Origin of the sequence: Microbacterium sp. LEMMJ01 (genome assembly GCF_002114135.1) — a bacterium.
GTDB lineage: Bacteria > Actinomycetota > Actinomycetes > Actinomycetales > Microbacteriaceae > Microbacterium.
This window is the reverse complement of the sequence record NZ_NCTV01000035.1, coordinates 1-57,671: the sequence shown is the minus strand read 5'-3', so window position 1 is coordinate 57,671 and position 57,671 is coordinate 1. Positions and strand designations below refer to the sequence as shown.

The 57,671-nt window shown below is 70.2% G+C and carries 47 protein-coding genes and 1 tRNA gene (1 of these 48 running past the window's edge); 14 read left to right on the top strand and 34 right to left on the bottom strand.

Features of this window, described 5'->3' with window-relative positions; translation table 11 throughout:
• Together B7W94_RS13590 and glf are read right to left on the bottom strand one after the other, a co-directional pair.
• Positions 1-106: the 5' portion of an ABC transporter permease gene (locus B7W94_RS13590; RefSeq protein ID WP_060921738.1), read on the bottom strand. It extends 713 nt beyond the left edge of the window; 106 of the gene's 819 nt are visible here — the first part of the coding sequence; the start codon lies at positions 104-106; the stop codon falls past the left edge of the window.
• Positions 107-116: 10 nt separating this feature from the next.
• On the bottom strand, positions 117-1,253 hold the full coding sequence (gene glf / locus B7W94_RS13585; protein ID WP_085607130.1) for a UDP-galactopyranose mutase: 1,137 nt from the start codon (positions 1,251-1,253) through the stop codon (positions 117-119).
• Positions 1,254-1,401: 148 nt separating this feature from the next.
• On the opposite strand from glf, the gene B7W94_RS13580 reads away from it, so the two are divergent.
• From B7W94_RS13580 to B7W94_RS18140, 3 genes are all read left to right on the top strand, one after another.
• Positions 1,402-2,874: a cell wall-binding repeat-containing protein gene (locus tag B7W94_RS13580; protein WP_085607128.1), complete on the top strand. Its 1,473-nt coding sequence runs from the start codon at positions 1,402-1,404 to the stop codon at positions 2,872-2,874.
• A 102-nt stretch (positions 2,875-2,976) separates the two neighbouring features.
• On the top strand, positions 2,977-4,398 hold the full coding sequence (locus B7W94_RS13575) for a cell wall-binding repeat-containing protein (protein WP_085607126.1): 1,422 nt from the start codon (positions 2,977-2,979) through the stop codon (positions 4,396-4,398).
• Positions 4,399-4,487: 89 nt separating this feature from the next.
• Positions 4,488-5,495, top strand: a complete 1,008-nt coding sequence (locus tag B7W94_RS18140) for a cell wall-binding repeat-containing protein (protein ID WP_172400125.1) — start codon at positions 4,488-4,490, stop codon at positions 5,493-5,495.
• Positions 5,496-5,543: 48 nt separating this feature from the next.
• Here the strand turns inward: B7W94_RS18140 and B7W94_RS13560 are convergent, their stop codons facing one another.
• The 14 genes from B7W94_RS13560 to B7W94_RS13495 are packed head-to-tail and all read right to left on the bottom strand — an operon-like array spanning position 5,544 to position 22,788.
• Positions 5,544-6,839, bottom strand: coding sequence for a nucleotide sugar dehydrogenase (locus B7W94_RS13560; RefSeq protein ID WP_085607124.1), 1,296 nt, complete (start codon positions 6,837-6,839; stop codon positions 5,544-5,546).
• A gap of 22 nt (positions 6,840-6,861) precedes the next feature.
• The gene (locus tag B7W94_RS13555; protein ID WP_172400124.1) at positions 6,862-7,974 is read right to left on the bottom strand and encodes an acyltransferase; all 1,113 of its coding nucleotides are present in this window, start codon (positions 7,972-7,974) and stop codon (positions 6,862-6,864) included.
• Entirely contained in the window at positions 7,971-9,035 is a 1,065-nt protein-coding gene (wecB, locus tag B7W94_RS13550) for a non-hydrolyzing UDP-N-acetylglucosamine 2-epimerase (RefSeq protein ID WP_085607120.1), read from the bottom strand. Before wecB ends, B7W94_RS13555 begins: the two co-directional genes overlap by 4 nt.
• 34 nt (positions 9,036-9,069) lie before the next feature.
• Entirely contained in the window at positions 9,070-11,205 is a 2,136-nt protein-coding gene (locus B7W94_RS13545) for a glycosyltransferase (RefSeq protein WP_085607118.1), read from the bottom strand.
• Between the two features lie 12 nt (positions 11,206-11,217).
• On the bottom strand, positions 11,218-12,468 hold the full coding sequence (locus B7W94_RS13540; RefSeq protein WP_085607116.1) for a glycosyltransferase: 1,251 nt from the start codon (positions 12,466-12,468) through the stop codon (positions 11,218-11,220).
• Positions 12,465-13,610, bottom strand: a complete 1,146-nt coding sequence (locus B7W94_RS13535) for a glycosyltransferase (RefSeq protein WP_085607114.1) — start codon at positions 13,608-13,610, stop codon at positions 12,465-12,467. Before B7W94_RS13535 ends, B7W94_RS13540 begins: the two co-directional genes overlap by 4 nt.
• The gene (locus tag B7W94_RS13530; protein WP_085607112.1) at positions 13,607-14,743 is read right to left on the bottom strand and encodes a glycosyltransferase; all 1,137 of its coding nucleotides are present in this window, start codon (positions 14,741-14,743) and stop codon (positions 13,607-13,609) included. The genes B7W94_RS13535 and B7W94_RS13530 overlap by 4 nt, the downstream gene beginning before the upstream one ends.
• A complete protein-coding gene (locus B7W94_RS13525; protein WP_172400123.1) occupies positions 14,740-15,825 on the bottom strand; it encodes a glycosyltransferase in 1,086 nt (361 codons plus the stop codon). The genes B7W94_RS13530 and B7W94_RS13525 overlap by 4 nt, the downstream gene beginning before the upstream one ends.
• Complete coding sequence (locus B7W94_RS13520; RefSeq protein WP_085607108.1) at positions 15,822-17,606, bottom strand: ABC transporter ATP-binding protein; 1,785 nt, start codon at positions 17,604-17,606, stop codon at positions 15,822-15,824. The genes B7W94_RS13525 and B7W94_RS13520 overlap by 4 nt, the downstream gene beginning before the upstream one ends.
• 24 nt (positions 17,607-17,630) lie before the next feature.
• Positions 17,631-18,851 carry a glycosyltransferase family 1 protein gene (locus B7W94_RS13515; RefSeq protein WP_085607106.1) on the bottom strand — a complete coding sequence of 407 codons (1,221 nt, stop codon included), beginning with the start codon at positions 18,849-18,851 and terminating at the stop codon, positions 17,631-17,633.
• A gap of 13 nt (positions 18,852-18,864) precedes the next feature.
• A complete protein-coding gene (locus B7W94_RS13510; RefSeq protein ID WP_085607104.1) occupies positions 18,865-19,860 on the bottom strand; it encodes a Gfo/Idh/MocA family protein in 996 nt (331 codons plus the stop codon).
• Positions 19,860-20,957 carry a DegT/DnrJ/EryC1/StrS family aminotransferase gene (locus tag B7W94_RS13505; RefSeq protein ID WP_085607102.1) on the bottom strand — a complete coding sequence of 366 codons (1,098 nt, stop codon included), beginning with the start codon at positions 20,955-20,957 and terminating at the stop codon, positions 19,860-19,862. The genes B7W94_RS13510 and B7W94_RS13505 overlap by 1 nt, the downstream gene beginning before the upstream one ends.
• Complete coding sequence (locus B7W94_RS13500; RefSeq protein WP_240742946.1) at positions 20,954-21,565, bottom strand: acyltransferase; 612 nt, start codon at positions 21,563-21,565, stop codon at positions 20,954-20,956. Before B7W94_RS13500 ends, B7W94_RS13505 begins: the two co-directional genes overlap by 4 nt.
• Before the next feature lie 44 nt (positions 21,566-21,609).
• Entirely contained in the window at positions 21,610-22,788 is a 1,179-nt protein-coding gene (locus B7W94_RS13495) for a glycosyltransferase family 4 protein (protein WP_085607098.1), read from the bottom strand.
• A 57-nt stretch (positions 22,789-22,845) separates the two neighbouring features.
• Between B7W94_RS13495 and B7W94_RS13490 the strand changes: the two genes are divergently transcribed.
• Together B7W94_RS13490 and B7W94_RS13485 are read left to right on the top strand one after the other, a co-directional pair.
• On the top strand, positions 22,846-23,544 hold the full coding sequence (locus B7W94_RS13490) for a glycosyltransferase family 2 protein (protein ID WP_085607096.1): 699 nt from the start codon (positions 22,846-22,848) through the stop codon (positions 23,542-23,544).
• A 2-nt stretch (positions 23,545-23,546) separates the two neighbouring features.
• A complete protein-coding gene (locus B7W94_RS13485; RefSeq protein WP_085607094.1) occupies positions 23,547-23,900 on the top strand; it encodes a DUF2304 domain-containing protein in 354 nt (117 codons plus the stop codon).
• On the opposite strand, the gene B7W94_RS13480 is transcribed toward B7W94_RS13485, so the two are convergent.
• The 5 genes from B7W94_RS13480 to B7W94_RS13460 form a co-directional block, all read right to left on the bottom strand.
• Positions 23,884-25,779 (bottom strand): DUF6541 family protein, encoded by a 1,896-nt coding sequence (locus tag B7W94_RS13480; RefSeq protein ID WP_085607092.1) that lies wholly within the window; start codon positions 25,777-25,779, stop codon positions 23,884-23,886. The genes B7W94_RS13485 and B7W94_RS13480 overlap by 17 nt on opposite strands.
• Positions 25,776-26,513, bottom strand: coding sequence for an ABC transporter ATP-binding protein (locus tag B7W94_RS13475; protein ID WP_085607090.1), 738 nt, complete (start codon positions 26,511-26,513; stop codon positions 25,776-25,778). The genes B7W94_RS13480 and B7W94_RS13475 overlap by 4 nt, the downstream gene beginning before the upstream one ends.
• Positions 26,510-27,415 carry an ABC transporter permease gene (locus B7W94_RS13470; RefSeq protein ID WP_240742947.1) on the bottom strand — a complete coding sequence of 302 codons (906 nt, stop codon included), beginning with the start codon at positions 27,413-27,415 and terminating at the stop codon, positions 26,510-26,512. The genes B7W94_RS13475 and B7W94_RS13470 overlap by 4 nt, the downstream gene beginning before the upstream one ends.
• 88 nt (positions 27,416-27,503) lie before the next feature.
• The gene (locus tag B7W94_RS13465; RefSeq protein ID WP_085607086.1) at positions 27,504-29,960 is read right to left on the bottom strand and encodes an FG-GAP-like repeat-containing protein; all 2,457 of its coding nucleotides are present in this window, start codon (positions 29,958-29,960) and stop codon (positions 27,504-27,506) included.
• A 101-nt stretch (positions 29,961-30,061) separates the two neighbouring features.
• Positions 30,062-31,135 carry a glycosyltransferase gene (locus B7W94_RS13460; protein ID WP_085607084.1) on the bottom strand — a complete coding sequence of 358 codons (1,074 nt, stop codon included), beginning with the start codon at positions 31,133-31,135 and terminating at the stop codon, positions 30,062-30,064.
• A gap of 122 nt (positions 31,136-31,257) precedes the next feature.
• Here B7W94_RS13460 and B7W94_RS13455 point away from each other — a divergent pair, with 122 nt between their 5' ends.
• Together B7W94_RS13455 and B7W94_RS13450 are read left to right on the top strand one after the other, a co-directional pair.
• The gene (locus tag B7W94_RS13455; protein WP_085607082.1) at positions 31,258-33,021 is read left to right on the top strand and encodes a DUF4012 domain-containing protein; all 1,764 of its coding nucleotides are present in this window, start codon (positions 31,258-31,260) and stop codon (positions 33,019-33,021) included.
• Between the two features lie 142 nt (positions 33,022-33,163).
• Positions 33,164-33,730, top strand: a complete 567-nt coding sequence (locus tag B7W94_RS13450) for a hypothetical protein (RefSeq protein WP_085607080.1) — start codon at positions 33,164-33,166, stop codon at positions 33,728-33,730.
• Between the two features lie 176 nt (positions 33,731-33,906).
• Here B7W94_RS13450 and B7W94_RS13445 read toward each other — a convergent pair whose 3' ends face one another.
• From B7W94_RS13445 to B7W94_RS13420, 6 genes are all read right to left on the bottom strand, one after another.
• Positions 33,907-35,361, bottom strand: a complete 1,455-nt coding sequence (locus B7W94_RS13445; protein WP_085607077.1) for an LCP family protein — start codon at positions 35,359-35,361, stop codon at positions 33,907-33,909.
• A complete protein-coding gene (gene purE / locus B7W94_RS13440) occupies positions 35,358-35,825 on the bottom strand; it encodes a 5-(carboxyamino)imidazole ribonucleotide mutase (protein WP_085607386.1) in 468 nt (155 codons plus the stop codon). The genes B7W94_RS13445 and purE overlap by 4 nt, the downstream gene beginning before the upstream one ends.
• Before the next feature lie 125 nt (positions 35,826-35,950).
• On the bottom strand, positions 35,951-37,075 hold the full coding sequence (locus B7W94_RS13435) for a 5-(carboxyamino)imidazole ribonucleotide synthase (protein ID WP_085607075.1): 1,125 nt from the start codon (positions 37,073-37,075) through the stop codon (positions 35,951-35,953).
• Between the two features lie 95 nt (positions 37,076-37,170).
• Entirely contained in the window at positions 37,171-37,683 is a 513-nt protein-coding gene (locus B7W94_RS13430) for a PH domain-containing protein (protein WP_085607383.1), read from the bottom strand.
• 94 nt (positions 37,684-37,777) lie between these two features.
• A complete protein-coding gene (locus tag B7W94_RS13425; RefSeq protein WP_085607073.1) occupies positions 37,778-38,548 on the bottom strand; it encodes a biotin--[acetyl-CoA-carboxylase] ligase in 771 nt (256 codons plus the stop codon).
• Entirely contained in the window at positions 38,545-39,828 is a 1,284-nt protein-coding gene (locus B7W94_RS13420) for a CDP-glycerol glycerophosphotransferase family protein (protein ID WP_085607071.1), read from the bottom strand. Before B7W94_RS13420 ends, B7W94_RS13425 begins: the two co-directional genes overlap by 4 nt.
• A 147-nt stretch (positions 39,829-39,975) precedes the next feature.
• Here B7W94_RS13420 and B7W94_RS13415 point away from each other — a divergent pair, with 147 nt between their 5' ends.
• On the top strand, positions 39,976-41,001 hold the full coding sequence (locus tag B7W94_RS13415) for a glycosyltransferase (protein WP_085607382.1): 1,026 nt from the start codon (positions 39,976-39,978) through the stop codon (positions 40,999-41,001).
• A gap of 10 nt (positions 41,002-41,011) precedes the next feature.
• Here the strand turns inward: B7W94_RS13415 and B7W94_RS13410 are convergent, their stop codons facing one another.
• From B7W94_RS13410 to B7W94_RS13400, 3 genes are read right to left on the bottom strand one after another with little or no spacing between them, the layout of a single operon-like run.
• Entirely contained in the window at positions 41,012-42,448 is a 1,437-nt protein-coding gene (locus B7W94_RS13410; RefSeq protein WP_085607068.1) for a CDP-glycerol glycerophosphotransferase family protein, read from the bottom strand.
• Positions 42,445-43,698: a CDP-glycerol glycerophosphotransferase family protein gene (locus tag B7W94_RS13405; RefSeq protein ID WP_085607066.1), complete on the bottom strand. Its 1,254-nt coding sequence runs from the start codon at positions 43,696-43,698 to the stop codon at positions 42,445-42,447. The genes B7W94_RS13410 and B7W94_RS13405 overlap by 4 nt, the downstream gene beginning before the upstream one ends.
• Before the next feature lie 45 nt (positions 43,699-43,743).
• Positions 43,744-45,318, bottom strand: a complete 1,575-nt coding sequence (locus B7W94_RS13400; RefSeq protein ID WP_085607064.1) for a S1C family serine protease — start codon at positions 45,316-45,318, stop codon at positions 43,744-43,746.
• A gap of 95 nt (positions 45,319-45,413) precedes the next feature.
• On the opposite strand from B7W94_RS13400, the gene B7W94_RS13395 reads away from it, so the two are divergent.
• Entirely contained in the window at positions 45,414-46,616 is a 1,203-nt protein-coding gene (locus B7W94_RS13395) for an aminotransferase class I/II-fold pyridoxal phosphate-dependent enzyme (protein ID WP_085607380.1), read from the top strand.
• A 10-nt stretch (positions 46,617-46,626) separates the two neighbouring features.
• Here the strand turns inward: B7W94_RS13395 and B7W94_RS13390 are convergent, their stop codons facing one another.
• Positions 46,627-47,436, bottom strand: a complete 810-nt coding sequence (locus B7W94_RS13390; RefSeq protein WP_085607062.1) for a carbon-nitrogen hydrolase family protein — start codon at positions 47,434-47,436, stop codon at positions 46,627-46,629.
• Positions 47,437-47,514: 78 nt separating this feature from the next.
• On the opposite strand from B7W94_RS13390, the gene B7W94_RS13385 reads away from it, so the two are divergent.
• The 3 genes from B7W94_RS13385 (at position 47,515) to B7W94_RS13375 (ending at position 49,930) form a co-directional block, all read left to right on the top strand.
• A tRNA-Met gene (locus tag B7W94_RS13385) sits at positions 47,515-47,588 on the top strand.
• Positions 47,589-47,811: 223 nt separating this feature from the next.
• A complete protein-coding gene (locus tag B7W94_RS13380; protein WP_025102987.1) occupies positions 47,812-48,972 on the top strand; it encodes a glutathione-independent formaldehyde dehydrogenase in 1,161 nt (386 codons plus the stop codon).
• An 82-nt stretch (positions 48,973-49,054) separates the two neighbouring features.
• Positions 49,055-49,930, top strand: coding sequence for an aminoglycoside phosphotransferase family protein (locus B7W94_RS13375; RefSeq protein ID WP_085607060.1), 876 nt, complete (start codon positions 49,055-49,057; stop codon positions 49,928-49,930).
• Between the two features lie 15 nt (positions 49,931-49,945).
• Here the strand turns inward: B7W94_RS13375 and B7W94_RS13370 are convergent, their stop codons facing one another.
• From B7W94_RS13370 to B7W94_RS13360, 3 genes are all read right to left on the bottom strand, one after another.
• Positions 49,946-50,788, bottom strand: coding sequence for a universal stress protein (locus B7W94_RS13370; protein WP_085607058.1), 843 nt, complete (start codon positions 50,786-50,788; stop codon positions 49,946-49,948).
• 337 nt (positions 50,789-51,125) lie between these two features.
• A complete protein-coding gene (locus B7W94_RS13365) occupies positions 51,126-54,032 on the bottom strand; it encodes a UPF0182 family membrane protein (protein ID WP_025102983.1) in 2,907 nt (968 codons plus the stop codon).
• Between the two features lie 74 nt (positions 54,033-54,106).
• Positions 54,107-55,198: a YlbL family protein gene (locus tag B7W94_RS13360; RefSeq protein ID WP_085607056.1), complete on the bottom strand. Its 1,092-nt coding sequence runs from the start codon at positions 55,196-55,198 to the stop codon at positions 54,107-54,109.
• A 118-nt stretch (positions 55,199-55,316) separates the two neighbouring features.
• On the opposite strand from B7W94_RS13360, the gene B7W94_RS13355 reads away from it, so the two are divergent.
• Positions 55,317-56,714 (top strand): zinc-dependent metalloprotease, encoded by a 1,398-nt coding sequence (locus B7W94_RS13355; RefSeq protein ID WP_085607054.1) that lies wholly within the window; start codon positions 55,317-55,319, stop codon positions 56,712-56,714.
• Between the two features lie 118 nt (positions 56,715-56,832).
• Positions 56,833-57,588 (top strand): hypothetical protein, encoded by a 756-nt coding sequence (locus tag B7W94_RS13350; RefSeq protein WP_085607052.1) that lies wholly within the window; start codon positions 56,833-56,835, stop codon positions 57,586-57,588.
• Positions 57,589-57,671 lie beyond the last annotated feature (83 nt).

Below are 57,671 nucleotides of genomic sequence, written 5' to 3'. Positions count from 1 at the left end.
GGAAGCTCGTCGCATACCGGACCTTGAGGTCACGGGCCGACAGCAGCCACAGCGAATGCAGATAGCGCCGGGGCGTCCCGGGCGCCCCGACAGCAGCGTGACTCACGATTCCGAGTCTAGGAGAGAGTGTTGTTCCAGAGCGACAGCGCCGACCCGATGGCCATGTGCATGTCGAGGTACTGGTACGTGCCCAGGCGTCCGCCGAAGTGGACGTCCTTCTCCCCCTTCGCGAGCTCGCGGTAGGCCAGCAGGCCCTCGCGGTCGGTCGGGGTGTTCACCGGGTAATAGGGCTCATCGGTGCGCTCGGCGAAGCGGGAGAACTCCCGCATGATGACGGTCTTCTCGGACTCGTAGACGTCCTTGCGCTCCGGATGGAAGTGCTTGAACTCGTGGATGCGGGTGTACGGCACATCCATGTCCGGATAGTTCATGACGCTGGTGCCCTGGAAGTCGCGGACGTCCAGCACCTCCTGCTCGAAGTCGAGCGTACGCCAGCTCAGCGCGCCCTCGGCATAGTCGAAGTAGCGGTCGACGGGACCGGTGTAGACCACCGGGACCTGACCGACGGTGGCCTTCTTGTTCAGCGGCTGGGACTCGTCGAAGTAGTCGACGTCCAGCTTCACCTCGATGTTGGGATGGTCGGCCATGCGCTCGAGCCACGCGGTGTAGCCGTCGGTGGGCAACCCCTCCCACGTGTCGTTGAAGTAGCGGTTGTCGTAGGTGTAGCGCACCGGGAGCCGGCTGATGATGTCGCCGGAGAGCTTCTGCGGGTCGGTCTGCCACTGCTTGGCGGTGTAGTCGCGGAAGAACGCCTCGAACAGCGGGCGCCCGACGAGGGCGATGCCCTTCTCCTCGAAGTTCGTCGCGGACTTCGCATCGAACTCGCCCGCCTGCTCCTTGACGAGCGCACGGGCCTGGTCCGGCGTGTACGCGGCCTGGAAGAACTGGTTGATCGTCCCGAGGTTCACCGGCATCGGGAACACGACCCCCTTGTGGGTCGTGTAGACACGGTGCACGTAGTTCGTGAACGACGTGAAGCGGTTGACGTACTCCCACACCGTCGCGTTCGACGTGTGGAACAGGTGCGCGCCGTACCGGTGCACCTCGATCCCGGTCTCGGGCTCCGCCTCGCTGTAGGCGTTGCCGCCGATGTGGGAGCGGCGGTCGATGACGGTCACCTTGCGGCCCGCTTCCGCGGCGCGCTCGGCGATGGTGAGGCCGAAGAAACCCGACCCGACGACGAGAAGATCCATGCTCCCATCGTATCGGCGCCCGCCTGGGAGCCCGTGCCACGGAGGATCGCATCGCCCCATCGCACATCGCTGTCGTCGATCCCCACGCGGCCGCTACGCTGAGCGAGATGCGGGGTGACCGCAGCCCCTTCCTTCAGATGGAGTTCCCATGTTCCGACGTGCGGTGCCCGCTGCCCTCGCGGCCGTCGTCCTCGCTCTCTCCCTGCTCACCACGACGAGCGCCTCGGCCGACACGGTACGGCCCGCGGCGACCGGAGCGCTGGCGGACATCACGTTCCCGGCGGGAGTCTCCCGACTCTCGGGCATCGACCGGTACGAGACCGCGATCGCCGTCGCGAAGAAGTACGCCTCCGGCACCGACGCCGTCTTCGTGGCGACCGGGGCGAACTTCCCCGATGCCCTGTCGGCCGCCGCGGCCGCTGCGCGCCTGGGCGCACCTCTGCTGCTCACCCCCGGATCGGCCTTGCCCGCCGCAGTGCGCACGGAGATCGCACGCCTGAACCCGGCCACCATCTTCATCGCGGGATCGGAGGGCGCGGTGAGCGCCGCCGTCGAGCGTGCCCTCGCGACCATCGCCCCCGTGGAGCGTCTCGGCGGCGCCTCCCGTTACGAGACGGGCGACGCTCTCGTCCGGCGAGCCTTCCCTGCGGCTACCCACGCCTTCATCGCCACCGGACGGACGTTTCCCGACGCACTGGCAGCTACCGGCGCCGCCGGCGCCTCCTCGGCACCTGTCATCCTCGTCGACGGCAACCTGAACGCTCTGCCCGCGCAGACCCGGGACCTGCTTACCGCCCTCGGCGTCTCGGCAGTCACGGTCGTGGGTGGCACGGGCGCCGTATCGGCGGGCATCGCCGCCGAGCTCGCGAACACGTACGACGTGCAGCGTCTCGGCGGAGCCGGTCGGTTCGACACCGCAGCGCTCATCAACGACTCCTTCTTCGCCCCGGGTTCGGCAGCGGCCGCCTTCCTCGCCACCGGCCAGAACTTCCCCGACGCGCTGGCCGGCGCAGCGTTGGCCGGACGCACCAAGAGCCCGGTCTACGTCACGAACGCCGGATGCGTCCCGGAATCCGCGCACCGGTCACTGCAGCGGCTCGGAGCACCCAGCACCGTAGCGCTCGGCGGGGCAGCCGTCGTGAGCGCTCAGGCGGCCGCGAACATGGGTTGCCTCACGGCTGGAGTACCGACCATCTCCGGAACGGCGCGCGTCACCGGGTCGCTGACGGCGAACGTCGGCACATGGACTTCCGGGACATCCTTCCAGTACCAGTGGCTCGCGAACGGCAGCCCGCTCTCGGGCGCCACCGGCCGGACGCTCACCCTGACCGCGGCGCACGCCGGCAAGCAGATCTCCGTCCGGGTGACCGGAAGTCTGTCCGGCTACGTGACGGCATCGGTGCTTTCGGGCCGGACCGCCGCGGTCTCCTATCCGCCTCGCACGACGCCCATCGACAGCTGGAACTGCCCGAGCTGGGCGCCCATCAAGGGCAACATCGGCGAGAAGGAGAAGATCTACCATCTGCCGGGCGGTCGCTACTATTCCGCGACCAATCCGGAGGAGTGCTTCCGCACGGAGGCGGCCGCGCAGAGCGCCGGCTACCGGCGCTCCAAGCTGTGAGGACCGTCGGGGGCACCTCTTCCGGAGCGTCGGTGGCCCCACGATAGGATCGCGCCACGGCCGCCGGGCTCTCCGGACGCCACGAAGAGAATCGAAGACTCCTTGAAAACACGTTCGCACCGTCGCGTCGTTGTCGCCGCGACTGCACTCGCCCTCGCTCTGTCCGGTCCGCTCGCCGCGGCAGCCGCCGATGATCCGGGGCTCCCTCAGCTCGATCAGGTCGACGCCGCTGCGCCGAATGCCGGAGGGCACTTCCGCCTCGACGAGTCGTCCGCGTCGGCCCTGAGGTCCCCGGAAGCCCGAGCATCGGTGGCGGCCGCCGCACCGTCCGCGGTCGATGCGCCGACAGTCACCGAGGTGACCTCCACGCGCGCCCGTGCCACATGGTCGGCGCCCGCGGACAACGGGTCGGCGATCATCGGATATCACCTGCAGCTCCTCATCGGTGGGAATGTGATCGACGAGATCGTCACCGACGTGCCGACTCTCGGCGTGACGCTCACCGACCTCGCACCGGACACGACCTACGGCTTCCAGGTGGCAGCGGTCAACGCGGTCGGGACCGGTCCGTCCTCCCCCGCGCAGAGCTTCACGACGACGCACTCCTCGGTGGAGCGCCAGTTCGGCGCCGACCGCTTCGAGACCGCCGTACGCGTCTCCGAGAGCGCCTTCCCGTACGAGGGCGTGCCCGTGACGTTCATCGCCAACGGGATGAACTTCCCCGACGCGCTCGCGGCGGCAGCGGCTGCCGGCACCTTCGGCGGCCCGGTGCTCCTCACCCGCCCGGGCAGTGTGAGCACGGCGACGATCGACGAGGTCGCGGCGCTGAAGCCGGAGTTCCTCATCGCCGCCGGGGGGAAGGCCGTCGTGAGCGATGCGGTCCTGAACACTCTCCGGCCGTCGGCGACCGTGGGCACGGAACGTGCCGCCGGCGCCTCGCGATACGAGACCGCCGGCATCATCTCCACGCTGTGGGAGGCGACGGGTACCGTCTACCTCGCGAACGGCATGAACTTCCCGGATGCGCTGGCCGGTGCGGCGGCCGCCGGTCACGAACGCGCGCCGGTCCTGCTCACCAAGCAGAACACGCTTCCCGCCGAGACCGCCGCGTACCTCCGGTATCTGCGACCGTCGAAGCTCGTCGTCCTGGGGGGAACCGGCGCCGTCAGCCAGGCCGTCGTCGATCGCGCGCAGGCGGCCACGCAAGGCTCGATCGTCTCGGTCCAACGCCTGTTCGGCGACAGCCGGTACGACACAGCCGTCGACATCTCCCGGCGGACGTTCACGACTCCGCGGGTCCCGGTCGTGTACGTCGCGAGCGGGCAGAGCTTCGCGGACGCCCTCGCCGGCGCAGCCGCGGCCGGCGCGCTGGGCGGCCCCGTGCTCCTCACCGCACCGACGGAGATCAGCGACGCGACGATTGCGGAGATCAAGCGACTGGACCCGGTACGGGTCGTCGTGCTCGGTGGTCCCGCCGTCGTCAGCGACGCTGTCCAGAACCGCATCGCGAACGCGATCGACTGACTGACGGGGCGGTCGTGACGCCTCGACGTCGCGACCGCCCCGCCCCCGAAAGGCAGCTTGTGCCCTCCCGCACCCGTTCTCGCGTCGCCGTGACCTCGATCGCCCTGGCGGTCGCCGTCGTCACCCTGCTCGCCTCCCCCGCCCCTCCCCCTGCTTCGGCGGCCCCCCGGCCACAGACGACGGTCGAGCGCATCTTCGGCGCGGATCGATACGAGACTGCGGCGGCGGTCTCCGCGGACGCGTTTCCCCGTACCGGCGTGATCACCGCGCTCGTCGCCAGCGGCGTCGACTTCCCCGACGCGCTCGCGAGCGCCGCCGTGGCCGGTTCGATGGACGGCCCCGTGCTGCTCACCAAGCCGGGGTACCTGCCGGCGGCGAGCGCCCGGGAGATCACCGCGCTGTCGGTTGACAGCGTCTTCGTGACCGGCGGACCCGGGGCCGTCAGCGACGGCGTTCTCCATCAACTGGAATCGCTGACGGGGGGCGCCTTCCGTTTCGGCGGCGCCGACCGATACGCGACGGCCGCAGCCCTGCTGCCGTGGTGGATGCTCGAGTTCCCCGATGTGGTCTTCCTCGCCAGCGGTGCCGACTATCCGGACGCGCTCTCGGGTGCAGCCGCCGGAGGACACCTGGACGTTCCCGTCCTGCTCGCCGCGCCGGACAGGCTTCCGGCCGAGACCGTCGCGGCCCTCGGGCGTCTGGCACCGTCCAGGGTGATCGCGCTGGGCGGCACCGGCTCGATCAGCGACGCCGTGCTGGAGAGCGCGCGACGGGCGGCCGGCGACGGCGCGACGGCCGAGCGTCGTGGCGGGGCGACCCGCTACGACACCGCCGTGTCCGTGTCGCAGGGCACGTTCGCCGACCCGGGTGTCCCTGTGGTCTACGTCGCGAGCGGCGAGGACTTCGCCGATGCGCTTGCCGGCGCCGCTGCCGGAGGCAGTATCGGCGGCCCCGTGCTCCTGACCCCTCCGGAGGAGGCTCCCGCGGCGGTTCTCGCGGAGATCCGCCGCCTCGCCGCGGAGAGGGTCGTGATCCTGGGAGGGACGAGCGTCGTCAGCGAGCGCGTCGCCACGCAGATCGCCGCTGCGGTGCGCTGACGGAACCGCTCCCTGACGCCTGACCGGCACCCGGGAGCGGTTTCCGCATCAGGCCGCGGTGCCGACGACGATGCGCGGTGTGCCTGCCCAGAGCGCGGCATCGGTGGCCGCTCGCCCGTCGACGATCAGTTTGATGCCGGGAAGCTGCGCAGGACTCAGCTCGCGATAGTCCGCATGGTCGGTCTGCAGGATCGCGAGGTCGACCTCCTCGCCCATCGCGTACGGTTCGAACCCGAGGCGGCGCAGCTCGTCGTCGCTGTACAGCGGATCGTGCACGACGACATCGGCCCCGCGGTCCTGGAGCGCCTTGACCGTGGGGAAGACTCCGGAGAACGCGGTCTCCTTCACCCCTCCGCGGTATGCCGCACCGAGGACCACGGCCCGCTGGCCGCTGAGGTCGCCGAGGATGCCCTCGGCCTGTGCGACCAGTCGCTCCGGCATCGAGGCGTTGAGCTGACGGGCCACGCGGACGATGTCCGCGTCCGGGTCGGTCGACAGGTACAGCCGGGGATAGACGGGGATGCAGTGACCGCCGACCGCGATTCCCGGGCGATGGATGTGGCTGTACGGCTGGGAGTTGCAGGCCTCGATCACCTTGTAGACGTCGATGCCATGAGAGGCGGCGAACAGACCGAACTGGTTGGCGAGACCGATGTTGACGTCACGATAGGTCGTCTCCGCCAGCTTCGCCATCTCGGAGGCCTCCGTGCTGCCGAGTTCCCAGACGCCGTTCGGCTGCGCGAGGTCCGGACGCTCGTCGAACTGCAGCACGGCCTCGTAGAACTCGCGTGCGCGCCGATTGCCCTCGCTGGAGAGCGCACCGATGAGCTTCGGGTACTTGCGCAGGTCGGCGAACACCCGCCCCGTGAGGACGCGCTCCGGAGAATACGCGAGGAAGAAGTCCTCGCCCTCCGTGAGACCGGATCCCTCTTCGAGCATCGGCTTCCAGCGGTTCCGAGTGGTGCCGACCGGAAGCGTCGTCTCGTACGAGACGAGGGTGCCGGGTGTCAGATGCTCGGCGAGCGAGCGCGTGGCGGCGTCCATGTAGCGGAAGTCGGGCTCCCAGGTCTCGTCGTCCACGAAGACGGGAGCGACCAGGACCACGGCGTCGGCCCCGGGGATCGCCTCAGCGTAGTCGGTCGTGGCACGGAGGCGGCCGGCGGGGATGAGCTCCTCCAGGCGCTCCTGCAGCTCCGCCTCGCCGGGGAACGGCTCCCGCGCGGCGTTGATCATGTCGACGGCCTTCTGGTTGACGTCGACACCGACCACGTCATGACCGGAGGAGGCGAACTGGACGGCGAGAGGGAGCCCGATCTTTCCGAGGGCCACGACGGCGATACGCATGACCCCCAGTCTAAGGGCGTCGTCAGACGACGCGTCGCAGCCCGGGGACCCTCCGCATGAGGAAGACGACGAGGAAGGACGTCGCGACGACGATCCCCCACTCGAGCACCGAGAGCGGGAAGGACCCGGCCGCCGCGTCGAACGGGGGCACGGCACGCACGAGGAGCATGATCGCGAAGTGCAGGAGGAACACGCCGAACGCGCAATCGGAGAGCTCTCGGATCACGCGCTGTGTCCGGGAGCCCGGCCGCCATCCGGCGAGCGCGCTGTTGGTGCAGACGAACACGCCGAGCGAGGCCGCTGCGACGATGGGGCCGAAGTAGCTGAGAGGAAGGACCGCATCCAGGACCGGCAGGTGCGGACGCGAACCGTACTGGATGATCGACGCGATGACCGCGACGATCGTGCCGCCGATCACGAGGGCGAGACGCCCGCCGGACAGCCGGACGTGCCGCAGCGCCCACCCCGCGAGGAAGTACCCGGCATAGGGCAGCCATTGCGTGAGGGCGAGCAGCGTCAGCGGGCTCTCGTCCCCCAGCGCCGTCAGCACGGTCGACGACATCCCGGTGATCACCGTCGCACCGAGTGTCACGGCGGCGAAGACGAGGGCCCGGCGCTCACTGCCGCCGCTGAGGAACGCCGCGAGGACGGGCGCGACGACGTAGAGGCCGACAATGAGCCACAGGAAGTACAGGTGCGTGTACGGCTGGCCGTCCAGGATGAACCGGGCGACGTCGGCACGGGTCGGCTGGAGCTGGGAGAACAGGGTCCGGATGAGGAGGAAGTAGAGCAGGGACCAGAACACCAGCGCCATGAGGAGCCGCGGGAGCCTCTTCCGATAGAACGCCGCCGGGCCCTTGACATGCTGCCGCGGGGAAAGCACGAACACGCCGGAGATCATCACGAAGACGGGAACCACCCAGACGAAGCCGATGTCGGCGATCACGGCGCCCCACCACCCGGGTGTACCGCGCACCTCGGGATTGGCCACCATCCCCGCGAACACGTGGATGGCCACGACACCGAGGACCGAGACGATCCGCAGGGCATCGAGCGACCAGACCCGGCCAGACCCTTCGCGTGGCGTGCGATCGAGACCGTCGTCGGTCTCAGGCTGTCGTGATTCGGGAGTCACGACCAGTCCTGGAGCACCTGCACGACGCGCTCGGCAGCCCGGCCGTCGCCGTACGGTGCCGCATCGGTGGGTTCGGGGCGCGGACGCCCGACGCCCCTCGCGATCTCTTCCGCGTCCTGCGCGAGGACGTTCCATCCGAGCTCGACGGTCTCGACCCATTCCGTCTCGGTGCGGACCGTCGTGCACGGTACGCCCAGCAGGAACGCCTCCTTCTGCAGTCCGCCGGAATCGGTCACCACCCCGGCGCTAGAGAGCATGGCGGCGACGAGCTCCGGGTAGGCCAGCGGCGGGTGGACGACGACGGCGCCCTGCGAGAGCGAGATCCCGTGTGCCTCGGCCTTGGCGACCACGCGGGGGTGCGCGAGGAGCACGACCGGCCGGTCCAGCGCGCCGAGTCCCGCCACGACCTCGGCGAGGCGTGCAGGGTCGTCCGTGTTCTCCGCGCGATGGATCGTCGCGATGTAATGGCCGCCTGCCGCAAGGCCGAGGTCTTCCACGAGCGGCGACGGGCGCGACGAGACCTCGTCGCGAACCGTGAAGAGGACATCGGTCATCACGTCCCCCACGAGCACCGTGCGCTCCGCGAGCCCTTCTGCCGCGAGGTGGTCGATCGCGACCTGCGTCGGCGCGAGGAGGAGATCGGCCGCATGATCGGTGAGAACGCGATTGTGCTCCTCCGGCATCCGCCGGTTGAAGCTCCGAAGCCCCGCTTCGAGATGCGCGACGCGGATGTGCATCTTCACAGCGCTGAGAGCCGCAGCGACCGTGGAGTTGGTGTCGCCGTAGACGAGCACCCAGTCCGGTCGGTGCTCGTCGAAGACCGCATCCAGCGCCGCCAGCATCGCCCCGGTCTGCACACCGTGGGAACCGGAGCCCACACCGAGGTGGACATCCGGGGTGCCGATGCCGAGGTCTTCGAAGAAGACGTCCGAGAGCATCGGGTCGTAGTGCTGGCCCGTGTGCACGATGACGTGGTCCACTCCTGCGGCCACGAACGCCTTGTGGATGGGAGCGAGCTTGACGAACTGGGGACGGGCGCCGACGACGCTGACGATCTTCACAACACGCAAGTCTACGGAACCGGGGCGCGAGCGGTCAGCGCCGCCCCACCCACCACGTGGCAGCGCTGAAACGCAGCGGCGCCTCGCGGGCCCACAACAGCGCAGGCCGCGCCGGCAGGAGAGCCTTCACCGAGACGAAGCGCCGGCGGCGCCGGGACAGTTCGTCCAGCATGCCGTCGGGCGTTCCCGGCTCCTCGGCGGCGACGATGAGGTCCCGATCCGCGGTCGAGAGCACGTGCACTGCTCCGGGTGAGAACGATCGCAGAGCCTCGATGATCTCACGCAGGGCTTCGCGATCGCCCGGCACCCAGGCGCCCGCCCGGTAGTGGATGGCGCCGAAGACGGTGACCCGCCAGAGCTTGACCGCGAGAGCCTCGCGATCCCGCCGTCCCAGTGACGGGGCGAAGGACCCTTCGAGGAGCAGCCGGACCGCCTGAAGCTCTTCGCCCAGCGGTCGGGCGGCGAAGGTGACCCGCTGTTCGCCGTCGTGGATCAGATACTCGCCGGACCCCCGGTGCACACTGATCCCGGCTGCCGAGAACCAGAGACGCACACCGAAGTCGAGGTCTTCACCGGTCGCCAGCCCCTCGGTGAAGCGGAGCCCGCCGAAGCGCGACGTCGCGATGAGGCCGAGCGGGGCCGTGCGGTATGCGAGGCGGTCGCGACGGCCTCGGAGACGCCGCTGGCGGAGCGTCGGAGGGGTGGGCACCCGCCGCCCTGCGGCATGACGCAGGGGCGCGATCACGACATCGGCGTCGTCCCTCTGCGCCGTCCGGCGCCACGCATCGATCGCGCCGGTCGTCAGCTCGTCGTCCGACCCCATGACTGCCACGTAGGCACCGGCCGCTTCCGCGATACCGAGGTTGAAAGGCCCCGCAGGACTGCGCACGTCGTCCCGCAGCTCCAGGAACCGCACGCGGTCATCCTGTGCCGCGGTCCCCGCGGCCTCGCGGATCGCGGCTTCCGCGATGTTGTGGCACACGACGTGGACGGCACGTACGCTGCGCGAGGTCAGGACCGACGAGACAGCGCGCGCGATGTCCCGCCGAGGATCGTGCACAGCGATGACGACATCGACGTCCCGCGGCAGCGGAGCGACCCCGCGACCGATGGCGGTGCGGTAGGCCGCCTGTGTCGCCGTGCGCCTCTCCTCAGGATCGAACAGGGCGGATGCGGCGGCCGCGATCTCGGGCGCCGATCGGTCACGATTGAGCTCCTGCACGCGCTGCACGGCATCGGCGTACGCGCGGGGCGACCACGCGTCGACGAGCACGCCGTCCGGTTCGGAGACGAACGACCGCTGCTCTCCTGATGCGGACACCACCACGGGGCGTCCCGCCACGAGGGCCTCGGCGATCGCCACGCCGAAAGTCTCCATGCGGGTGGGAAGGACGAACACATCGGCCTCGGCGAGGAGAGCCTCCACCTGGGCTGGAGCGACCCTCCCCCGCAGCTCCACGTGGTCGGCGATCCCGAGCTCCGCCGCGAGCGAGAGCAGCGCTTCGCGCATCGGGCCGTCTCCGGCCCACAGCAGCCGGGCGTCCTCTCCGCGCTCGCGGAGCTCGGCGACCATGCGCACCGCGATATCGGGGCCTTTCCGCTCGATCAGGCCCCCGACACCGACCAGGGTCAGTCCCCCGCTCCGGGGACGGGGATGCACGATGGTCGGCCGCTGCACGGCGTTGGGGATGACGACGGTGGGGCCGCGTCGTGTCCGTTGCACCGCTCGCGCCAGATCGTTGCCCACGGCCACCACCACATCCGGACGGCGGAGCGCCGCGCGCACCAGAGGCAGAGACGCCCGGGCGGCCCGCGGTGCGGTGTCCGGCGCGAGAAGGGCCGACCAGTGTTCGGTGTGCACCCACGGACGCTCCACGCGGTGCCCCAGGAAGGGAAGCAGTGCCGATGCCGCCATGGAATGCACGAGGTCGACACGAGCGGCACGCTCGACGATGATCGCCCCGGCGCGCCGGATGCTCCGTGGGTCTGTCGTGGACATCCGCACCGTCGTGACGGGGAAGCCCACGGTCGCCAGCTCACCGTCTGCCGAGAGGTGGATGACCTCCACGTCGTGATCCTCGCGCAGCATCTCGATGTCGCGCTGCACGAAGATACCGGTCTCCGGTCGGCCCGCAGTGGGAAGCCAGGGCGTCACGACCAGAACCTTCACGAGAAGACGCTATCAGGCTCGCCCGCGCCGACGCCCGCGCCCATCCGCGAGGGAACTCACCAACTCCGCCGCACGCGCACCCGTGCGTCGCGCGTCGTACTCCGCTTCCCAACGCTCGCGAGGCGCGTATGTCCCCGACGGGGCGTCGAGCACCGCGGCGAGCGCCGTCGCGACCACGTCCGGATGCGCGTCGGCGTCGACCAGCTCCCCCGTCCGCAGTTCGGGCCCCACGATCTCCGGGGTCCCTCCGACAGCGGTCGCCACGACCGGGATGTCGAAGGCGATCGCCTCCATGATGCTGACGGGCACGCCCTCGGACGCCGAGAGGTTCACGAAGGCATCCGCGGCCCCCGTCTCGTAGAAGGCCGAGACCGTGGCGTTCGGGACCTGGCCACGCAGATCGACCTCGATGCCGGGCGGGAGGGAGAGGACGCTTTCCCGTAGTTGCGGGAACAGCGGCCCTTCCCCGAAGTGCACCCAGCGTACCGGCCGCGAGGGGTCCAGGGCGTGCAGTGCGAGGACAGCGTCCCGGATGCGATCGACGCGCTTCACTTCGCTCACCGCCGAGCACGACACGATCGTCCGCACGGCGTCGCGCTGCCGTCGGGGTGCCTGATCCGGCCCGTATGCGCCGAGCCTGCTCACGCGCACCTTCCCGCCGACCTGCGGATAGCGTTCGTCGAGGTACTGCGCGGCATCGTCGGAGATGGCCAGCACCCGATCGGCGCGAGCGAAGAGGAAGGGACGGAACGGCAGATAGCCACCGATGGCCCGCTCCTCGTAGAGGTCATAGCGATGGACCCGGACGACGCGCGCGGACACCCCGCGGAGCCACGGGAGGGCCAGTCCCCCGCCCATCGCCCAGAAGGCGTAAGCCACCGTGTCCCGGTCACCGGCGATGGCCTCGCGCACGGCAGAGCGATGAGCCTGCGTCATCCCCACCTTCGCGCCCATGGCGAAGAGTCGCGCGTTGCGCAGCAGGCGGCCGCTCCAGAGCTCACGCCACGTCGCCTGCAGCAGCAGGGCGAGGGGCCCGGCCTCGATGAGCTTCCGCGGCGCATCCTCCGGGGCAGGCTCGAAGAGGTTCCCGCCGAAGCGCACTCCGGGCGGAAGAGCGACCATGCCGCCCGTCGTGTCCCGTGCATGGCAGAACACGACGACATCCTCGAACCGCTCAGCGAGCGCCTCGATCTCCTTCTCCACGAAGACGACATCCCCCGCACGGTAGGGATAGTCGTTCGTGAAGAGGATCAGTCGGCTCATCGCCGTGTCCGCTTCGAAGGAGCAGCCAGGAGCGCGGCCAGCGCATCGGCCCACCGCTCGGCCTGCTCCTCACCGGACAGATCGCGGGCGGAGGCTGCCGAGGCCTGTTTCCATGCGCGCACCCGCTCCGCGTCGAGCCCGTCGAGGAGTCGGGTGAGCGCCGGGGCATCGAAGCCGTCGGCGACCGCGCCGAAACCGCCCTCCTCCAGGACTCTGGCCATCTCCGGCGACGGGCCGATGATCACGCCGAGACGCGCCTGCACGTAGTCGAAGAACTTGTTCGGGAGCGCCCAGGTGTTGTTGAAGTTCACCGGCGGCAGAAGGTGGACGCCGACGTCGTGGGCGTTCAACGTCCGCGAGAGCTCGACATACGGCACGGGATCGTGCAGCTCGACGCGCGCGGACGCCTCGGCTCTCGCGCGCACCTCCTCCAGGAACCCCGGGTCGTTCGGAGTGAGGTAGAGGGAGAGCCGGACGTCGGCGGAGGTCGCCTCGGCGGCATCGATGATGGCGACGATGTTCCGGTCGCGCAGGGCGGCGCCCGAGTGCACCAGACGGATCGGAGCTGCCACCGGCGTCGGCTCGAGATCGGCGTACGGGGCTGCGTTCGTGACCACTCCGGCGTGGATCCCGTATCGACGCTCGTATTCCTGCGCGATGCCCTGACCGACGGTGGTGACCGAGTCGGCACGCACCACGAAGGTCCGGCACATCCAGCGGATGAACGGTGCGACGAACAGGCGCCACCTGCGCACGTCCTCCTTCTGCCGGGGAGCGTACTCGTGGAGGTCGGCATGCACGCCGTGCACGGACTGCTGCGCGAGCGCCAGGCCGACCGCGTCCACGTCGTTCGCGAGGACGAGGTCCCACTGCGTGCCGGCCAGGCCGGACAGCGCCGCCGCGATCGCCGGGTTGGACCAGTACGCGTGCCGGTAACGGCGCAGCAGCACCGCGAGGCGGTCATAGCGCCAGATGGGGAACTCGTCCGGGATCTGCAGGTGACCGCTGACGCCATCGGGGGCGTCGCCGTACCCGACCGTGTGCACGGCGAAGTCCCGGCGCAGCCGAGCGATCTGCTTCAGCAGTCGCGCATCCGCGCGGATCGTCGAGAACGAGATGATCAGCAGGCGGGGGGCGCTCATCGACGCCCCTTCGCCACGAGACCGTGGATGATGCGGTCCCACTTCTCGACCTGACGTTCGCCCTCGAGCTCGCGGGCACTGTCGTGCGCGTGCTGCTTGAACGCCGCCACCGACTCCGGCGTGAGCTTCTCGATCGCCTCACGCAGGGCCTCCACGGTGAAGTCCGATGCCACGGCGCCCAGGCCGTATCTCTCCACGTACCCGGCCATCTCCGGCGAGGGGCCGACGACGATCCCGAGCCGTGCCTGCACGAAGTCGAAGAGCTTGTTCGGCAGGGCGTGCCGGTAGTTGAAGGTCAGGGGCGGGAGGAGGAAGACCCCCACGTCGTAGGAGTTCAGCGTCGTCACGAGCTCCGCATACGGCACCGGATCGAGGACGCGCACGCGGTCGGTCGTCGTGGCATACTCCTTCAGCTCCTCGAGATATGCGGGGTGATTCGCCGTCAGGTAGAAGTCGAGGGTGACGTCCGCGTCCGCCGTGGCCACGGCCTCCGCCATCAGATGGAGCTGGCGGTTGGTGAGGCCGGCCCCGCTGTGCACGAGCCGGATCGGCGAGGACACCGCGCCGGGGCGGAGATCGTGATAGGGCGTCGCATTGCTGACCAACTCGGCGTGGAAGCCGAAGTTCCGCTCGTACTCTGCTGCGAGCCCCTCGCTCACGGTGGTCCACGCCGCCGCCTTCGTGACGTAGGTGCGGACCACCCAGTCGAACCACGGCGTGATGCGCTGGAACCACAGCTCGTTGTCGTCGTGCAGCCGCGGCGAGTACTCGTGCAGATCGGCGAGGACGCCGTACCGGGGACGCAGCTTGACGGCGACAGGGACGGCCTCGACATCGTTCGCGATGATGACGTCGAACTTCCGTCGCTTCAGCGCTTCCCGAGACCAGCGCACCGCCGACAAGCGCCAGTACGCCTTCCGGTAGCGCTTGAGGGTGATGAGCTTGCCGTCGAGATCGTTGTAACGGATCTCCCGCGGCAGCGAGAGGTGCTCCACCACACCCTCCGGGGCGTCGCCGTATCCCAGCGTCGTCACGTCGAAGTCCTTGGTGAACCGTGCGATCTGCTTGAGCACCCTCGCGTCACCCGTCAGGGGCGAGTACGACATGATGAGCATGGTTGGGCGGGCGGTCATCGGCTGCTCCTTCGCTCGCGCGTGCAGAAGTAGAGGACGTATCGGCGGAGGGTCGACTCACGCGCGAAGCTGTGTACGAGATCCGGGGTCAACCAGCGATCGCGACGGCCCGCACCGCGGGAAGCGGCGACGTCGGTGCGGAGCCTCAACGCGTGAGAGTCGGTGAGCAGCCCGTCGAGGATGCGTCGGTCCTGGCGGTTGAACGGCAGCAGAGCGCGCGGAGCGACGTCGAGCAGACGCCGGAGCAGTGCTGCGAAAGCGATGACACCCTCGTCGTCCAGCTCTTCCGCCAGCGCTTGCACGTTGCCCAGGACGGTGATCCGGATGAGCTTGACGGCCAGGGCCGTGCGAGCACGGGGTGAGAGATCGGCGAAGACCCCGTCATCGAACAGACGCACGATCGGCTCGAGCCGCTCCGAGACGGTCATGACCCCGAGCGTCGTCCGCTCCGCCGCGTCCTCCCCGATGACGTAGGCGCCCGCTCCGCGGAGCAGATCGATCCGTCCCCCCTGGGCCCAGAGACGGATGCCGAACTCGAAGTCCTCGCCCACGCGTACGCCCTCGAGCATGCGGAGGCCGAGCTCGCGCATCCGAGCGGTGCGGAACAGGCCGAGGGGCGCTGTGCGGTAGAAGAGCCGATCGCGGGCGGCGTCCAGGCGTCGGCGGCGACCGAGCCGCACGAGAGGGTTCGGCATGAGCGTCTGGCCCTGCAGCCGGATCTGCGCGATGGCCGCGTCCGGGCGCTCCGCGCGCACGTGACGGATCCATCGCGACATGGTGCCGGGCTCGAGGAAGTCGTCTGAGCCCATGACCCCGCAGTACTCGGCCTCGACCGCGGCGAGGCCATGGTTGAACGGTCCGGCGGCGCTCCGGATCCCGTCCCGGAAGGGCAGGACCCGGATGTCGCCGTCGATCCCCGCGAGGCGTTGCTCCAGGATCGCCGGGTCGAGCCCGTGCGCCACGACCGTGACACGGACGACGTCGCGGACGTCGGCGTCCTGGACGAGCGACGCGACGGCGCGCTCGATCGGTCGCCGCTCGTCGTGGCAGGCGATCACGACGTCGACGAACGGCGTCGTCACGTCAGTCCAGCCAGCTGCGCCTGCTCGGCGAAGTTGGGCACGCGGGCGACGAGCTCGTCGAACGTGCCCTGGTCCGCGATCGTCCCGTCCTGCATGAAGCAGACCAGGTCGCTGTCCCGGATCGTGGAGAGCCGATGCGCGACGGAGACGATCGTGACCTCTCCCTTGAGACTGCGGATGGCCTCGGTGACCTTCGACTCGGTCTTGGTGTCGAGCGCGCTGGTCGCCTCGTCGAGGACGAGGATCAACGGGTCGCTGTACAGGGCCCGCGCGATGCCGAGGCGCTGGCGCTGTCCGCCGGAGAGCGACAGACCACGCTCTCCGATGCGCCCCCGCATGCCCCCCTCGCGGGCCTCGATGGTCTCCCAGAGCTGCGCGCGCTCCAGCGAGGCGCGGACGCGATCGAAGTCGATGTCCTTGTCGTCCCAGTCCAGCGCCACGTTCTGCGCGACCGTGCCGTCGAAGAGGGAGACGTCCTGCGGCACATAGCCCACGCGGGAGCGCCAGGCGGCGAGCACGTCGTTGAGGTCCTCGTCGTCCAGACGGATCTCGCCCTTCTGCGGCACGAGCAGGCCGAGCAGGATGTCCACCAGAGTCGACTTCCCGGCTCCCGACGACCCGACGAGGGCGAGCGAGCTGCCGATCGGGATGCGGAGGTTGATGTCGTGGACGGCGGGGGTGTCCTCATGCTTGGGGTATCCGAAGGACACGTCGGTCAGGGTGAGCATCCGCGGCTCCCCCTCGATCGGCTTCTGTCCCAGTCGTTCCGCCACCTCGATGTACTTCTCCGACACCTGGATGTCGAAGATGACCGCCTGCACGTGCGGGACGTTCGCGGTCGTGGTCGTGACGATCGACTGGAAACCGGTGAGGGAGGGGACGAGGCGGAAGCCCGCGACCGCGAAGAGCGCCACCGATGCCAGTGCCTCCTGCATGCCCCCGAGCGCGTAGCCGATGCCACCGACGAGCACGAACCCTCCGACGAGAGCGGAGTTCAGCACGAAGCCGGGGACCGAGCCAAGGAAGTTCATGTTCGCGCGCGCCCTCGTGCTGAAGGAGCGGTTGTACTGGACGATGCCGGCGACCTCGCCGGTCTTGTTCCGCAGCGTGATCTCCTTCAGCGCCTGCATCATCTCGGTCATCAGCGTCGCGACCTTGAACGAGTAGTCGCGGGAGACCCGCCCCGCCTGGACCGAGCGGCCGGACACCACCCAGTAGAGCAGGGCCATGATGCCGCCGAGGTACACCACCGTGATGAGCGCTGTCAGCGGCTGGGCGACGACGATGATCGCGAGGATGAGGACGAAGCTCACGATCAGCGATGGGAGCTGCACGATCGGCAGCAGGAAGCCGCTGATCGTGTTGGCGATGCCGACATCCGCGATCCGCACGATCTGCGCCGTGTTGCGGCCGAGCCGATAGGTCCACGGCGCCTTGATGTAGCTGTCGAAGAGCTGTCGGCCGATCTCGAGCTCGAACGCGGCGAAGCGACGGGTGGCGAACCACTGCTGGAGCAGCGCGAGCGCGGACTTCACGAGGATGAGGATGGCCACACCGCCGATCAGCCAGATGTAGTCCTCCTCCCCGATCTCGCCGATGACGGGGAGCGTGATCGTGGTCCGCGCGATCATCGGCGTCAGGCTGAGCGCCAGGAGCATGATCGCGCCGATATCCAGGACACTCAGCAGACAGGACACCACGACATAGCGCAGCAGGTAGGAACGGGCGTCTCCGGGGAGGTAGGTCACGAGGTCCCGGTAGGTCTTCGCAACGAGCTTCATGACGCGGAGTCCTCCGGGTAACGATCAGCGGGCATCGGTCCAGTCTTCCATGCGGGACCCGCCCCCGCCTTCACGTTCGCCGAGGAAGCCGGCGAGGGCCTCGGCGGCACGCCGTCGGGAGTGCACGGCTCGTACGAAATCGGGGCCGTCCGCGGCGAACGCGGACGCACGATCCCGGTCGGCGAGGACGCCACGCAGAACGCCCTCCAGATCCGCCGCGCGGGACTGGAGGATCGGGAGCTCGCGGCCGGTTCCGGCGCGCACCCGCTCGCGCACCTCCTCCGCCACATGGCTGATGACGACGCGTCCGCTCGCGAGGGCCTCGCAGGCGGCGACGCCGTAGATGCCGAGCGAGAACTGGTCGAGCACGATGTCCGCCTCGCCGTAGACCTGCGGCATACGGGAGGCGGGGACCCCGGTGACTTCCCGGTACTCGATGACCCCGTCGTCGTGGAGACGCTGCAACGTCGGCGTGACGGCCGCCGTCCCCTTGAGCCCGGCCCGGCTCGGGGCATGCACGACGATCGGTCGGTCCCGCCGCAGCGGTGCGGCCGGAGCCGTCGCCGCCCACGGGTCCACGTCGACCACCACCGGAAGCCACGTCGCCCCCGGCAGGTCCGTGAGCAGATCCGGCGTCGAGACGAAGGCGGGGATCCCGAGCCGCCGCTGCAGGCGATGATTGGCTTCGGTGATCTCCTGCAGGCGCGACTGCTCACCGTACTGTCCGTCACGGAAAGGAGAATCCGGCTCACGGCGGGCATGGTGATCCGGTCGACGGATGTCACTGCCATGCCACAGCAGCGCCACCTGGAGACCTCGGCTGCGCAGCCACGCGACGTCGTCGGCGGGCGTCGACCCGCTGCCCAGCACCTGTCGTCCTGACTCCACCAACACGTGGGTGAAGCCCCGGGCGACGGCTCGTCGCTGGGCGGCCTGCCATCGCCTGTTCTGCACGAAGTAGGCCGTGGGGACCGAGTGGTCGGCGGGGTACGCGAACACATCGTCGGCTCCGCGGTACATGAAGTTGGCCGCGCTCACGCCCGGCAGCCGCTCCGCCGCACGAGCCCAGGCGAACCCCTGACCGGCGGAGTTCACCGGTGCGATGAGCAGCCGTGTCTCCGCGGGCGCGCTCGAAGTCACCCCCGCCGACCGGAACGCCGCGCGCTTCCAGGGGAGCACGCGCTCGGCGAGGGGCTCAGGGATCGAATCCGTCACGGCTCGCTTGAGCCCCGCCAACGCGCTCATGGCCGTCCTCGCGTCAGGCGTCCAGAAGCGGAAGCGCGTTCCCGGTCCGCGACGACTCGAGAGCCGCCTCCACCACGGCCAGCGTCCGCAGTCCCTGCTCCATCGTGACGACGTCGGTCTGCTGCCCGAGCACGGCGTCGCGGAAGGCCTCATGCTCGACGCGCAGCGGCTCGCGCTTGGCGAACGCGTAGCGCGTGACGTCTCCTTCGGAGACCCCGCGGAAGGAGGACACGGACTCCCATTCGAGAGGGATCGTGCCGTTGGCGTAGAAGGTGAGATCCCCGGTGGAGGTGTCGGCGACGAACGCGCCCTTCTCCCCCGTGACCACGGTGACGCGCTCCTTCATCGGGCTCAGCCAGTTGACGATGTTGTTGACGATCACGCCGTTCGCCGTGCGGCCGGTGATGGTGATCATGTCCTCGTGCTCGCGACCGCTCTTGAAGGCGGTCTGGGCGAACACGCGCTCGTAGTCGCTCTGCACGACCCAGGCGGTGAGGTCGACGTCGTGGGAGGCGAGGTCCTTCGCCACCCCGACGTCCGCGATGCGGGAAGGAAAGGGGCCCTGCCGGCGCGTGACCACCTGGTACACGGCGCCGAGCTCGCCCGCCTCGATCCGACGGCGCAGCTCCTGCACCGCCGGGTTGAAGCGCTCGATGTGGCCGACCGCTCCGACCAGTCCGGCGGCGGCGAAGGCGTCGACCATGCGCTGACCGGCGTCGACCGTGTGCGCGATCGGCTTCTCGACGAGGGTGTGCACGCCGGCGGCCGCGAGCTTGAGCGCCGCGTCCTCGTGGAATCGTGTGGGAACGGCGACCACGGCGATATCGATGCCGGCGTCGATGAGCGCGTCGATGTCCGGCAGGATCTCCAGGTCACCGGCCACGCCGTGCGGGTCGCCGCCCGGGTCGGCGATGGCGACGAGCTCGACGCCGTCCAGCTCGCGCAGCACGCGGGCGTGGTGGCGGCCCATCATCCCCACGCCGAGGAGACCCGCGCGCAGGTCTGCCATCAGGCACCCGCCTTCGCGACGGTGTTAACCGCGGCGACGATGCGCTCGAGGTCGTCCTGGCTGAGCGACGGGTGCACGGGCAGCGAGGCGACCTCGCGCGCGGCGCGCTCCGTCTCCGGCAGGTCGAGGCCCGGGGCGAAGTGCGTCAGCGACGGGAGGCGGTGGTTCGGGATCGGGTAGTACACGCCGGCGCCGACGTTGTGCTCGTTCTTCAGCGCGGCGACGAAGCCGTCACGGTCCTCGGGGACGCGGATCGTGTACTGGTGGTAGACGTGCACAGCGCCCTCGGCGACCGGCGGGACCACGACGCCCTGCAGGTTCGCGTCGAGGAAGGCCGCGTTCTGCTGACGCGTCTTCGTCCAGCCGTCCACCTTGGTCAGCTGCACGCGACCGATCGCGGCGTGGATGTCGGTCATCCGGGCGTTGAAGCCCACGATCTCGTTCTCGTACTGGCGCTCCATGCCCTGGTTGCGCAGCAGCTTCACCTGACGGGCGATCTCTTCGGTCGCCGTGGTGACCATGCCGCCCTCACCGCTGGTCATGTTCTTGGTCGGGTAGAGGCTGAACATCGCGAACTCGCCGAAGGAGCCGACCGGACGACCGTCGAGCGACGCGCCGTGCGCCTGCGCCGCGTCCTCGTACAGGGCGACGCCGCGCTCGGCGGCCAGGGCCTCGAGCTCGCGCATGCGAGCGGGGTGCCCGTAGAGGTGCACAGGGAGGATGCCCTTGGTCTTCGGGGTGATCGCGGCGGCGACGGCCTCCGGGTCCAGAGAGAACGTGTTCGGCTCGATGTCGACGAAGACCGGGGTGCCCCCGGTGAGCGCGACCGAGTTGCCGGTCGCGGCGAACGTGAAGGACGGCACGATGACCTCGTCGCCCGGACCGACGCCGGCGGCGAGCAGACCGAGATGCAGGCCCGCGGTGCCCGAGTTGACCGCCACGGACGGGCGGCCGGGCACGAAGTGCGCGGAGAACTCCTGCTCGAAGGCGGCGACCTCCGGGCCCTGCGCGACCATGCCGCTGCGGAGGACGCGATCGACCGCCTCGCGCTCTTCGTCGCCGATGAGGGGCTTGGCGGGGGGAATGAACTCGCTCACACGGTCTCCTTGGTCAGTGTTCCGTCGGTCTCGATGAAGCGCGCCCCGGTCGCGGGGCACACCCAGGTGTTCTCGTCGTCGCCGCGGGTGAGCGGGACACCCGCCTCGCCGACCCAGCCGATGCGCCGGGCCGGGACGCCGGCGACGAGGGCATGCGCCGGGACGTCCTTGACGACCACGGCGCCGGCCGCGACCGTCGCCCAGGCGCCGATCGTCACCGGGGCGACGCAGGTCGCGCGGGCGCCGATCGACGCGCCGCGTTCGATGGTGACCCCGACCGGCTCCCAGTCGTGGGCGCTCTTGAGGCTGCCGTCGGCATTGATGGCGCGGGGGTAGGTGTCGTTGGTGAGCACGACGGCGGGGCCGATGAAGACACCGTCACCGAGCTTGGCGGGCTCGTAGACGAGGGCGTAGTTCTGCACCTTGCAGTTGTCGCCCATCTCCACACCGGTACCGATGTACGCACCGCGGCCCACGATGCAGTTCTCGCCGAGGCGGGCCTGTTCGCGGACCTGGGCGAGATGCCAGATGGAGGATCCGTCGCCGATGACGGCGTCGGCGGACACATCGGCGGAATCGACGATCCGCACGCGGGAGGTTTCAGTCACGGGGCTCCTTGCACGCTGCGCGATGAGGCAGCACTGACGAGATTCTACTTGGCGTTGCTCCGCGAACCTCGACGCGCGCCGCGAACGACGTCTGCGGCGCGGGCGCCGACGGTGGCGAGCGAGGCGTTGCCCACAGCCCACGCGGCACGATCCGCCCGGATGCGCTCGGTCTCCCCCGATGTCCACTCGCCGAGCAGCCGCCGCATGGCCGCGGCCACCTCCTCCGGGTCGAATCCGACGGCTTCGCCGAGTCCGCCCGCACGCACGACCTCGCCGCCGGTCTCGGCGCCGGTGAAGAGCACGGGGGTCCCGACCGCGGCGGCGGCATACGTCTTGGTCGGTCGGGCGAAGTCGTAGCCGATGCCGGGGACGATGCTCACCAGGGCCCCGACGGCTCCGCGGATCCACGAGGCCGAGGTGGCGGGGCCGACGAGTCCCCCGAAGTGCACCCGTCCCGGTGCGAGCCGTGCAGCGAGCTCCTTCAGCTCTGCCTCCACGGCCCCCTGCCCGAAGAACCGGAGCTCGACGTCCTCGTCCGGGAGCAGAGCGAGCGCACGGATGAAGACGTCGGGCTGCTGCCACTCCGACATCGTGCCGGTGTAGACGAAGTAGGGCCGCTCCGCTTCGTGCGGGACGACGTCGGGACGGAAGACCGCGGTGTCGATCCCGTTGCCCACCGTCATGACACGATCCGGTCGCCCGCCGATCGCGGCGAGGCGATCGGCGACCTCCGTGGACACCGCCAGCGACCGTGCCGCGCGGCGCAGGACGAAGCGCTCGACGAACCTCATGACCGCCACCACCGGGCCGGGGGCGTCCATCGAGGCGACCGCATCGGTCCACACGTCGCCCGGGTAGTAGACCAACGGGCGTCGGGTGAGGAAGGCCGCGATCGCGGCCGCGAACCCGGTGGTCGGCGGCGCCTCGGCGACGATCACGTCACTCCGCCGGACCAGGAGCCGGAAGAAGAGGGGCACGTCGAACGACAGGTACGGGACGTACCCGCGGATGGCTCCGCTGCGGTCTCTGAGCACCGGCGCGCGACGCACGACCACACCAGGGGTATCGGCGATCACCGTGTCCCGCGGCGGCTTCGTGCTCAGTACGGTGACATCCGTGTCGGCGGCCAGCGCGTGGGCGAGCGCCTCCATCCGGAAGCTGGCGGCGGTCACCTCCGGCGTGTAGAGCCGTGTCGCGATGACGGCGCGTCGTCTCCTCGACATCCTGTCCCTGCTGCTCGGTGGACCGGTGCCCGAATCGACACCTGACACAATAGAACCATGTCCTCGAGCGTCCCCGCGCCCTCCCCCGCCGGTCCCCGCGCCTGGGTCGTCATCCCCCTCTATAACGAAGCCAGCGTGATCGGTGGCGTGATCGAGGGGCTCAAGCCCCACTTCACGCACATCGTCTGCGTCGACGACGGATCCAGCGACGGCTCGGCGGCCGAAGCCGCCGCGGCGGGGGCGCACCTCGTGCAGCACCCGGTCAATCTCGGCCAGGGGGCTGCCCTGCAGACGGGGATCGACTTCGCTCTGGCACACGCCGAGTGCGACTACATCGTGACCTTCGACGCGGACGGCCAGCATCGCGTGGAGGACGCCCTCGGCATGCTCCAGCTCGCCAGGGACGAGGATGTCGCCATCGTGTTCGGCTCCCGCTTCCTCGACGACCGGACCAACCCCGGATGGATGAAGAAGGTCATCCTGAAGACCGCGGTGTGGGTCACGAACCTCACCACGAGCCTGAAGCTGACCGACGCCCACAACGGGTTGCGCGTGATCCGCCGGGATGCCGCCCAGGGCATCGAGCTCAAACAGGACCGCATGGCGCACGCCACCGAGATCGTGCTCGAGTTGGGGCGGACCCGTCTGCCGTGGAAGGAATACCCCGTGGAGCTGCTCTACACCGACTACTCGAAGGCGAAGGGCCAGAGCGTGCTCAACTCCGTGAACATCCTCGTCGACCTGGTGGTGCGCTGATCATGTGGATCCAGTTCCTGCTCATCGCGGCGATCATCGTCCTCGCCGTCTTCATGATGCGTCGTACCGGCGCCGACAGTCACCTGGCGATCCGACGGCTACTCATGGGACTGTTCGTCGTCGTCGCGGTCCTCTCCGTGCTCTTCCCCCAGTGGCTGAGCTGGTTGGCCGGACTCGTCGGTGTCGGCCGAGGAACCGACCTCGTCCTCTACGGCCTCATCGTGATGTTCCTCGCGTTCGTGTACTCGCAGTACCGCCGGAACATCGCCCTGCAGCGACAGCTCACGCTGCTCGCGCGGAAGATCGCGCTCCTCGAAGCGGCCGAGAACGAGAAGGACGCTAGTCGCAACCCGTGATCTCGTAGAGGGTGGCGTCTCCCACCCGATCCACCTCGGTGAGGATCGGCGAGCGATCCAGATCGTGCAGGCCGTCGTAGGTCGTGTAGTGGTTCTGGAAGAGCACGGTCTCACCGAAGTCCACGGCGTGCGTGACGCCGAGGCGCTCCGCGGCCTCGCACACCGCCGGTGTGCCGTCGGCGAGCTGACGCGCGAGCACCGCCGCGTCCGCGCCGTAGTTGCCGGTCACGTGAGGGAAGACCACATCCTGACCGGTGTAGGCGAAGAGCAGACCGGCACCGGTGAGCGGATCCCCGACCACGACGGCATCCTCCGGGATCTCGTCGTCGATCCGCTCGAACAGGGCCGCTTCGTCGGGTGACAGGCCCTGCGACGCGTCATCGAACCGGAAGCTCACGTCGCGCATGAAGCGCAGGTCGTTGCGGAGCGCGAGCATGTGCGTCGCCGCGGCCACCGCGATGACGACGACGATCCCGATCAACAGGCGCCGACGGCCGGAGCGGCCCAGCGCCTCGAGAGCGTCCCACACCCAGGCCGCACCGAGGGCCGCGAGCGGAAGTCCCCACATCGCGAGCAGCGCGGCGACGCGGGTCGTGTCGTCGTACCAGACACCCACGAAGAAGCTGCGGACGGCCAGCACAGGAAGCCAGGCGGCGATGACGTAGAGGGCGATGCTGACCGCGTATCCCCCGAGGATCCACCAGCGCCGGTCTTTCACGACCCGCCAGATCCCGATCGCAGCGAGCGGGCCGAGGAGGAAACCGGTGCTCCGATCCACCGGGCTGAGGAAGGCCACCTCGCCCAGCGATTGCGCGACCGTCTGCGTGGGCAGCCATTCGTGCGTCGTCACGTTCGCCTCGATCCACACGACGATGAGTGCGACGAGTCCGAGCACGACGCCCGCGCCCACGGCGATGCGCCTGCCCCGTCGGCCTCGCGCCGCGGTACGCCAGGCTCGCGAGAGCAGGAAGGGGACGAGGAGGGCGATCGCACCGAGGAGCGCGGACGGATGGGCGAGTGCCGTGGCCGCGGTCGCGGCGAGAGCGACGAGGATGCGCAGGGTGCGGCGCCCCCAGCCGAGGTCGGCGGCGAAGGCCAGGAGCACGCTCGCGATGAGGATCGGCACGAGCAGCGTGCCGAGGAGATTCGGGTAGAGGACGCCCCAGTTCAGGAAGCCCAGCGGGAAGATGCTGAAGCCGAACCCGAGCACGGGCGCCCACCGTGCGGCCTGCGGGCGCTGCGGGAAGACCACGGCCGTCAGCGTGGCGAGCGCCACCGGCCAGACGAGGGCGACGACGGCCATGGTGGTGGTGTTCGTCGCCGTCACAACACCTCCGGAGACCGGAACGATCAGGCTGACCAGGGCGTGCCAGAGTGTCGGGTAGAACGACGTCTCCTGACTCGGCGTGGCCATGGTCATGTGCAGCGGCGAGGCGTCGCCGGTCGACGCGATGAATTCGACGGCGTTCAGGTGGAACAGGCCGTCGTACAGCTGGGAGGGGTTGCCCGGGTCACGCATGCCCAGCGCGAGGATGACCAGCCACCCCAGGAACGCAGCGGCGAGGGAGATCCAGATCCACGGCTGCGGGTCGGTGCGCGCCCGGTCGTCGCCGGCGCCCCGGCCGGCGACGCGCAGACCTATGCCGATCGCCGATACCACGGCGGCGACGAGAACCACGGGCAGGGGCCCCCAGGGCAGACCGATGACCGGAGCCACCACCGAGGCCGCGGCCACCACCCCGAGCGACACGGCGATGGACACCCCGAGCCGGACGACGGCGCCCACCCCCCGGAGGCAGAGCCCGACGGGCAGTCCCGGCAGCACGAGCACGGCGAGGGCGACGAGCAGCGCCGGCGCCTGTGCGAACCAGGCGCTCACTTGTCCACCAGCGCGATGGCGCCTTCGACCTCGCCGTCGTAGATCACGCGCCCCTTGTCGATCACGATCCCGCGGGTGCAGAGCTCCCGCACCATCTCCATGTCGTGGCTGACCACGACGAGAGTCTTGCCCTCGGCGATGAGCTCCTCGAACTTCAACCGGCACTTCTCCCGGAACGGCGCGTCGCCCACCGACAGGATCTCGTCGACGAGAAGCACGTCGAGCTCGACGTGGATGGCCACGGAGAACGCAAGGCGCATGAACATGCCCGAGGAGTAGTGCTTGACCTCCTGATCGATGAACTGCTCGATCTCACTGAACGCCACGATCTCGTCGTACCGCGCCTCGATCTCGTGCTTCTTCATCCCGAGGATGGCGGCGTTGAGGAAGACGTTCTCGCGTCCGGAGAGCTCGGGATGGAATCCCGCTCCCACCTCGATCAGACCGGCGACGCGGCCTCGCGTGAGCACCTGTCCCTCGTCCGGCTCCATCACCCCGGACACGAGCTTGAGCAGAGTCGACTTGCCGGAGCCGTTGAGGCCGAGCACGGCGACGGACTCGCCCTCGCGGATGACGACGTCGATGCCCTTCAGCGCTTCGAACTCGCTGGTCAGTTTGCGGCGCTTGATCCAGGACACGACCGTGTCCTTCAGCGAGAAGGCGTGGTTAAGCGTGAACCGCTTCTTGACGCCGTCGATGACGATGCTCGGGCGGAGCGTGGCGGGAGCACTCATAGGTCCTGTGCGAACCTTCCTTCGAGACGGCGGAAGACGAGCTGCCCGAGGAGCAGCGTGCCGATGGAGATCAGCATGGTCCAGAGGGTGTTCCAGGCGAGACCCTCCGGAAGGGCGAAAGCGGTGTCGGTCACCGGACGCCAGAAGGCGTAGTGGAACAGCTCCACCCCCTGCGTGATGGGGTTCAGCATGTACACCTCGACCACCCACTGCGGCCATCCGAGCTTGTCGACGACGGCGTCCTGCACCTGGGTCCAGGCGTACAGCACCGGAGAGGCCCAGGTCGCGAGGAGGAGCAGGAGCTCGACGATGTTCTCCGCGTCGCGGAAGCGGACGTTGATCGCTCCGAAGAAGAGGCCGAGGCCCAGCGCGAAGGTCATGACGATGACCATTCCCGCGAGGATGGCGAGGATCGAGAGGATCGAGATGTGCGTGACCCATCCGAGCAGCAGACAGACCACCAGCAGCAGTCCCACCTGCGGGAGGAAGTGCACGAACGCGACGATCACCGCCGAGACGGCGAAGAGCTGACGCGGGAGGAACACCTTCCGGACCAGCGGCGCGTTTCCGACGATCGACGTCGTGGCGTTCTTGAACGCCTCGGAGAAGAGGTTGATCACGACGATCCCCGAGAACAGGTAGATCGCGTAGTTCGGGATCCCCCTGTCGAGGTTCATGAACAGCCCGAGGACGACCCAGAAGACGAGGAACTGGGCGGCCGGGCGGACGTACGACCACGTCCAACCGAGGACCGAGTTGCGGTAACGGGTCGTGACGCCGGTACGGACGAGGAGGTGCAGCAGATAGCGCCAGCGCACCACGTCGATCAGCCCGCGGCTCTCGCCAGGGGTGTCGAACGCGGAACGCGGGACGGCAGCGAAAAGATCTCGGGTATCGGTCACAGGCCCACTCAATCGACGACGCGACGGCATCCGTCGCCGTCTCAGTATCCCATGGTGCCTGCGGACGACCTTTCAGGCAGGGCCGCGGTCACCCGAGACTCGAGATGTTCTGCCACCCCGACCCGATCTGCACACTGGTCCCCCAGCCGCCCTTGCCGTTGCCGGGATAGAGGATCATCGCGCCGTCCTGACGGATCGCGAGGATGTCGGGCGTCCCGTCACCGTTGAAGTCTCCAGGGCCGACGATCTTCGTCATCCCACCCCACCCCTTGCCGATCTGGACCATGGTGCCGAATCCGCTCTTGCCGGTCGTCGGATAGAGGCGGAGGGCGCCGTCTGTCGTCCGGGCGAGGAGGTCGCTGCGACCGTCGCCGGTGAAGTCGCCGGCGTTGATGACCATGTCCACCACACCCCAGCCCTTGCCGATCTGCACCCCGTCGCCCTGGAAGCCGCCGCTGCCGTTGCCGCGGTACAGCATCATCCGTCCGTCCTCGTGGACGCCGATCACATCCGGCTTGCGATCTCCGTCGAAGTCGATGCCGCCGACGATCTGGACGAACGACGACCAGCCGTGGCCGATGCGCGTCGCCTGGCCGAAGGCGTTGCCCGCCGCAGGCAGCAGCGTGAGCACTCCCGTACCGTCGATGCGGGCGAGGTCGGCCCGTCCGTCTCCGGTGAAATCGCCGAGGGAGAAGATCCTGTCGTCGGCTCCCCATCCGGTGGCGAGGGTGCTCGAGGAACGCCAGCCCCCCGAGCCCGTTCCGCCGTAGAGGCGGAGTTCACCGGACTTCGTGAGCGCGACGACGTCGTTGCCCCCGACACCGTCCACGTTGCCGAATCCCGCGGGCAGCGCCCGCGGCTTCGTCACTGCCGGCCCGGCTGATTCCTTGGTCGCCAGATTCTGCCAACCGGACCCCACGTTGCCGACGCTGGCCACGAAGGCGGTCGAGCGTCCTTCGTACGCCATGAGCACGCCGTTCGCAGTGTGCGCGAGCAGGTCCGGCGTCCCGTTCCCGGTGAAGTCACCGGGGCTGAAGATGGACGTCATCCCCGACCACCCGCTGCCGATCTGCGCCCGGGTCCCCCAGCCGCCGCGGCCGTTGCCCGGGTAGAGGAAGAGTCTGCCGCTGGCGTCCCGCGCGATGAGGTCCGATCGACCGTCGCCGTTCATGTCGACGGCGCCCACGAGCATGCTCATCGTGCTCCAGCCGCTGCCGATGAGAGTGGCCGCCAGGAAGCCGCCCCGACCGTCGCCGGCACGCAGGTACAGTCCGCCCGAAGCGTCGGTCGTGAAGACGTCCGGAACGCCGTCCCCGTTGAAATCGCCGGCGGGGACGATCAGCACGGTACCCGTCCAGTCGCCACCCAGTCGCGTCGGAGCGCTGAGCGTGGTGGTCCCGTCGCCGTAGAGCACGGACGGCACCCCGGACGCGTCGACGGAGAGGAAGTCGCGGTTGCCGTCCCCGGTGAGGTCGCCGACACCGAAGAACGACCTGACGCCGCTCAGGCCCGTCGCCATCTGCACGCGGTTTCCCCACGTCTTCTTGGAGAAGGGATAGCCCCACACGGTGCCTGCGGTGTCGACGCCCACGACGAAGCTCGACGTGTTCGCCGACGAGATCACGGGCGGTGCCGCGGCCGGCTTGCCCTGGGTGGATCCGAACCAGTCGGTGAAGTAGTTGTAGAAGTTCCGGTTGCCGTAGGCGGAGCAGCCGTCACCCGAGCCGTATCCTGCTCGGAGAGCGGCGGCGTTCGGCTGGTACGGCGTGTAGTAGTAGAGCGCCGACGTGGCCTTGTTCGCGATGTACACCGGCGAGGATCCACAGGCGCTGTTGGGGTTGTAGAGGATGTTCCAGGTCCGCCCCGGCGCGTACCACTGGAACCACTTGCCTTCCATGTAGATCTGCATCTGGCGCGCCGCACCGTAGATCTGGTGGAAGAACCCGATGTAGTTCGGATCGCACGGCGCGGTGTCCGGGCAGCCCTGTCCGAGCGCGATCCGGTAGCGCCAGGCGCTCGGCCACGTGTGCGTCACCAGCCCCTGCTCCTTCTGGAGCATGACGATGAGGACCTGCGGATTGATGTTGCAGGCCTGGGCCACGCGATAGATGATGCGCGCCGCCGACTCGTTCGCCGCGCCCGAGTAGCCGCTGCAGTACTGGTCACCGGGACGGGTGACGGTGTTCATCCGGAAGTCCTTGAGGCACACGATCGCCTCGTTGTTCTCATCGCGCCCGCCGAGGCACCGCGAGACCTTGCTGTTGAAGAAGGTCTGGATCTGCGCTTCGGTCATCGTGCTCTTGTTGGTGAACACGGCGTCGCTGATGATGTTGCCGGGGGTGAACCCGACGAGGGACGTCTTGGCCAGCCCCGTCTGCGCGGGATCGACGGCGGTGCGCGCGATGGTCGGTGCGACGGAGGTCGCGGCGGAGGCGGCGGTGGCGGGGACCACCGTGCCGATCACCAGGGCGGAGGCAGCGAGGAAACAGGTGAGAAGGCGGGTGACCTTCGTGGTGTTTCGAGAGCGTGGGGCACGTCGAGACATGTGACCAGTGTGACGGAAGTTGCGGGATGATGCCACTGTTGCCACGGAAACGCGATCAGCTCCCGGCGTGTCGCGTGGATGCGAAGCTGGCGTTCAGGTGATCAGAGGTCTGCGTGCAGAGTCCACACCCGCTCCGCGGCACTCGCCCAGGAGAAGGCCCGCGACCGGTCGGCGGCGAGCACGCGCAGGCGCTCCCTTCCCGCGCCCGCCGCGTCCTCGATCGCCTCCGGCAGCGCCTCCTCGGCGACCACCGCTCCCCCGTCGGCGAGGACGTCGTGATGACACCCCGACTCCACGGCCACGACGGGGACGCCCAGCGACATCGCTTCCACGGCGCGCCAGGGCCATCCGGTGACGGCGTCGGTGGAGACGAAGACGCGTGCCCTGGCGACGACGGCGGCGCGGTCCGGCACCTCGAGCGTCCCTCGGACGTGCGCACGGCGCTCGGGCAGCCCGGCGGCGGCGGCGATCTCGGCGATACGCGGTTCCGTGCCTTCCGCCGCCCCGATCACCACGGCGTCGAGACCGGCCGCGACCGCCCCGCGGAAACCGGCGGCCAGGGTGTCCTGCGGGCCGGACAGGACGAGGTACTCCGACGGCAGGCCGAGTGCGTCGCGACGCGACGTGGCGTCCGCCGGGAGGACGAGACCCTGGGGCGGAGCGCCGGCGATGACGCGGATGCGGTCGCCGAGCTTCACGAGCCCGGACAGCCGCTGCGCCATGGAATGCGAGGGGACGACCACGGCGTCCGCGTGCTTCACGGCACGTCGGAGCATCCCTCGCTGCCAGGCGACAGCGCCCCTGGACAGTTGGGACGGCGCCTCCCAGGCCCGCAGATCCCACAGCGTGACGGTCGTCTGGTCGTTGTCGTGCACGCGGTCATGACGCACCAGCGGAGCGAGCAGTGTGGGCGCGTGGATGAGGCCGCCGCCGACGCCAGGGGCGATACCGAGCTGCCAGGACGCGGCGAGCTCACGGCGTCCGACCCCGAGGGTGCGCACCTCTCCGATGCCGCGCAGGTCGACGTCCGCCCCCGACGGCACGATCGCGTCGACCGTGCAGTTCGGTGGGGCCGTCTGGACGAGCCCTGCGGCAAGATCTCGCGACGCCGCCGCCTGATCGGGGTCGACGACGTGCACGAGCTGATCCAGAACAACACGCAGTCGAGCACCCATGCGATCAGGCTAACCGCGGGATGCCGACGACCCCGGGAGCGCATCACCTGTCCGCACCGCTACTCAGCGTTCCCACAGCATCGGGAGAGCGCCCGGCAGCTTCGCCGTGCTTGAATGCCAGGGTGAGCGATGGTCGCCTTCCCGTCCGCCGCCGATGGGTCGGGTGGACCGTCGGCCTCGTCCTCGTGTTCCTCGTCCTCGCACTGGGCTGGGTCACGGTGCGCGGCATCGGCGCGGTCGACAACCTCCAGCAGATCTCGAAAGCGAGCAGTCAGCTCAAGCAGTCCATCGCCGAGGGCGATCTCGATGGGGCAGCCCCGGTCGCCGCCCGCATCTCCCGCAACGCGGAGTCGGCCCGATCGCTGACGGGAGACCCGATCTGGCAGGCGTTCGCTGTGCTGCCCTGGATCGGCCCGAACTTCCGCGCGGTGAGCGAGGTCGCCGAGATCGCCGACGACGTCTCCACGGACGCCCTCGGTCCGCTGCTCGACGTCGCCGAGGACGTCGACCTCACGAGCCTCGGCTTCGCAGGCGGGGCGATCGACCTCGCTCCTTTCGCCGCCGTCGAGAAGCCGCTCGGCACCGCGAGCGCGGCGTTGACCGTGGCGGAGGACCGGGCTCGCCGCATCGACGCCGACGCCACCCTTCCGCCCCTCGCTGACGCGGTGCGGGAGATGCGCGGCGCCGTCACCCAGGCCGCCACGGCGGTCGGTGCGCTGCACGGCGCCTCCGTCCTGCTGCCGACCATGCTCGGCGGCGAGGGCCCACGCACCTACGTCCTCGCGATGCAGAACAACGCAGAGCTGCGTTCATCGGGCGGCATCATCGGCTCGATCGCGCTCCTGCGCGCGGAGAACGGGAAGGTCACGCTGCAGCGGCAGGCGTCGACGCGCGACTTCCCCCCGCTGGACACGGCGCTGCCGCTCAGCGACAGCACCGTCGCGCTCTTCGAGGACCGCCCTGGCCGCTATCTGCAGAACATCACCAGCATCCCCGACTTCCGCGAAGCAGGCCAGACCATCGCCGCCCGATGGGAGGGACGCTACGGGGGGAAGGTCGACGGGGTGATCGCGGTGGACGCCGTGGTCGCCGCACACCTCATGCGAGCCACCGGGGATCTCTCCTTCGGGCCCTTCACGGCGACTGCGGACACCGTGACCGACCTGCTCCTCTCGGAGATCTACGCGGCGATCCCCGATCCCGCAGCTCAGGACGCGATCTTCGCCCAGGCTGCCGGCGGACTGTTCTCGGCCGCTCTGTCCCACGCGGAGCCGCAGGCCCTCGTCCGTGCTCTCGCCGACGCCGCCGGCGAAGGCCGCATCCGGATCTGGAGCGCGCACGAGCCGGAGGAGTCGCTCCTCGCCGCCAGCGCGCTCGGCGGCGCCATGCCGCAGGACGACGAGGACGCCGCGGTGGTCGGCGTCCTGATCAACGACGGGACCGGCGGGAAGATGGACTACTACACCCGCGCCTCGATCGCGACGGCGGTGGGGACCTGCGCGGGGGTGCCGACGACCCAGGTGCGCGTCACCTGGTCGAACACAGCCCCCGTCGACGCCGCCACTTCTCTGCCTCCGTACGTCACCGGCGACGGCATCTACGGCGTGCCGGCCGGCAGCGTGCGCACCCTGATCGCCGTCTACGGTCCGGAAGGTGCCCTGCCGTCGCATATCGACCGGGACGGCACCGAGGAGGGCGTGCAGACGACGACCATCGGCGATCGCTCCGTCGTGCAGCACGAGGTGATCCTCGCCCCCGGCGCCTCCACCACGATCACCGTGGAGTTCCAGGGCGACGGCGCCGGAGCGCGCCTCACCGAGGTGCAGCACACCCCGTTGATCGTCGGCCCGAAGCTGACCCGCGACACCCTGCAGTGCGGCTCGTGACAATCGCCGACGGATGAGGTACTGTCATCTCACTGGGGAATAACCGGGGTCTGTGAATCTGCCGTGGGGGCAGAGGGCCTCGCGCAGTCGGACGCAGGGGTGTGTCCGGAGGCGATTCCGCGTGAAATTCTGGGGAGAAATCATGCTGAAGAAACTGGCTGCCATCAGCCTTACCGCTGGCGCGCTCATCCTGGCTGCGCCGACCGTCGCCTCTGCGGCGCCGAGCGACTCCTATCCCTCGCCTCCGGGCGCGAAGGTGGGCGACGCGATCATCGACACCTGTGAGGTCTCGACCGTCGCCTTCGGCGCCGGGTACTTCGAGCCGTCCGAAACCGTCGGCGTGTCCGTCTCGGGGCAGAACGCCGGCGCCGCCGCCATCTCGGGCAACACCGCCGCATCCGACGGCAGCCTGACGGTCACGTTCCGCCCGCCCTCCGACGGCCAGGGCTCCTACGCCCTCGACTTCGCCGGTTCCCGGGCCTACACCGCCACGGTGACGGTGTCGCACGGGAACGCCGCTGCCTCGAGCTGCGACCACGATCCCGGCACCGCCGCGCCCGCCGGGACCGAGCTTCCGCTCACCGGCGGCACGGAACTCGCCCTCACCGGTGGATCGGTTTCGCCCTGGATCATCGGCGGCGGGGCCGTCGCTCTGGTCGCCGGTGGTGGCCTCGTCGCCGTCGGAGCCGCGCGCCGCAAGCGCGCCTGAGTCGCGCGCCGCACGCGCGCCTGAGCCAGGTCGCCGCCTTGCGCGGTGGCCGGCTGGACGACGGTGATCCCTCCCCCTCCGATCACCGTCGTCTGGCGAATCCGGTCATGCACCGGACGGCCCACGGGCGATGTTCCCGGGAACATCGCCCGTGGGCTGCGTCGTTCCCTGCGGACTCAGGGAGCGGGAACGGGGGTCTCCGTCGGCGGGTGCAGCTTCTGCTGCAGCAGCTCGTGGATGAAGTCGTAGTTCGGCTCGAACTCGTCGACGCCGTTCTCCGGTGTCAGTTCGACGGTCTGGACGGGCTGCTCCTTGGCCTTCAACATGAGGTCGAAGAACTCCGGCAGCTTGCCCTGCGGAAGATCGGTGCTGATGAGTGCCGTGCCCGCAGCGGCCACCTCGTTGAAGCGGGTGAGGACGGTCTGCGGAGTGAACTGGGCGAGGATCGCCTCCTGCAGTTCGCGCTGCCGCTTCATGCGGTCCCAGTCGCTGGTCGTGTACCGCGAGCGGGCGTACCACTGGGCCGTGTCGCCGTCCATGTGCTGCTGCCCGGGCTCGATCCAGCCGATCGCCCATTCATTCACGTCCGTGCCGGACCAGCCCTCCGGCGGGCCGCCCTTGGGCAGGCGCTCCGTGACGGTGATGTCGACGCCGCCGAGGGCATCCACGAGGTCGGCGAACCCGTGCATGTCGACGAAGACGTAGTACGGGATCTCGATGCCGAGCACGCCCTCAGCCGCATCCTTGGTCGCCTCGATACCCGGCGCCGAGCCCGTGGCCTCCGCGTCCGGATAGAGCCCGGTCCCCTTGTCCTCCCGGCATACCTCCGCGGCGTTGCGGACGTGGTTCATCCACCCGTTCCAGCCGCAGGTGGACGACCCGTGGCCCTGGAAGCCGTCGGGATAGAGCTCTTGCATCGGGCTGCCGTCGCTGAACGGCGCATGCGGGAGCTCACGCGGGATTCCGGTGATGGTCACTGCTCCGGTCTCTGCGTTGACCGAGACGACGGAGATGCTGTCGAAACGCATCGAGTCGCGGCCGTCCCCGCTGTCCGCGCCGAGCAGGAGGATGTTGTAGTAGCCGTCGCTGGGCGGGAGGCTGGGGCCGCTCTGCCCGAAGATCGCCCCGACACTGCCGCGCACGGAGCCCACCGCGGTGGCCGAGTAGCCCATGACGCCTCCGACGAGCCCCAGCAGGACGAGCGCGACGACCGGCACGAGGAACCGCGACGGCGCGGGGACCTTGACCAGACGGACGAGACGGAGCGTGTCGAAGGTGAGGACGATCCAGAGGACCACGACTCCCACGAGCAGCACCTGCACGAGTGTGAGCAGCGCCGCCGATACGAAGCCGCCACCGATCGTGAGCCAGAGGAAGACGGGGCGGGCGAACAGCACGAGCCCGACGGCTACGAGGGCCAGGAACCACGTCGTCAGGGTGACGCCGAGTCCGAATCTTCCCAGGCGTCGGTTGCCCGCCAGGACCTGCGCGGACCCCGGCAGCAGGAAGTTGAGACCGACGAGCCACCAGGCGCGTTTCGACATGAGTTCGGCATCGGCCGCATCCGGGTGTCGCAGCGGCCGCGTCTCGATGAGCGGACGTCGCGTCGCGCGCGGGGCCGCAAGGGTCACAGCAAGCCCTTCAGCCGATCGTTCTTCTCCTCGACCTGGGCCTCGAGGTCGGCGGCGTAAGCCTCGACACGGTCGGCCAGCTCGTCGTCCGCGGCACCGAGGATCCGGGCCGCGAGCAGACCCGCGTTGCGCGCGCCGCCGATCGACACCGTCGCGACCGGGATGCCCGCGGGCATCTGGACGATCGACAGCAGCGAATCCATGCCGTCCAGGTACGCGAGCGGCACGGGGACCCCGACGACGGGAAGTGCCGTCATCGACGCGAGCATGCCCGGAAGGTGGGCGGCACCGCCGGCGCCGGCGATGATGACACGCAGGCCGCGAGCCCGGGCTTCCCGCGCATAGGACATGAGCTTGTCCGGCGTGCGGTGGGCCGAGACGACCTCGACCTCATGCGGGATCCCGAAGTCGGTGAGCGCCTGGGACGCGTCGCTCATGACGCGCCAGTCGGAGTCGGATCCCATGACGACGCCGACCAGAGGGACGGCGGAGGAGTGCAGTGGCTCGGTCACCAGATCAGGCTACGGTCTCGCGCTGGGAGAACACCCGAGCGGCACACGTCTTTTCCCGTGCGCCGCCGCGGGAATCCTCAGACGAAAGCGGCTGCGGCAGCCCTGGCCACGTACACCGCGTCGTCGAGGTCGTCCCCAGCGACGTTGACGTGGCCCACCTTCCGACCGGGGCGCGGCGCCTTGCCGTACGTGTGGATCTTGGCGTCCGGGTGCGCGGCCATCGCCGCCTCGAAACGGTCCCCCAGCGTGCCCTCCGTGGGCCCTCCGAGGATGTTCACCATGACCGCCCAGGCCGCACGAGGTCGAGTGTCCCCCAGCGGCAGGTCCGCCACGGCACGCAGGTGCTGCTCGAACTGGCCGGTGACGGCGCCGTCCTGGCTCCAGTGCCCGCTGTTGTGCGGACGCATCGCGAGTTCGTTCACGAGGATGCGCTCGTCGTCCGTCTCGAAGAGCTCGACCGCGAGCATCCCGGTCACGCCGAGGCCCTCCGCGATGCGACGACCGATGTCCTCGGCGACCTCGGCGAGACGCTCGGTCGCCGCGGGCGCCGGGGCGATCACCTCGGCGCAGACGCCATCGCGTTGCACGGTCTCGACGACCGGATAGGGGATCATCTCTCCTCCGGGTCGGCGCGCGACCTGCTGGGCGAGCTCGCGGACGAAGGGGACGAGCTCCTCGGCGAGCAGGGCGTCGGAGCCCTCGAGCGCATCGAGCCAGTCCTGCGCCTCGGCACCGGAACGCACGACCCGCACGCCCTTGCCGTCGTACCCGCCCCGCGGCGTCTTGACCACTGCGGCACCGTCGTGCTCGTCGAGGAAGCGCTGCAGGTCATCGGCGGAACGGACCGGTGCCCAGTCCGGCTGCGGCACGCCGAGCTCCGCCAAGCGGGCGCGCATGACGAGCTTGTCCTGGGCGATCTGGAGGGCATCTGGTCCGGGATGCACCGCGATCCCCTCGGCGACGAGGGCGCGGAGTACCTCCTGCGGCACATGCTCGTGGTCGAAGGTGAGGACGTCGAGGTCGGCGGCGAAGGCGCGCACGGTGTCGAGGTCCCGGTAGTCGCCGACCGCTGTGGCGGCCAGGCCCGCGGCCATGCCCTCCTCCTCGGCGAGCACCCGCAGTTCGAGACCGAGCTCGACCGCCGGAGCGATCATCATCCGTGCCAGCTGTCCTCCGCCGATCACGCCCACACGCAGCGCCATGTGCCGCCTCCATTCGTCATGCCCATTCTTCCGCACGCTCGCTGGTCCGGGGAACGGCGGAGCGAACGGTCCGCGAGGCGGCCGCGAGTTCACGCTCAGGCGAACTCGTCGCCGCTCGCCTGGGCGTCGCGATGGGCGAGGATCTGGCCGACCTCGATCTGATCCGCGAGGGTCTCGTGCACGAGGGTCACGTTCGGGACGTTCACGAGACGGAGAGGTGCGTCCACGCCGTTCGAGAGCGTGATGGTGCCGCAGCCCCACATCCGCTGCAGCGGACCCCGGCGGACACCGATCGTGTAGCCGCGGGCGTGCGACATCTCTCGGCGGTTGCGCGCGCCCAGGCCCTGGGCTGCGATGACGCGACGGGTGGTGATCGTCGTCGTCCGCGAGTACCAGACGACGAAGGGGATCACGACGGCGACGAGGACGACGACTCCGGCGGCGGCGAGCAGCATCCAGTCCTCGAAGCCGGCCGGAAGGTTGCCGTAGAAGTAGGCGGTGGCCCCGAAGGTGGCGATGAGCACGAGCGCCGACCAGAAGAGCCGGCGAGCGTGGCCGCGGAAGCGCGCGATGAGCAGCTCCTCGGCGGGAGTGCCGGGCGGCGGCATCAGCGGGCGTCCGCCGAGCGTCACGGGCTGGGTCACACCCCCATTGTGCCCGCGATCGCCGACAACACCGTCCGCGGGACGGCGTGTCACCGCGTCACGCGGGCCGGACGTGCACGACGTCACCCGCGGAGACCGCGTGCACCGTCCCCTCCGCCGCGACGAGCAGACGCCCCTCGTCGTCGATGCCGACGGCCACGCCCTCGAGCAGGGAGCCGCCGGGGAGCGAGACGCGCACGGCTTGTCCGACCGTCGCGCACCGCGCGGTCACCGCCGCATGCAGACCGGTCGCGGTCGCGTCGTCCGCCGCGGCGAGCGCCCAGAGGTGGCCGTCGAGCGCCGACACGTAAGAACGGAGCAGCTCGTCCTCGTTGACGGCGACCCCCTGTACGGCGAAGGAGGTGGCCGTGGGAACCGGAAGCTGGGTCGCGGTCATGGCGGTGTTGACGCCCGCCCCGACGATCACGGCCGTCGCCGTCGCCTCGGCGAGGATGCCGCAGATCTTCCGGCCGTCGACGAGGACGTCGTTCGGCCACTTGAGGACGACGGTGGCCTCAGGAAGCTGTGCGGCGACGGCCTCGGCCATGGCCGCCCCGGCGGCGAGCGGGATCCAGCCTCTCGCTGCCGGCTCGGCAGGCAGATCGCGCAGGAGGACGCTCACCGCGAGCGCCGAACCCGCCGGGGCCATCCACTGGCGATCCAGCCGCCCCCGTCCGGCCGTCTGGTTCCGGGTCAGGAGGACCGAGAGGTGCGGCCAGGCGTCGGCGTCGTCCGCGTTTCTCCGGAGGTCGGCGTTCGTCGATCCGGTCGCGTCGACGACCTCGAGACGCGGTACGAGTGCAGCGGAGCGCGGGAAGTCGCTGCTCATGCGTCCTCGTCGTCCGCCTCATCGTCGTCATCGTCCGCATCACCGCGGACGGCACCGATCTCCCGGTCGCGCCACCGCTCCCACTCCCCCATGAGCCGGTCGACGGCGGCGTGGAACTTCTGCGTCGCCACGCCGGGGGTCGTGGCGCCGAAGTAGTGGCGCACCCACATCTGCAGGCGCGCGACGGCCGCTTCGTCCTCCCGTACGCGCTCGACCTCGGCGACGATGTCGTCCGCCGCCTCCGCGGACAGCCATTCGCAGTCGGAGAGGTAGCCGGTGGTGTCGACGGCGGCCTCTTCGTCGACAGGGCGCGTGATCATGAGCGGCTTTCCCGCCGCGAGGCGGTCGTACACCATGGCCGAGATGTCCACGACGGCGACGTCGGCGGCGGCGAGCTGCCAGCCGAGCTCGGGGCCGTCGTCGTACACGTGCTGCGCGGTCGGGTCGGCGGCGTTCGCGGCGGCGATGGCCGCGACGATGCGGCGATGCGCCGCCCCGTAGGCCTCATCGACGACACCGCTGCGCGGGTGCGGGCGGTAGATGACCCGGTGCTCGCCCGTCGCGAGCAGTCGCGCCACCAGGCGCTCGCCGTGCGAGGCGATGGAGCCGTAATGCGCGCTGGGCCGATCGCCTTCCCACGTCGGGGCGTAGAGGACGACGAGACGGTCGTCCGGCGTATACGGGAGCGAGCCGGAGTAGTGGTCCGCCTGGGGGCGTCCGATCTCGATCGTCCGGCTCTCCACGTCGTAGTCCCACAGCGTCCGCGACAGCCGATCCCTGGCCGCCTGACCGGCGACGAAGGCGTAGTCGTAGGCCTTGTACTGGTTCGTGGTCATGTACATCTTGTCGGACTCGCCGTGGTTGATGAACACATGCCAGCGACGGCCGTACCGGAACATCTGGAAGTTGCGGGTGTTCTGATTCACGTAGAGGACCAGCCGGATGTCCTGTGTGGCGAGGAATCGCTCGAGGTCGCGCACCTTCGGCACGAACGCGACGGGCGGGCCGTCCTCCTCCAGCAGCTTCTCCGCGCCGGTCGCCTGGCGCGCCAGCACCACCACGGGCCACCGCTCGGCGAGCGCGGCGAGCGGGCGGTACCACTGCCGCATCTGGTACATGTTGACCGCACCGTCGGCGAAGTACACGGCGACCCGGAAGTGATCTGCCGGGTACGGCACCTGATCCGCCAGCCGGCGACGGACACGCTGCACCGCGGAGCGCGAAGCGAGCGCCCGTCGCAGGAGACGGTAGGCCTTCTTCGCGTCAGACAGTGCACCCATCCCTCCAGGATAGTTCGTCCGCTCGCGGGCCCCGCTGAGCCGCGACGACCGCGCTCTGCCTGGGAGAGCGGGGCAGGAGCGGCGTGACATGATCGACATGTGCCAGCCAACGGATCCCCCGCCCCCGTCACCGGGGTGTCCTTCGTGATGCCGGTGCTCAACGAACGCGCCTACCTGGAGCACGCGGTCGCGTCCGTGCTCGCTCAGGAGGTCGGTGTTCCGGCCGAGCTCGTCCTCGCGCTGGGACCGTCGTCGGACGGCACCACGGCCCTCGCCCGCCGACTGGCCGCTGCCGACGACCGGATACGCCTCGTGGACAACCCCGCCGCACACATCCCGGTCGGACTCAACGCCGCGATCCGGGCCAGCCGCTACGCCACCGTCATCCGGGTCGATGCGCACTCCGAGCTCGCCCCCGGCTACGCGGCCCGTGCCCTGCAGACGCTGCAGCGCACGGGAGCGGCCAACGTCGGCGGCGTGATGCACGCCGAGGGTCGGACTCCCTTCCAGAAGGCCGTCGCCCGGTTGTACAACTCCCCCGTCGGCCTGGGCGGCGGCGCGTATCACGGCGGCCGCGTCGAGGGCGAGGCGGAATCCGCCTACCTCGGCGTGATGCGGCGAGAGGTGCTCGATGAGGTCGGCTTGTTCGACGAGACGATCCGCCGCGGCGAGGACTGGGAGCTGAACCTGCGCATCCGTCAGGCCGGCCACCGGGTGTGGTTCGATCCCGAGCTGTCGGTGACCTACTGGCCGCGGGAGAGCTGGCTGCGACTGGCCAGACAGTTCCGCGCGACCGGTGCCTGGCGAGGAGAGCTGGTGCGCCGCTTCGGCCGCCGCAACGGTCTGCGCTACTTCGCCCCGCCGGTGCTCCTGCTGTTCGTCGTGCTCGCCGTCGTCCTCGGCATCCTGCAGCTCACCGGCGCGGTGTCCGGCACCGCCTCGCTCATCGCCTCGGGTCTGGTCTACGTCCCGCTCGCGCTCTACGTCCTGCTCGTGGTCGGCGTGGCTCTCGCGCCGGGCGGGGGCGGCGTGCGGCAACGCCTGTGGACGCTCCTCGTGCTGCCCACCATGCACCTCTCCTGGGGCCTGGGCTTCCTCGGCGGCGTGCTGCGCGGAGCCGGCGACACGGTGGACGCATCGCGGCTCGGCACGCGGAACACTCCCCTGCCCTGAACGCCGACGGCTACGGGGTGACGAATCCGAGGTCCAGGATCCGGTCGACCACCCGCTGCGCCGCCCGGCCGTCGTCGAGCGCGTTGAACTGCCGCTGCCACGCGGCATAGCGTTCCGCGTAGCGCTCCCGGTGCCCCTGGTCGTCCAGCGCGGCCACGAGCTCGTCCTGCGTACGGACCAGCGGGCCCGGTGCCCGTTCCGCGAGATCGAAGTAGAACCCGCGGAGCTGACCGCGATAGTGGTCGAGGTCGGGCACGAGGAAGTACATCGGCTTGCCGGTCACCGAGAAGTCGAACATGACCGAGGAGTAGTCCGTGACGAGGGCGTCGGCGGCGAGCAAAAGCTGCGACGTCTCGGGGTACCCCGTCACGTCGATCACCCGCGCGCCGGCACGGTCCCTGCCCTCCCCCAGCGTGCGCGAGTGACCGCGCACGAGCACGACGGCGTTCGTCTGCCGCGCCAGGAGTTCCGGATCGACGAAGTCGACCATCTCCGCACGGTCGTCACGCCACGTCGGGGCATAGAGCAGCACGCGTTCGTCGGCTCCGACACCGAGCGCCGCGCGCACGGCGACCGGATCCCCGGTGCGCAGCGCATCATTGCGCGGATAGCCGTCGACCCAGATCGGCCGCCCGAAGAACGCGTAGGCCTTGCGGAGAATGCGCGCGGAGTAGGTGTTCTGCGCCAGCAGCACGTCCCACCGCCGGGACTCCTTGACCACCGCCGCAATCCGCCGGGGGTCGAACCCCGGGCGGTGCAGCGCCAGACGCTTGAGGGGCGTGCCGTGCCAGGTCTGCAGCACCTTCTGCCCGGGCTTGCGCGCGAAGCGACGGCGCAGCCAGTCGTTCACGATGAGCAGTCGTGCGGCACCGCGGGCGCGCCACCATTCCGGGCTGCCCTCGATGACCGCTATCGCGCCGTCCGGCACCTCGACCGACAGATCGGCGACACTCCAGTACCGGCGCACCTGCGGAGCACGCCGCGCCAGCTCCCGATCGATGGCGCGGGGGTTGCACCCGACGCTCCGGCCGTAGAAGCTCTCGAAGAACACGGCGTTCTCCGTCCCGCCGGTCTGCGCCACATAGCGCTCCTCGAGCGTCGAGCGCCCTTCTGCCGTGTCATACACGGGATCGACGGGTGCTGCGATGCGGACGACCGCACCTTCGACGGCGATCCGCACTCCCGGGAGCACGACCGGCGCGAGACGCAGCTCCGACAGATCGGCGCCGCCGATGCGCAGCTCGTACTCGCCTGATGGCAGCGGTAGCTCCGGGCCACCCCACCGGCATGCGCGGAGCGCGAACGTCGCCTTCCAGGTCTTCCCCCCGCCGGTGACGCGGGCCTCCACCCGCGCCCGCGGTCCGGCGAGCTCGGCACTCTCCGGACGCTGCCCGGTCCCTGCGATGACCAGCGCCTGTGCCGTGTCATCGATGCGGGCCGTCGTCATGCTGCTCCCTTCGGCGCGGGGATCCCCCGCGCGCGGATCGTCCGGTATACCCGACGAGTGTTCTGACCGTCACGGAACGCGTGCATCTCCGCGCTGAGCGTAGCGGAACGCCGGGAAGCCTCGTCGAACGCGGCGGGGTCGCCGAGCAGCAACGCGAGCCGGACGAGCGCCGCTTCCCATCCCGTCGCGACGCCTGAAGCGGCGACGTCCTCGAAGCGCCCGTAGAACCCGCGGGTGCGGGCGTACTCGCTCACATCGGGTGCGAGGAAGACGACCGGCATGTCCAGGAGTCCTACGTCGTAGGCGAGCGAGGAGTAGTCGGTGATGAGGACGTCGACCGCGGCCAGCACCGGAGTGACGTCGCTGACGGAGGTGCTGGGCAGCGCGCGCACTCGCTCCGTCGGCAGCGGCGGCGTGTAGCTGCCATCACCGAGCGGATGCGAACGCACGAGGAGGACGGCGTCGTGCTCCTCCAGCACCCGGATGATCCGCATCCATTCCTCGGCCGTCGGCACGGACGGGTCGGGGGCGCCGTCCCGCCACGTCGGGGCATAGAGCACGACGCGGTCGGCGTCGCCGATCACACCCACGGCCTCGGCGAGCAGAGCCCGTGCGTGGGCGCGGCGTTCCTGGGGTGCGCCGATCGACAGCACGTCGACGCGCGGCTCCCCCGTGACCACGACCCGGTCGTCGCTCAGTCCGAACGCGGACTCGAGGCGTGCCCTGGCCCGGTGCGACGCCGCGGGGAGCACGCGGATCCGCTGCGCGGCGCCGCGGTACAGCAGCCCGACGAGGCGCCGCAGGATCGGGGCACCGGGGACGGCAGGCACCTGCGTCGTGGCCGGGGAGTCGAGTCCGATGCGCTTGAGCGGGATGCCGTGCCAGAGCTGCACGACGAAGGCGCCGCCGTTGCCGTAGCGGTTCACGTCGCCGAGGCCGTGCGTCACGACCAGCACGCCGGCACGGGCGGTGGCCCACCAGCCGCGGAGGCCGCCCCGCGGGACGGTCCGCAGGCCGAGGGCCTCGGCGTCGGCCGCTTCGCGCGCCGACCCGGTCAGCCAGAGGGTGTCATGTCCCTCCGCTGCCGCATGCCGGTGCAGGGCGAGAGCGCCGTCGCCGACGCCGGCGCCGCAGCCGAAGACCCAGCGCCGGCCGCGCGGCACGACGAGGGTGCCCAGGCGACCGAGGGCGTACAGCGGGATCCGGAGCAGCTTGGCCGCGTTGCCGGTGCCGAAAGAGAAGGACGCCACCCGGCGAGCCTATCGCGCGGGTGGCGTCCTTCTCTGACGGGGCGATCAGCCGGCGAGCGTGCCGAGCGTCACCTCGATCTGACTCTGCTTGCCGTTGCGGACGTAGGTCACGTCGGCCGTGCTGTCGGCTGCCGCCGCGCGGACCTGAGCGGTCAGGTCGGTCGCGCTCGTGATCGGCACCCCGTTGAAGTTCGTCACGACGTCGCCGGCCTGGAGACCGGCGGCCGCGGCCGCGCCCCCGTCGGTGACCTCGGCGATGTACGCACCGGCCTCGGTCGCGCCCTCGACGCCGGAGGCATCGCGGACCGATGCGCCGAGCAGACCGTGGGTGGCCGCGCCGTCGGCGATGATCTCGTCCGCGACGCGCTTGGCGATGTTGGACGGGATGGCGAAGCCGATGCCGATCGAGCCCGACTCCTCGGAGCTGCCCGAGCTCGCGATGGCGACGTTGATGCCGATCAGCTCGCCCTTGCTGTTGACGAGGGCGCCGCCCGAGTTCCCGTGGTTGATCGCGGCATCCGTCTGGATCACGGCGATCGAGATCGACTCGGTGGCCTGCTGCCCGCTGTTCCCGGGCAGATCGAACTGGAACGGCCCTTCGCTCTGCCCGTCCTCCGGCGCCTGCTGCTGCGGGGCGTCCTCGGAGGAGGAGTCGGGAAGCGCGGACGAGGCGATCTGGATGCTGCGGTTCAGCGCGCTCACGATGCCCGTGGTGACGGAGTTCGCCAGGCCCAGCGGGGCGCCGAGCGCGACGGCGGTGTCGCCGACGTTGAGCTTCGACGAGTCCGCGAACTCGATCGGCGTGAGGCCCTCGGCGTCGGTGAGCTTGATCACCGCGAGGTCGTAGATCGGGTCCGTGCCGACCACGGTGGCGTCGTAGATACGGCCGTCGGAGGTCGTGACGCGGATCGTCGGATCGGCCGCCGCCCCACCGAGGGTGACCACGTGGGTGTTGGTGAGGACGTAGCCGTCCTTGCTGATGATGACGCCCGAGCCGCTGCCGGCCTCCTGCGATCCGGCCACCTCGATGGTGACGACGGAGGGCAGGGCCTCGGTCGCGACGGCAGTGGTCTCGTTGACCGAGCCGGGGTTGTTGACGGTGACGGTCTGCGGGCCCTGAGCGGTGCCGGAGGACGGGGAGTCCTGCAGCCCGGTGAGCAGGGCGCCGCCGCCGAATCCGGCGACGCCGCCGACGAGGGCGGCCGCGACGATGAACGCCGCCACGCGGGTGCCGCCGCGCGACTTCTCCTTCGTGGCCGCGGGGGCCTGCTCGGCCGGCGGCACGGTGCCGTCGAGCGACCGGGTGTCCTGCGCCGGGACGCCGAATGCGGCGCCGGGGACGCCCGCCGCGGCGGGACCGGGCGCGGCCAGCCCGTGCGGCACGGGTGCCACGGTCGGGGTGCCGGCGGCGTGCGACGCGAACGTCGGCGGCATGTGGTGGCCCTGCGGGGCGACCGGGGCGGAAGCGGCCGGAGCGCCCGTCACAGGGGTGCCGTCGGCGGCCGGAGACGGCGCGCTCGGCGCGGCCTCGGGGGTCTGAGGGGTCTGGGGGGTGTGTCCGGCCGACACGGCGTCGTCCGACGCCGGTGCCGGGCGGTCCTGCGGGTTGTCCTGGTTCATGGTGTGCTCCTTCAACGCCCCTCCAGGATGCCCCGCATCCCTGTGCGTTCCTTATGCCCAGCGTGAGTTTCCGCTATGGCCTTAGCCTGTTCTTCATGAGTGTCATCCCCGGCGCATGGCGTCGCACGGCGGCCGGTGCCGGTCTGCTCGACGCGGACGGAACCGTCGCGCCCACCATCTTCGCAGAGATGTCCGCCGCGGCGGTCAGGACCGGAGCCATCAACCTGGGGCAGGGCTTCCCGGACGAGGACGGCCCGGAGGCGGTGCTCGACGCCGCACGCGCCGCGATCGCCGACGGGGTCAACCAGTACCCGCCGGGACGCGGGTTCCCCGACCTCCTGACGGCCATCGCAGAGCACCAGCGGCGGTTCTACGGACTCGAGGTGGACCCGGGCACCGAGGTCATCGTGACGGCCGGCGCCACCGAGGCCCTCACCGCGACCCTGCTCGCCCTGATCGACGGGTCGGAGGACGAGGTCGTCGTCTTCGAGCCCTACTACGACTCGTACGCCGCCGCGGTGGCGCTCGCGGGTGCCCGGCTCCGGACGGTGCCCCTGCGGGCGCCCGGGTTCCAGCCCGACCTGGATCAGCTGGCGGAGGCCGTCACGGACCGGACCAGGATCATCCTCGTCAACGACCCGCACAACCCCACCGGAGCCGTCTTCGACGAGGAGGTGCGCCGCGAGGTGGTGCGCCTGGCCGCGCGGCACGACGCCGTGATCGTCACTGACGAGGTGTACGAGCACCTCACCTTCGACGCCCCGCACGTCCCGATCGCCACCCTGCCCGGTGCCGCGGAGCGGACGCTCACCATCTCATCGGCGGGGAAGACCTTCTCGACCACGGGGTGGAAGATCGGCTGGATGCACGGCCCCGCCGCACTCATCACGGCCGTCCTGACCGTCAAGCAGTACCTCACCTACGTCAACGGCGCCCCCTTCCAGCCCGCCGTCGCCGTCGGGCTCCGCCTCGACGACGCGTTCTTCACGGACGCGGCCGCCGTGCTCGCCCGCAAGCACGCGATCCTCGGCGACGGTCTCCGCGCCGCCGGCTTCACGGTCCACGCACCGCAGGGCGGCTACTTCACTGTGGCCGATGCGACGGCGCTCGGCGGCGCCGATGCGGCGGCCTTCTGCCGCACGCTTCCTGACCGGGCCGGCGTCGTCGCGATCCCGCTCACTGCCTTCGTGTCCCCCGCGCAGCGCTCGGCGTACGCGGGGCTCGTGCGTTTCGCGGCGTGCAAGCGCATCGATGTCCTCGAGGAGGCGGCGGCGCGCCTCGCCGGCCTGAACCCGTGAGCGGGTCCGGTCAGCGCGGCACCACAGCGTAGCGGCGGGCCCGCAGCGAGGGATTGGTCGCACGGACGCGCGCGATCGCCGCGCCGTCGACCACGCCGAGGGCCACTCCGGGCTCGGAGCCGATGCCGGCGCGGACGACGCCCTGCGGGTCGACGATGCGCGAGTGGCCCACGCCGATCGGCGCCGGGTGGTCGGCGGCGATCACGAACACCGTGTTCTCGATGGCCCGCGCGGCGAGCAGGGTGGTCCAGTGCTGCTCCTTGAGCGGTCCGCGCACCCACTCCGCGGGCACCACGAGCGCATCGGCACCGGCGACCGCGAGAAGCCGCGACAGCTCGGGGAACCGCAGGTCGTAGCAGGTCATCAGCCCGAAGCGCAGTCCGCCGACCTCGAACACCGCGGGCTCGCCGATCTCCCCCGGCTCCACCCAGTCCGACTCGGTCTGCCCGAACGCGTTGTAGAGGTGCTGCTTGCGGTAGACCGCGAGGATGCCGTCGCCGCGCACGGCGACGACGCTGTTGCGCACGCGCCCCTCGTCCGAGGCCCTCTCCGTGACGCCCGCGACGATGACGACGGCGAGCTCCGCGGCCAGACCGATCAGCCCGGTCACGAACTCGCCGTCGAGACCCTCCGCATTCGCCGCGAGGCGTTCGTCCATCGGGTCGACGAAGTAGCTCGAGTACTCGGGGAACACGATTAGCTTCGCCCCGAGGCGCGCGGCCTCCGTCGCCAGCTCCGCGATCCGTTCCCGGTTGGCCTCGCGGGAATCCGTGGGGGCGAACTGGCACACGGCGACGGGCACGGCGGTGTTCTCAGACATGACGCCATCCTCTCGCACCCTCCGGCGTCGCGCTCGATTCGACGCCTCCCCGGATCCGTGATAAGTTATCTCTTGTGCCGCGGGGTGGAGCAGTTCGGTAGCTCGCCGGGCTCATAACCCGGAGGTCGCAGGTTCAAATCCTGTCCCCGCAACAAATGAAAGGCCCTCTGGCCGGGAGAAATCCCAGGCCGGAGGGCCTTTCGCATGTCCGGCGTCACCGCGGGTCGGCACTCTCGCCGCGCGCTTCCCGCATTCTCCTCCCCCGCCCCGGATCTGGGAAGGCCCTCCGTCACGCACCGCCGCGGAGCCACGATGGCCCGGCTCAGCGGCAGAGCCGAATCGTGATGGCCTGCCCGGGACGGAAAGGAAGAGGACATGAGAGCAGTAGTGTACGAAGGCCCGCATACGGTGAGCGTCACCGATGTACCGGATGCCCGTATCGAACGCCCCACCGACGTGCTCGTGCGCATCACCACGACGAACATCTGCGGTTCGGACCTGCACATGTACGAGGGCCGGACGAGTTTCGAGACCGGCCGATGGTTCGGCCATGAGAACCTCGGCGAGGTCATCGAGGTCGGCGAGGGCGTCGACAAGGTGAAGGTCGGCGACTACGTCGCGCTGCCCTTCAACGTCGCCTGCGGGCACTGCAAGAACTGCGAGCGCGGGTTCACCAACTACTGTCTCACCGCGCAGCCCGTCCCGGAGTGGGCGGGAGCCGCCTACGGCTTCGCCGACATGGGGCCGTGGGCCGGCGGTCAGGCCGAGCTCCTCCGGGTGCCGTGGGGCGACTTCAACTGTCTCCGCCTGGGAGAGGACGCCGAGGAGAAGCAGAACGACTACGTGATGCTCGCGGACATCTTCCCCACCGGCTATCACGCCACGGAGCTCGCCCACGTGAAGCCCGGGGACCAGACCGTGATCTACGGCGCGGGCCCCGTCGGCTACATGGCCGCCTACTCCGCGATCCTCAAGGGGGCCGGAAAGGTCATGGTCGTGGACCGGCATCCCGACCGCCTGCGCACGATCGAGGAGCTCGGCGCGATCGCCATCGACGACTCCGCGGTGGACCCCGTCGAGGCGGTCAACGAGATGACGATGGGCCTGGGCGCCGATAACGGCTGCGAATGCGTCGGCTATCAGGCGCACGATCCGAGCGGCACCGAGGACCCGACCCTCACCCTGAACCGGCTCGTGAGGTCGGTCCGGTTCACGGGCGAGATCGGCGTCGTGGGAGTGTTCATCCCGCAGGACCCGGGCGCCACGGATGAGCTGGCGAAGCAGGGCAAGCTCGCCTTCGACTTCGGGGAGTTCTGGTTCCGCGGCCAGAAGCTCGGAAGCGGTCAATGTCCGGTGAAGAAGTACAACCGACGACTGCGCGACCTGATCGCCGGCGGCAAGGCGACGCCCTCCCGCGTGGTCAGCCACGATCTGCCTCTCGAAGAGGCACCGCAGGCGTACGAGCACTTCGACAATCGGGACGACGGCTGGACGAAGGTCGTGCTGCACCCGGATCGCACTTCGACGGCGGCGTGACCCGACGGGTGCCACCAGCGCCACGAGGGAGACGGACCACCGGTCGCCCGCGGAGGGAGCCGACCTCTGCGAGTATCGAGGGGTGAACCGACCGGTCGACATCGATGAGCGGCTCGTCGCCGACCTCATCGCGGAGCAGTTCCCCCGCTGGGCGCACCTGCCCGTCCGCGCCGTGGCGCGTCAGGGGTGGGACAACAGGACGTTCCGTCTCGGCGACGAGTTGTCGGTGCGACTTCCTCGTGCCGAGGCCTACGCCGCGGCCGTGCCGAAGGAGAGCGGAGCGCTCGACTTCCTCGACGGAAGGCTTCCCGTCGCCGTTCCCTCCGTCGTGGCGCTGGGGGCGCCAGGCCCGGGCTACCCGTTTCCGTGGTCGATCCGCCGGTGGCTCGACGGCGACACCGTCGAGCGCGCCGCGGGTCTCGATCGCGTTCGCCTCGCCGTCGATCTCGGGGCTGTTCTCCGCACCGTGAGATCCCTGCCCGTGGACGCGGGCTGGGCGGCCGGTCGGCACTCGTTCTTTCGCGGTTCGCATCCGAGCGTCTACAGCGATGAGGTCCACGTCGCGCTCCAGCGGCTGGACGGCACCCTGGACGCGGAACTCTGCCGGAGCGTCTGGCTCGACGCGACGAGCAGCGCGTGGGAGTCCTCGCCGGTCTGGTTCCACGGCGACGTCGCCGTCGGCAACCTGCTCGTCAGCGACGGCCGCCTGTCGGCCATGATCGACTTCGGCACCTGCGGCGTCGGCGATCCGGCGTGCGACCTCGTCATGGCATGGACGTACTTCGACGGGGACGCGCGCGATACGTTCCGCGACGCCGTCGACCTCGATGCCGCGACCTGGCGACGGGCTCGCGGCTGGGCACTCTGGAAGGCCCAGGTGACTCTCTCCGACGGGTCAGGGCCGGGCGGCGACGACAGCCGACGCGTGCTCCACAAGGTGCTGACCAGCCCGCTCTAGGCCTGCGGCCCCCGGTCAGCGCACGACGGCGGTGGGCGCCACGAGTGCCGCGAGCACCTCGTGGCTGATGGAGCCCAGCAGGAAGCGGGCGACCGCCCCCCGTCCGTGCGAGCCGACCACGGCGAGGCTCGCGGTGGCAGCGGCGCGGTTGATGACCTCGGACGGGTATCCGCGTTCGACCCGGGGCTGGATCTCGAGATCCGGATAGGTCGAGCGCAATCCGCCGAGAGCGACGGCGAGGGTCTCCTCGGACAGCTCCTGCATGGAGGAGAGATACTGCTCGGGGTACGCCCTCGCTCCGCGCGGGAGGGGGACGGGAGTCCATACCGTCACCGCGACGAGGGGCTCGCCGAGACGGTCGGCCTCGGCAGCGGCGAACGCGACGGCGGCTTCCGAGATCGGAGACCCGTCCACCCCGACGACGACACCGCGACGGTCGCTCGTCTCGATGTCGGGGATCACCACGACGGGGCAGGAGGAGTCGGCGACGATGCGCAGCCCGTGGGCCCCGCGCCGCGGGCTGTCCGCGTCATCGGGACGGAAGTCGCTGCCGATCACGAGGAGGTTCGCGCCCGCGGTGGTCGAGACGAGCTGACGGACAGGGTCGCCGCGGAGCACGACGATGTCGACGTCCAGCCCCTGGGCCTTCAGCGTCTCCGCGTGCTCCTCCAGCAGACTCCGCGCCGCCGCGATCGCGGCGTCCACCACGGGGCCTTCCCCGACGGCACCGACCGCTCCCCCGACGACGCTCGCGAGGAGCAGCGAGGCCTTCCGCGACCGGGCGCGATGCGCGGCCCATTCCAGTGCTCGTCGTCCCGCCGACGTGTCCACCACTCCCACAACGATGCGCTCAGCCACGGCACCCTCCCTGTTCCCCTCCACCCTCCCATGCCACCCCCTCCCCGCGCGACGGTCCGTCCCGGACAAAACCCTCCGCCGGCTCAGGCACTCGCGCCCGTTCAGGCTTCCTGCCCAGAGGGCGCCTGACCTCGCGCGCCCGCCTGCTGCCGCGAGAACGCCTGTCCCGCCGCGCCACGCGCGCAACCAGGCACCCGCGCGGAATCAGGCTCGCGTGCAGGCTGTCGCCTGATCTCGCTCGAGCGCCTGGTGCGGCGGACCGGCTTCCGGCGCACCGCGAGTTCCGGGAATGCGAAAGGGCACCCCGTGGGGGTGCCCTTTCGTGTGCGTGGGAGCATCACTCTCCCGCGGCGGCCTCCAGCTCCAGGAGCTTCTCGACGGCCGCGGTGAGGCGCTTGTCCGCCTCGCCGAACTTCTCCAGGTCGCCCTCGGCGAGAGCCGCCTGGCGGTCGAGCAGCGCCTGCTGCGCCTTCGCCAGGGCATCGGCCTGCTCGTCCGTCGGCGTCGGCGTGGTCGGCGTCTCCCCGGTGTCGGGATCGGTCGTGCCCGGATCGGTGGGTTCGACCTCGTCGTCACCACCGGTCGCGCCGGAGTCGCCGCCGAACAGCGTGTCCAGCGCCTCGGTGAGCGTGTTCTCGAAGGCCACCCGGTCACCGAAGGCGACGAGCACCTTCTGCAGACGCGGCAGCTGCGTCCCCTCGGACGACTGCACGTAGACCGGCTGGACGTAGAGCAGACCGCCACCGACGGGCAGGGTCAGCAGGTTGCCGTAGATGACCTCGGACTCCCCCTGCTGGAGCAGGTTGAGCTGCGGGACCACCGCGGTGTCGGAGTTGTAGGTGTTCTGCACCTGACCGGGACCGGGCACCGTGGTGTCGGTGTCGATCTCGAGCATGCGCAGCTGCCCGTACCCCTCGGCCTTCACGCCCTTCTCGGCGCCGGCATCGGAGTCGACGGCGAGGTAGCCCATCAGCACGTCACGGCTGCCACCCGCGCCCTGGGAGGCCGGGATGAACGTGGAGAACATCGAGAACCGCGGTTCGTCCTGACCCGGCATCTGCATGGTCAGGTAGTACGGCGGCTGCAGCATCGCGTCGCTGCGCGGGTCGTTCGGCGTCTGCCAGCGGTTGTCCTGCTGGGCGAACGAGCCGGCCTTGTCGACGTGGTAGATGCCGAGGATGTCGCGCTGCACCTTGAACAGATCGGTCGGGTACCGGACGTGGCTCATGAGCTCGCCGGACATCTCGCTGATCGGCTTGAGGGTGGACGGGTAGACCTTCTGCCAGGTCTTCAGGACCGGGTCCTCCTCGTCCCAGGCGTACAGCGTGACCGAGCCGTCGTAGGCGTCGACCGTGGCCTTGACCGAGTTGCGGATGTAGTTGATGTCGTCGATCGCGAGCGACGGCGTCGGCACGTTCGAGTCGGCGATCGCGTCGGACAGGCTCACGCTCGTCGAGTACGGGTAGGTCGAGCTCGTCGTGTAGCCGTCCACGATCCAGACGATGCGGCCGTCCACGACGCTCGGGTACGGGTCGCTGTCGAGCTCGAGGTACGGCGCGACCTTCTGCACGCGGGTCTTCGGGTCGCGGTCGTAGAGGATCTGGGAGTCCTCGTTGACGAGGTTCGAGAACAGGATCTGCTCCGACTGGAACTTGAGCGCGTAGAGCAGCTTGGTGAAGCTGTCGCCGATCTTCGGCCCGCCGTTCCCGGAGAACGTCGTCTTCGTCTCGCTCGAGCCGTCCTTACCCCGCGGGTAGTCGATCTCGACCGGGTCGGCCCCCTCGGGGGCGCCCACGATGGAGTACTCCGGGGAGTTCTCGCCGAAGTAGACCCGCGGCTCGAAGTCGCCCTGCTCGGACAGGAAGCCCGAGGTCGGGATGCCGCGCTCGAGGAAGACGGGCTCGCCGTCGGTCGTGCGCTGGTTGCCCGCCGCGGCGACGAGGCCGTAGCCGTGCGTGTAGACCGCGACGCGGTTGTTCCAGTTGTCGCCGTCGCCGAGGCCCGACATGTCGAGGTCACGGACGGAGACGACGGTGTCCTGCTTCACGCCGTCGATCTCGTAGCGGTCGACGTCCATGGTCGTCTGGAACTGGTAGTAGCCGCGGTACTGCTCAAGCTGACGGACCGTCGGCGGGATGACCTTCGGGTCCATGATGCGGATCGACGCGGTGGTCTCGGCGTCGGCGCGGAGCTGCCCCGCCTCGGCGTCGGTCTCGGCCTCGAAGGCCGTGGTCTCCAGGTCGGCGACGCCGTAGGCCTCCTTCGTGCCGTCGATGTTCCGCTGGTAGTACTCGGCCTGGTAGGCGTTCTGGTTCGGCTTGACCTGGAAGGTGGTGACCACCCACGGGTAGCCGATGCCGATGACGAGCGAGGCCACGATCAGCAGCGCGGTCGCCGCGAGCGGGAAGCGCCAGCGGCCGATGACGGCCGTGACGAAGAAGAGGATGGCGACGACGGCGGCGATGATCGCGAGGATGCCGAGGCCGGGGATGGTCGCGTTGGCGCCGGTGTAGGCGGCACCCGTGATGCGGTCGTCCGGCTCGACGAGGGTCTTGTAGCGGTCCAGCCACAGGCTCGCCGCCTGCACGAGCAGGTAGAGACCCGCGATGACCGCGAGCTGGATGCGGGCCGGCTTGGAGATGCGCAGCTCGCCCTGGCCGACGCGCACCGAGCCGTAGAGGTAGGACACGAGTGCGGTGACGAGGAGGCTGAGCAGCAGGACCGCCGAGACGAACGCGAGGAGGATCGAGTAGAACGGCATCGCGAACATGTAGAAGCCGGTGTCGACCTTGAACTGCGGGTCGACCTCACCGGTGGCGACGCCGTTGGCCCACAGCCACACGGTCTTCCAGTTGCCCGCTGCCGCGAACCCCGCGAAGAGGCCGAAGAAGATGGGCATGCCCCACATCGCCAGGCGCCGCAGCGGCTCGATGACCTCCTGGTAGCGGTCGAGCTGCGAGCTCAGCCGGACGTAGACCGGGCGGAGCCGGTACGCGAGCTGGATGACGACGAACAGCGGCACGGCCATGCCGAGGAAGCCGACGACGAACATCACCGCCGTCGCGATCCACTGCGTGGTGAGCACGCCGGTGAACCCGACCTGGTCGAACCAGAGGAATTCGGTGTAGAGCGACGCGAAGACGAAGAACGCCGCGATGAGCGCGGCGATGATCACCAGGGAGATTCCGAGGATGCGTCGGGAGGTTCGAGGCGTGGCCGGGGGCTGGGCTGGGGTCGAGGTCACCCTTCCATCCTAGGCACCGCTCGCTGTGGGCGGGCTGTCACACCGGTCACGGCGGGGTCACGACCCGCGCCGGTTCAGGTGGCCGGGACGTCGCAGGTCGGCAGCGCGTCGACGTCGCCGTCCTCGGCGATGACCTCCAGCGCCGCGAGCGATTCGTCGAGGGTCGCGGTGCGGATGACCTGCAGGCCGTCCGGAACGTGCCCCACGACCTCGTCGCAGTTCGCCTCCGGGGCGAGGAAGTAGTCCGCACCGGCGTCGCGGGCGCCGTAGAGCTTCTGGCGGATGCCTCCGATCGGCCCGACGGTCCCCTCGGCGTCGATCGTCCCCGTACCCGCGACCTCCTTGCCGCCGTTCAGCTCGCCCGGCGTCAGGGTGTCGATGATCCCGAGAGCGAACATCATCCCCGCGCTGGGGCCGCCGACGTTGTCGAGCTGGATCGTGACGTCGACCTCGAAGTCGTAGTCCGTGCGCAGCGTGATGCCGATCAGCCACGTCGTCGTGCCGTCCTGGGTCTGCTCCTCTGGCGTGATCTCCACGGTCTGCTCGTCGCCGTCGCGGCGCACCGTGAGCGCGACCGGATCGCCGCCCGCCTCCTGGATGGCCTCGCGCAGCGCGGTGGCCGAGGTCACGGGCGTGCCGTCGATCGCGGTGATCACGTCGTCCGCCTGGAGCAGACCGTCGGCCGGCGACCCTTCGACCGCATCGACCACGACGACCTCGGCTCCCGTGTCGTAGCCGAGCTCGTTCAGCGCGGCGGCCGTCGCCTCGTGCTGCGAGTCGACCATGAGCATCGCGTTGCGCTCGTCCCGCTGCTCGGTGGTGACGCCCTCGGGGAAGACCGCGTCCAGCGGCACGACGGCCCGCGACGCGTCCATCCAGGCGAGGGCGAGCTCGAACCAGCTCGGCGTGCGCTCCCGGTTGCCGACGACCTGGACGGTGGTGAGGTCGAGCGTTCCGCCCGTCTCGTAGGTCTCCGTCCCCTCCACGCTGATGAGCGGGACCTGCTCGCCGTCCGCGTTCTTCGCGGTGCCGAGGGTGTCGTACACGGGACCAGGGCGCTGGATGACGTACGGCGAGGGCAGGAACGTGAGGACGGCGAGCGCCGCGAGCGCGACCACCAGCGCCCAGACCCCGAGTCCGAGCTTCCCTGCGCGCGGTCGTTCCACAGCAATCCTCCGTCGTTCGCGAGCGGCGTACAGCGATCTGCCCGCTTCGGGGTCGCGCACTGAAACCTGTGACTAGCGTAGATGCCACGGCTTCAGACGTGCTGAGAGGGCGAGCGACATGGCAGACAACGAACCGAACCCGGAGGACTTCCAGGAGTTCCTGCGACGGATGCTCTCGAACCAGGGCGGCGGCGACATCGACCCCGAGGCGCTCCGCGGCGCCTTCCAGGGGATGGACGGCTTCACGTTCGACCCGGCGATGATGCAGACGATCATGGCGCAGCTCCAAGGTGCCTTCGGCGGCGATCCGTGGGAGAACTCGCTCCGGCAGGCCCTGCACATCGCCAACCGCGAGGGCCAGGGCATCGCCGACGGCTCACGATCCTCCCTCGCCGACTCCTTCGCTCTGGCGAACCTGTGGCTGGGCGAGGTGACCACCATCTCCGAACTCGCCGCTCCCCCGGTGGCGATGACCCGCGGCGAGTGGGTCGAGAAGACGCTGCCGGTGTGGAAGGAGATCGCCGGCCCCGTCTCGACGAGCATCGCCGACGCCCTGACGGCCGCGCTCGACACCCAGGTCCCCGAGGAGATGCGCGGTGTCGTGCAGGGTGCGGGACGCCTGATGCGGGGCCTGGGCGGCTCCGTCTTCGCCGCCCAGTTCGGGCAGGTGCTCGGCAACCTCTCGCTCGAGGTCGTCTCCGGCGGCGACGTGGGCATCCCCGTGCTGCCGGCGGGCACGGCCGCCGTGATCCCGCAGAACCTGACGGCTTTCGGTGAGGGACTCGAGATCCCCGAGGACCAGATCGCGCTCTACATCGCCACCCGCGAGCTCGCCTACGCCCGCCTGTACCGTCACGCCAAGTGGCTGCATCTGCACGTGATGGCGCAGATCACCGATTTCGCCCGCGGCGTGACGGTGGACGTCGACGCCCTGGAGGACGTGGCGAGCCGCCTCGATCCCTCGAACCCCGAGGAGCTGCGCGCGGCGATCGAGGGCGGCGCCCTCCTGCCCACGCAGACCGAGGCGCAGCGCGAGGCCCTCGCCCGCCTGGAGAACCTCATCGCGACCATCGACGGCTGGGTCGACGTGGTCACGGCGGAGGCCACCACCCGGCTGCCCGACGGCGGCAGGATCGCCGAGGCGGCCCGCCGCCGTCGCGCGGTCGGCGGCCCAGCGGAGGACGCCCTCGGCGCGCTCGTCGGGCTCAAGCTCCGCCCGCGGCGCATCCGCGAGGCGTCCGCCATGTGGCGCGCGGTCACGGATGCCGTCGGCGTCGCCGCGCGGGATTCCCTGTGGGACTACCCCGACCTCATGCCCACCGCTGAGGACATCGACGACCCGACGGCGCTGATCGCACGTCTGCAGGCCGCCGAGCGCGGGGAGCAGCCCGAGGCGGACGAGTTCGACGAGGCGCTCGCGCGCCTGCTGGACGGCGACGACTTCTCCGGGGAGACGCCGGCCGAGGGCAGAGGCGAGGACGACGACGACGCTCCGGAGGGCGAACGCCCGGTCTGAGCCCGGGTCATCGAGGACGACTGAGCACTCTCCCTCCCCGACCGGGCAGAGCCCGCCGATTTCTCCACCGATCCCTCGAACCGGCCTGCGGCCTCGCGCGGCTCCGCAGAATCGAGGGGTGCCGCTCACCCCGACGACCCTGACCCGTCTCGATCCCGCGTTCCCGCTGCTCTGGCGCGATGGGACGACCCTCCAGATCGGCGACGACCCCGGCATCCGGGTCCCGGCCTCCGCACCGTGGGTCGAACGGGTCCTCAGCCGCATGCGCCGAGGATTCCGGCGCAGCGCGTTCGACGTCATCGCGCACCGCGCGGGTGCACCGTGGTCCGAGGCGCGACGGCTGCTGGCCGTCGTCGAACCCGCGCTGCAGGACGAGCCCTCTCCGCCGCGCGCCGCCCGCGTCTCCGCGCTCGGCCTCACCGACACGCGCGCGGAGGGGCGGCTGTGCGAGACGCTCGAGGACGAGGGCGTGCCGCTCGCGACGGCCGAGGAGCGGGGGTCGACGGCGGTCGCCGTCGTCCTCGTCCCCGGCGCGGCGGCCGCCGTGCAGTTCGCCCCGATGCTGCGCGCCGACCACCCGCACCTGCCCGTCGCGGTCGAGCCCGCGCGCATCACCGTGGGGCCGCTCGTGATCCCCGGGGTCACGCCGTGTCTGAGCTGCCGGGACGCCGAGGACACCGCTCGCGATCCGGCCTGGCCGCTCCTGCACGGTCAGCTCGTCGGCCGCGACCCCGGACGCCTCACGCTCGCCAGGGTGGCCGCCGCCGGGGCCGTCGCCGCGCATCTCCTGCGCGGGGCCGATACGGCGCGCATCGCCAGGGTCAGCGCGGACGGAGGGATCGCGTGGCGTTCGGGGCGGTTTCGCGCAGAATGATTGTGTCGCGCGCCGGCGTGCCAATCGCCGCAAGGAACCGCGACGGCGAACGCTAGTCGCGCACCGCCGTGCGTGCCCACGAC

Excerpts from the sequence above, each read along its gene's own strand:
- glf (WP_085607130.1), bottom strand. The coding sequence starts at position 1,253 with ATGGATCTTCTCGTCGTCGGGTCGGGTTTCTTCGGCCTCACCATCGCC.
- B7W94_RS13580 (WP_085607128.1), top strand. The coding sequence starts at position 1,402 with ATGTTCCGACGTGCGGTGCCCGCTGCCCTCGCGGCCGTCGTCCTCGCT.
- B7W94_RS13560 (WP_085607124.1), bottom strand. The coding sequence starts at position 6,839 with ATGCGTATCGCCGTCGTGGCCCTCGGAAAGATCGGGCTCCCTCTCGCC.
- B7W94_RS13540 (WP_085607116.1), bottom strand. The coding sequence starts at position 12,468 with ATGAGCCGACTGATCCTCTTCACGAACGACTATCCCTACCGTGCGGGG.
- B7W94_RS13535 (WP_085607114.1), bottom strand. The coding sequence starts at position 13,610 with ATGAGCGCCCCCCGCCTGCTGATCATCTCGTTCTCGACGATCCGCGCG.
- B7W94_RS13530 (WP_085607112.1), bottom strand. The coding sequence starts at position 14,743 with ATGACCGCCCGCCCAACCATGCTCATCATGTCGTACTCGCCCCTGACG.
- B7W94_RS13520 (WP_085607108.1), bottom strand. The coding sequence starts at position 17,606 with ATGAAGCTCGTTGCGAAGACCTACCGGGACCTCGTGACCTACCTCCCC.
- B7W94_RS13515 (WP_085607106.1), bottom strand. The coding sequence starts at position 18,851 with ATGAGCGCGTTGGCGGGGCTCAAGCGAGCCGTGACGGATTCGATCCCT.
- B7W94_RS13510 (WP_085607104.1), bottom strand. The coding sequence starts at position 19,860 with ATGGCAGACCTGCGCGCGGGTCTCCTCGGCGTGGGGATGATGGGCCGC.
- B7W94_RS13495 (WP_085607098.1), bottom strand. The coding sequence starts at position 22,788 with ATGTCGAGGAGACGACGCGCCGTCATCGCGACACGGCTCTACACGCCG.
- B7W94_RS13490 (WP_085607096.1), top strand. The coding sequence starts at position 22,846 with ATGTCCTCGAGCGTCCCCGCGCCCTCCCCCGCCGGTCCCCGCGCCTGG.
- B7W94_RS13485 (WP_085607094.1), top strand. The coding sequence starts at position 23,547 with ATGTGGATCCAGTTCCTGCTCATCGCGGCGATCATCGTCCTCGCCGTC.
- B7W94_RS13475 (WP_085607090.1), bottom strand. The coding sequence starts at position 26,513 with ATGAGTGCTCCCGCCACGCTCCGCCCGAGCATCGTCATCGACGGCGTC.
- B7W94_RS13465 (WP_085607086.1), bottom strand. The coding sequence starts at position 29,960 with ATGTCTCGACGTGCCCCACGCTCTCGAAACACCACGAAGGTCACCCGC.
- B7W94_RS13460 (WP_085607084.1), bottom strand. The coding sequence starts at position 31,135 with ATGGGTGCTCGACTGCGTGTTGTTCTGGATCAGCTCGTGCACGTCGTC.
- B7W94_RS13450 (WP_085607080.1), top strand. The coding sequence starts at position 33,164 with ATGCTGAAGAAACTGGCTGCCATCAGCCTTACCGCTGGCGCGCTCATC.
- purE (WP_085607386.1), bottom strand. The coding sequence starts at position 35,825 with ATGGGATCCGACTCCGACTGGCGCGTCATGAGCGACGCGTCCCAGGCG.
- B7W94_RS13435 (WP_085607075.1), bottom strand. The coding sequence starts at position 37,075 with ATGGCGCTGCGTGTGGGCGTGATCGGCGGAGGACAGCTGGCACGGATG.
- B7W94_RS13430 (WP_085607383.1), bottom strand. The coding sequence starts at position 37,683 with ATGCCGCCGCCCGGCACTCCCGCCGAGGAGCTGCTCATCGCGCGCTTC.
- B7W94_RS13425 (WP_085607073.1), bottom strand. The coding sequence starts at position 38,548 with ATGAGCAGCGACTTCCCGCGCTCCGCTGCACTCGTACCGCGTCTCGAG.
- B7W94_RS13420 (WP_085607071.1), bottom strand. The coding sequence starts at position 39,828 with ATGGGTGCACTGTCTGACGCGAAGAAGGCCTACCGTCTCCTGCGACGG.
- B7W94_RS13415 (WP_085607382.1), top strand. The coding sequence starts at position 39,976 with ATGCCGGTGCTCAACGAACGCGCCTACCTGGAGCACGCGGTCGCGTCC.
- B7W94_RS13410 (WP_085607068.1), bottom strand. The coding sequence starts at position 42,448 with ATGACGACGGCCCGCATCGATGACACGGCACAGGCGCTGGTCATCGCA.
- B7W94_RS13400 (WP_085607064.1), bottom strand. The coding sequence starts at position 45,318 with ATGAACCAGGACAACCCGCAGGACCGCCCGGCACCGGCGTCGGACGAC.
- B7W94_RS13395 (WP_085607380.1), top strand. The coding sequence starts at position 45,414 with ATGAGTGTCATCCCCGGCGCATGGCGTCGCACGGCGGCCGGTGCCGGT.
- B7W94_RS13390 (WP_085607062.1), bottom strand. The coding sequence starts at position 47,436 with ATGTCTGAGAACACCGCCGTGCCCGTCGCCGTGTGCCAGTTCGCCCCC.
- B7W94_RS13380 (WP_025102987.1), top strand. The coding sequence starts at position 47,812 with ATGAGAGCAGTAGTGTACGAAGGCCCGCATACGGTGAGCGTCACCGAT.
- B7W94_RS13355 (WP_085607054.1), top strand. The coding sequence starts at position 55,317 with ATGGCAGACAACGAACCGAACCCGGAGGACTTCCAGGAGTTCCTGCGA.